The 54372-nt window shown below is 72.5% G+C and carries 56 protein-coding genes and 1 pseudogene (1 of these 57 only partly in view); 30 read left to right on the plus strand and 27 right to left on the minus strand.

The genetic code is table 11. The features are described 5' to 3' along the window. On the plus strand, positions 1-255 hold a 255-nt coding region (locus ACO03V_RS13860; RefSeq protein WP_423137988.1), incomplete at its 5' end, for a cation transporting ATPase C-terminal domain-containing protein. Positions 256-258: 3 nt separating this feature from the next. On the opposite strand, the gene ACO03V_RS13865 is transcribed toward ACO03V_RS13860, so the two are convergent. After that, positions 259-1170: a hypothetical protein gene (locus ACO03V_RS13865; protein ID WP_423137989.1), complete on the minus strand. Its 912-nt coding sequence runs from the start codon at positions 1168-1170 to the stop codon at positions 259-261. Between the two features lie 87 nt (positions 1171-1257). Between ACO03V_RS13865 and ACO03V_RS13870 the strand changes: the two genes are divergently transcribed. The 3 genes from ACO03V_RS13870 (at position 1258) to ACO03V_RS13880 (ending at position 3930) form a co-directional block, all read left to right on the plus strand. After that, positions 1258-2292, plus strand: coding sequence for an LLM class flavin-dependent oxidoreductase (locus ACO03V_RS13870; RefSeq protein WP_423137990.1), 1035 nt, complete (start codon positions 1258-1260; stop codon positions 2290-2292). 74 nt (positions 2293-2366) lie between these two features. After that, a complete protein-coding gene (locus tag ACO03V_RS13875; RefSeq protein ID WP_423137991.1) occupies positions 2367-3536 on the plus strand; it encodes a GNAT family N-acetyltransferase in 1170 nt (389 codons plus the stop codon). A 13-nt stretch (positions 3537-3549) separates the two neighbouring features. After that, positions 3550-3930, plus strand: coding sequence for a hypothetical protein (locus tag ACO03V_RS13880; protein WP_423137992.1), 381 nt, complete (start codon positions 3550-3552; stop codon positions 3928-3930). Between the two features lie 97 nt (positions 3931-4027). Here the strand turns inward: ACO03V_RS13880 and ACO03V_RS13885 are convergent, their stop codons facing one another. Beyond that, a complete protein-coding gene (locus ACO03V_RS13885) occupies positions 4028-4384 on the minus strand; it encodes a hypothetical protein (RefSeq protein WP_423138168.1) in 357 nt (118 codons plus the stop codon). Between ACO03V_RS13885 and ACO03V_RS13890 the strand changes: the two are divergent. After that, positions 4271-4528: pseudogene (locus ACO03V_RS13890) on the plus strand (HNH endonuclease); the annotation flags it as partial. The gene ACO03V_RS13885 and the pseudogene ACO03V_RS13890 sit on opposite strands and share 114 nt — an antisense overlap. Before the next feature lie 74 nt (positions 4529-4602). Beyond that, a complete protein-coding gene (locus ACO03V_RS13895) occupies positions 4603-5343 on the plus strand; it encodes an HNH endonuclease signature motif containing protein (protein ID WP_423138169.1) in 741 nt (246 codons plus the stop codon). Positions 5344-5383: 40 nt separating this feature from the next. Here ACO03V_RS13895 and ACO03V_RS13900 read toward each other — a convergent pair whose 3' ends face one another. Further along, positions 5384-5947, minus strand: a complete 564-nt coding sequence (locus ACO03V_RS13900) for a ribonuclease H family protein (protein WP_423137993.1) — start codon at positions 5945-5947, stop codon at positions 5384-5386. 170 nt (positions 5948-6117) lie between these two features. Here ACO03V_RS13900 and ACO03V_RS13905 point away from each other — a divergent pair, with 170 nt between their 5' ends. After that, positions 6118-6675, plus strand: a complete 558-nt coding sequence (locus tag ACO03V_RS13905) for a hypothetical protein (RefSeq protein WP_423137994.1) — start codon at positions 6118-6120, stop codon at positions 6673-6675. A 39-nt stretch (positions 6676-6714) separates the two neighbouring features. On the opposite strand, the gene gnd is transcribed toward ACO03V_RS13905, so the two are convergent. Together gnd and ACO03V_RS13915 are read right to left on the minus strand one after the other, a co-directional pair. Further along, positions 6715-7779 carry a phosphogluconate dehydrogenase (NAD(+)-dependent, decarboxylating) gene (gnd, locus tag ACO03V_RS13910; protein ID WP_423137995.1) on the minus strand — a complete coding sequence of 355 codons (1065 nt, stop codon included), beginning with the start codon at positions 7777-7779 and terminating at the stop codon, positions 6715-6717. Positions 7780-7868: 89 nt separating this feature from the next. Next, entirely contained in the window at positions 7869-8369 is a 501-nt protein-coding gene (locus ACO03V_RS13915; RefSeq protein WP_423137996.1) for a bifunctional nuclease family protein, read from the minus strand. 171 nt (positions 8370-8540) lie between these two features. Here ACO03V_RS13915 and ACO03V_RS13920 point away from each other — a divergent pair, with 171 nt between their 5' ends. The 4 genes from ACO03V_RS13920 to ACO03V_RS13935 are packed head-to-tail and all read left to right on the plus strand — an operon-like array spanning position 8541 to position 13028. After that, the gene (locus ACO03V_RS13920) at positions 8541-9527 is read left to right on the plus strand and encodes a hypothetical protein (RefSeq protein WP_423137997.1); all 987 of its coding nucleotides are present in this window, start codon (positions 8541-8543) and stop codon (positions 9525-9527) included. Next, entirely contained in the window at positions 9524-11113 is a 1590-nt protein-coding gene (locus ACO03V_RS13925) for a hypothetical protein (RefSeq protein ID WP_423137998.1), read from the plus strand. The genes ACO03V_RS13920 and ACO03V_RS13925 overlap by 4 nt, the downstream gene beginning before the upstream one ends. Beyond that, entirely contained in the window at positions 11110-11793 is a 684-nt protein-coding gene (locus ACO03V_RS13930) for an ABC transporter ATP-binding protein (RefSeq protein WP_423137999.1), read from the plus strand. The genes ACO03V_RS13925 and ACO03V_RS13930 overlap by 4 nt, the downstream gene beginning before the upstream one ends. Continuing rightward, positions 11790-13028, plus strand: coding sequence for an ABC transporter permease (locus ACO03V_RS13935; RefSeq protein WP_423138000.1), 1239 nt, complete (start codon positions 11790-11792; stop codon positions 13026-13028). Before ACO03V_RS13930 ends, ACO03V_RS13935 begins: the two co-directional genes overlap by 4 nt. Position 13029: 1 nt before the next feature. Here the strand turns inward: ACO03V_RS13935 and ACO03V_RS13940 are convergent, their stop codons facing one another. Further along, positions 13030-13392, minus strand: coding sequence for a hypothetical protein (locus ACO03V_RS13940; RefSeq protein ID WP_367733607.1), 363 nt, complete (start codon positions 13390-13392; stop codon positions 13030-13032). A gap of 24 nt (positions 13393-13416) precedes the next feature. Further along, complete coding sequence (locus ACO03V_RS13945; RefSeq protein WP_423138001.1) at positions 13417-13584, minus strand: hypothetical protein; 168 nt, start codon at positions 13582-13584, stop codon at positions 13417-13419. A gap of 142 nt (positions 13585-13726) precedes the next feature. Here ACO03V_RS13945 and ACO03V_RS13950 point away from each other — a divergent pair, with 142 nt between their 5' ends. Both ACO03V_RS13950 and ACO03V_RS13955 read left to right on the plus strand, forming a co-directional pair. Further along, positions 13727-14008, plus strand: coding sequence for a metal-sensitive transcriptional regulator (locus tag ACO03V_RS13950; RefSeq protein ID WP_367733605.1), 282 nt, complete (start codon positions 13727-13729; stop codon positions 14006-14008). Positions 14009-14026: 18 nt separating this feature from the next. Then, positions 14027-14245 carry a heavy-metal-associated domain-containing protein gene (locus tag ACO03V_RS13955; RefSeq protein ID WP_423138002.1) on the plus strand — a complete coding sequence of 73 codons (219 nt, stop codon included), beginning with the start codon at positions 14027-14029 and terminating at the stop codon, positions 14243-14245. Positions 14246-14261: 16 nt separating this feature from the next. Here the strand turns inward: ACO03V_RS13955 and ACO03V_RS13960 are convergent, their stop codons facing one another. Then, positions 14262-14540 carry a hypothetical protein gene (locus ACO03V_RS13960; RefSeq protein ID WP_423138003.1) on the minus strand — a complete coding sequence of 93 codons (279 nt, stop codon included), beginning with the start codon at positions 14538-14540 and terminating at the stop codon, positions 14262-14264. A gap of 80 nt (positions 14541-14620) precedes the next feature. After that, complete coding sequence (locus tag ACO03V_RS13965) at positions 14621-15169, minus strand: PadR family transcriptional regulator (protein ID WP_423138004.1); 549 nt, start codon at positions 15167-15169, stop codon at positions 14621-14623. A 176-nt stretch (positions 15170-15345) separates the two neighbouring features. Between ACO03V_RS13965 and ACO03V_RS13970 the strand changes: the two genes are divergently transcribed. The 4 genes from ACO03V_RS13970 (at position 15346) to cydC (ending at position 21196) form a co-directional block, all read left to right on the plus strand. Continuing rightward, complete coding sequence (locus ACO03V_RS13970) at positions 15346-16788, plus strand: cytochrome ubiquinol oxidase subunit I (protein WP_423138005.1); 1443 nt, start codon at positions 15346-15348, stop codon at positions 16786-16788. A 9-nt stretch (positions 16789-16797) separates the two neighbouring features. Then, a complete protein-coding gene (cydB, locus tag ACO03V_RS13975) occupies positions 16798-17829 on the plus strand; it encodes a cytochrome d ubiquinol oxidase subunit II (RefSeq protein ID WP_367733600.1) in 1032 nt (343 codons plus the stop codon). Positions 17830-17912: 83 nt separating this feature from the next. Further along, the gene (gene cydD, locus ACO03V_RS13980) at positions 17913-19517 is read left to right on the plus strand and encodes a thiol reductant ABC exporter subunit CydD (RefSeq protein WP_423138166.1); all 1605 of its coding nucleotides are present in this window, start codon (positions 17913-17915) and stop codon (positions 19515-19517) included. After that, positions 19514-21196, plus strand: a complete 1683-nt coding sequence (cydC, locus tag ACO03V_RS13985) for a thiol reductant ABC exporter subunit CydC (protein ID WP_423138006.1) — start codon at positions 19514-19516, stop codon at positions 21194-21196. The genes cydD and cydC overlap by 4 nt, the downstream gene beginning before the upstream one ends. A 15-nt stretch (positions 21197-21211) precedes the next feature. Here cydC and ACO03V_RS13990 read toward each other — a convergent pair whose 3' ends face one another. The 4 genes from ACO03V_RS13990 to ACO03V_RS14005 all read right to left on the minus strand — a co-directional run bounded on the left by ACO03V_RS13990 (position 21212) and on the right by ACO03V_RS14005 (position 24341). Continuing rightward, the gene (locus ACO03V_RS13990) at positions 21212-22318 is read right to left on the minus strand and encodes an ATP-binding cassette domain-containing protein (RefSeq protein WP_423138007.1); all 1107 of its coding nucleotides are present in this window, start codon (positions 22316-22318) and stop codon (positions 21212-21214) included. Next, positions 22315-23100 (minus strand): molybdate ABC transporter permease subunit, encoded by a 786-nt coding sequence (gene modB / locus ACO03V_RS13995; protein ID WP_423138008.1) that lies wholly within the window; start codon positions 23098-23100, stop codon positions 22315-22317. The genes ACO03V_RS13990 and modB overlap by 4 nt, the downstream gene beginning before the upstream one ends. After that, positions 23097-23861 (minus strand): molybdate ABC transporter substrate-binding protein, encoded by a 765-nt coding sequence (gene modA / locus ACO03V_RS14000; RefSeq protein ID WP_423138009.1) that lies wholly within the window; start codon positions 23859-23861, stop codon positions 23097-23099. Before modA ends, modB begins: the two co-directional genes overlap by 4 nt. Before the next feature lie 81 nt (positions 23862-23942). Further along, positions 23943-24341, minus strand: a complete 399-nt coding sequence (locus ACO03V_RS14005; protein ID WP_367733583.1) for a TOBE domain-containing protein — start codon at positions 24339-24341, stop codon at positions 23943-23945. 49 nt (positions 24342-24390) lie between these two features. Here ACO03V_RS14005 and moaA point away from each other — a divergent pair, with 49 nt between their 5' ends. The 5 genes from moaA to ACO03V_RS14030 are packed head-to-tail and all read left to right on the plus strand — an operon-like array spanning position 24391 to position 28193. Beyond that, complete coding sequence (moaA, locus tag ACO03V_RS14010; RefSeq protein ID WP_423138010.1) at positions 24391-25494, plus strand: GTP 3',8-cyclase MoaA; 1104 nt, start codon at positions 24391-24393, stop codon at positions 25492-25494. Then, positions 25491-26261, plus strand: a complete 771-nt coding sequence (locus tag ACO03V_RS14015; RefSeq protein ID WP_423138011.1) for a HesA/MoeB/ThiF family protein — start codon at positions 25491-25493, stop codon at positions 26259-26261. The genes moaA and ACO03V_RS14015 overlap by 4 nt, the downstream gene beginning before the upstream one ends. Then, positions 26261-27484, plus strand: a complete 1224-nt coding sequence (gene glp / locus ACO03V_RS14020) for a gephyrin-like molybdotransferase Glp (protein WP_423138012.1) — start codon at positions 26261-26263, stop codon at positions 27482-27484. Before ACO03V_RS14015 ends, glp begins: the two co-directional genes overlap by 1 nt. Next, a complete protein-coding gene (gene moaC / locus ACO03V_RS14025) occupies positions 27481-27960 on the plus strand; it encodes a cyclic pyranopterin monophosphate synthase MoaC (RefSeq protein WP_423138013.1) in 480 nt (159 codons plus the stop codon). The genes glp and moaC overlap by 4 nt, the downstream gene beginning before the upstream one ends. Next, the gene (locus ACO03V_RS14030) at positions 27957-28193 is read left to right on the plus strand and encodes a MoaD/ThiS family protein (RefSeq protein ID WP_423138014.1); all 237 of its coding nucleotides are present in this window, start codon (positions 27957-27959) and stop codon (positions 28191-28193) included. The genes moaC and ACO03V_RS14030 overlap by 4 nt, the downstream gene beginning before the upstream one ends. Positions 28194-28224: 31 nt before the next feature. Here ACO03V_RS14030 and ACO03V_RS14035 read toward each other — a convergent pair whose 3' ends face one another. From ACO03V_RS14035 to ACO03V_RS14045, 3 genes are read right to left on the minus strand one after another with little or no spacing between them, the layout of a single operon-like run. Next, on the minus strand, positions 28225-28668 hold the full coding sequence (locus ACO03V_RS14035) for a molybdenum cofactor biosynthesis protein MoaE (RefSeq protein WP_423138015.1): 444 nt from the start codon (positions 28666-28668) through the stop codon (positions 28225-28227). Further along, positions 28665-29144: a MogA/MoaB family molybdenum cofactor biosynthesis protein gene (locus ACO03V_RS14040; RefSeq protein ID WP_423138016.1), complete on the minus strand. Its 480-nt coding sequence runs from the start codon at positions 29142-29144 to the stop codon at positions 28665-28667. The genes ACO03V_RS14035 and ACO03V_RS14040 overlap by 4 nt, the downstream gene beginning before the upstream one ends. 9 nt (positions 29145-29153) lie before the next feature. Then, positions 29154-30761 (minus strand): SDR family oxidoreductase, encoded by a 1608-nt coding sequence (locus tag ACO03V_RS14045; RefSeq protein WP_423138017.1) that lies wholly within the window; start codon positions 30759-30761, stop codon positions 29154-29156. Positions 30762-30854: 93 nt separating this feature from the next. Between ACO03V_RS14045 and ACO03V_RS14050 the strand changes: the two genes are divergently transcribed. Next, positions 30855-32336, plus strand: a complete 1482-nt coding sequence (locus ACO03V_RS14050; protein WP_423138018.1) for an MFS transporter — start codon at positions 30855-30857, stop codon at positions 32334-32336. A 12-nt stretch (positions 32337-32348) separates the two neighbouring features. Here ACO03V_RS14050 and ACO03V_RS14055 read toward each other — a convergent pair whose 3' ends face one another. From ACO03V_RS14055 to ACO03V_RS14065, 3 genes are all read right to left on the minus strand, one after another. Continuing rightward, the gene (locus ACO03V_RS14055; RefSeq protein ID WP_423138019.1) at positions 32349-34190 is read right to left on the minus strand and encodes a helicase HerA-like domain-containing protein; all 1842 of its coding nucleotides are present in this window, start codon (positions 34188-34190) and stop codon (positions 32349-32351) included. A gap of 10 nt (positions 34191-34200) precedes the next feature. Continuing rightward, positions 34201-34899 (minus strand): phosphatase PAP2 family protein, encoded by a 699-nt coding sequence (locus ACO03V_RS14060; protein WP_367733570.1) that lies wholly within the window; start codon positions 34897-34899, stop codon positions 34201-34203. Positions 34900-34985: 86 nt separating this feature from the next. Next, entirely contained in the window at positions 34986-36332 is a 1347-nt protein-coding gene (locus ACO03V_RS14065; RefSeq protein ID WP_367733569.1) for a multidrug effflux MFS transporter, read from the minus strand. A gap of 279 nt (positions 36333-36611) precedes the next feature. Between ACO03V_RS14065 and ACO03V_RS14070 the strand changes: the two genes are divergently transcribed. Together ACO03V_RS14070 and ACO03V_RS14075 are read left to right on the plus strand one after the other, a co-directional pair. Then, positions 36612-37319: a DUF3105 domain-containing protein gene (locus ACO03V_RS14070; RefSeq protein WP_367733568.1), complete on the plus strand. Its 708-nt coding sequence runs from the start codon at positions 36612-36614 to the stop codon at positions 37317-37319. After that, a complete protein-coding gene (locus tag ACO03V_RS14075) occupies positions 37319-37987 on the plus strand; it encodes a DUF305 domain-containing protein (RefSeq protein ID WP_367733567.1) in 669 nt (222 codons plus the stop codon). The genes ACO03V_RS14070 and ACO03V_RS14075 overlap by 1 nt, the downstream gene beginning before the upstream one ends. A gap of 71 nt (positions 37988-38058) precedes the next feature. On the opposite strand, the gene ACO03V_RS14080 is transcribed toward ACO03V_RS14075, so the two are convergent. The 3 genes from ACO03V_RS14080 to ACO03V_RS14090 form a co-directional block, all read right to left on the minus strand. Beyond that, positions 38059-39030: a carbohydrate ABC transporter permease gene (locus tag ACO03V_RS14080; protein WP_367733566.1), complete on the minus strand. Its 972-nt coding sequence runs from the start codon at positions 39028-39030 to the stop codon at positions 38059-38061. After that, positions 39030-40163, minus strand: coding sequence for a carbohydrate ABC transporter permease (locus ACO03V_RS14085; RefSeq protein ID WP_367733565.1), 1134 nt, complete (start codon positions 40161-40163; stop codon positions 39030-39032). Before ACO03V_RS14085 ends, ACO03V_RS14080 begins: the two co-directional genes overlap by 1 nt. Before the next feature lie 85 nt (positions 40164-40248). Then, on the minus strand, positions 40249-41577 hold the full coding sequence (locus tag ACO03V_RS14090; RefSeq protein ID WP_367733564.1) for an ABC transporter substrate-binding protein: 1329 nt from the start codon (positions 41575-41577) through the stop codon (positions 40249-40251). 239 nt (positions 41578-41816) lie between these two features. Between ACO03V_RS14090 and ACO03V_RS14095 the strand changes: the two genes are divergently transcribed. Next, entirely contained in the window at positions 41817-42824 is a 1008-nt protein-coding gene (locus ACO03V_RS14095) for a LacI family DNA-binding transcriptional regulator (RefSeq protein ID WP_367733563.1), read from the plus strand. A 90-nt stretch (positions 42825-42914) separates the two neighbouring features. On the opposite strand, the gene ACO03V_RS14100 is transcribed toward ACO03V_RS14095, so the two are convergent. The 4 genes from ACO03V_RS14100 to ACO03V_RS14115 form a co-directional block, all read right to left on the minus strand. After that, positions 42915-47648, minus strand: coding sequence for an ExeM/NucH family extracellular endonuclease (locus ACO03V_RS14100; RefSeq protein ID WP_423138020.1), 4734 nt, complete (start codon positions 47646-47648; stop codon positions 42915-42917). Positions 47649-47893: 245 nt separating this feature from the next. Beyond that, on the minus strand, positions 47894-48280 hold the full coding sequence (gene rplL, locus ACO03V_RS14105; RefSeq protein WP_055956082.1) for a 50S ribosomal protein L7/L12: 387 nt from the start codon (positions 48278-48280) through the stop codon (positions 47894-47896). A 38-nt stretch (positions 48281-48318) separates the two neighbouring features. Then, a complete protein-coding gene (rplJ, locus tag ACO03V_RS14110) occupies positions 48319-48834 on the minus strand; it encodes a 50S ribosomal protein L10 (RefSeq protein ID WP_367733560.1) in 516 nt (171 codons plus the stop codon). A 267-nt stretch (positions 48835-49101) separates the two neighbouring features. Then, positions 49102-49515 carry an SIP domain-containing protein gene (locus ACO03V_RS14115; RefSeq protein ID WP_423138021.1) on the minus strand — a complete coding sequence of 138 codons (414 nt, stop codon included), beginning with the start codon at positions 49513-49515 and terminating at the stop codon, positions 49102-49104. A gap of 120 nt (positions 49516-49635) precedes the next feature. Between ACO03V_RS14115 and ACO03V_RS14120 the strand changes: the two genes are divergently transcribed. The 4 genes from ACO03V_RS14120 to ACO03V_RS14135 all read left to right on the plus strand — a co-directional run bounded on the left by ACO03V_RS14120 (position 49636) and on the right by ACO03V_RS14135 (position 53767). Further along, a complete protein-coding gene (locus ACO03V_RS14120; RefSeq protein WP_423138022.1) occupies positions 49636-50310 on the plus strand; it encodes a YqaJ viral recombinase family protein in 675 nt (224 codons plus the stop codon). A gap of 95 nt (positions 50311-50405) precedes the next feature. Then, positions 50406-52100 (plus strand): MDR family MFS transporter, encoded by a 1695-nt coding sequence (locus ACO03V_RS14125; protein WP_423138023.1) that lies wholly within the window; start codon positions 50406-50408, stop codon positions 52098-52100. Position 52101: 1 nt separating this feature from the next. Beyond that, on the plus strand, positions 52102-52614 hold the full coding sequence (locus tag ACO03V_RS14130; protein ID WP_423138024.1) for a MarR family winged helix-turn-helix transcriptional regulator: 513 nt from the start codon (positions 52102-52104) through the stop codon (positions 52612-52614). A gap of 130 nt (positions 52615-52744) precedes the next feature. Next, complete coding sequence (locus ACO03V_RS14135; RefSeq protein ID WP_423138025.1) at positions 52745-53767, plus strand: NADP-dependent oxidoreductase; 1023 nt, start codon at positions 52745-52747, stop codon at positions 53765-53767. A 3-nt stretch (positions 53768-53770) separates the two neighbouring features. On the opposite strand, the gene ACO03V_RS14140 is transcribed toward ACO03V_RS14135, so the two are convergent. Continuing rightward, on the minus strand, positions 53771-54372 hold the 3' portion of the coding sequence (locus ACO03V_RS14140) for a LysR family transcriptional regulator ArgP (protein WP_423138026.1). The gene runs 286 nt beyond the window's last position; 602 of the gene's 888 nt are visible here — the last part of the coding sequence; its start codon lies off the right edge, out of view — the gene reads right to left on this strand; its stop codon occupies positions 53771-53773.

Genomic DNA, 54372 nt, shown 5'->3' on the forward strand with positions numbered 1-54372 from the left:
AACTGCCGCTTCCTGCATCGGTCGAGCCTCACGCCGGACGTCTTCCGCGGCAACACGGCCGTGTGGATCACCGTCGGCGCCCTGCTCGTGCTGCAGCTGGCGTACACGTACGTGCCGTTCATCGGCGGCCTCTTCGACGCGCGGCCCCTGGCGCCGCTCACCTGGCTGGTGACGTTCGGCCTCGCCGTGGCGATCTTCTTCGCCGTCGAGGGCCTGAAGGCGATCCGCAACCGGCTGGACCCCGACGAGGACTGATCCTCACTCGGCGTCGCTGAACACCCCGATGCGTTCCCCGTCGAGCACGAACTGCAGGCTCGTGCCGACGGGGAACCGCTCCTGCAGCTCGGCCGGCGCGTCGTCCGAGACGACGAGCTGCGCGGTCGGGGCGAACACGCCCGCCCCGCATCCGCCGTAGACCTGTCCCCCGCGATACGAGCTGTCGGTGTCGGCGATGTCCTCCGAGGGCACAAGGTAGAGGCACAGGTTCTCGGCGTCGTCGGAGTAGACCCGCAGCGCGCCGACCACCGCGGTCAGACCGAAGAAGTCGTCGTACCCGGTGACGCCGTCGGGCGTCGGCCAGAACAGCGGCGGCGGCACGAACGACGGGTCCACCTGCAGGGTGTCGACCTGCGCGACACCGGCCGAGCGGGAGACCGGGGCGAACGTGGTCCCGACCGCCGTCGCGGCGCTGGTCACGGCCGCCACGGCCGCGATCGTCCCGGCCCACAGCCAGAGGGTCCGTTGGGAGCGCACCGCCGGACGTCGACGCCGTCGTCGTCCGGGGGACGTGGATGCCGCCCCCTCCGCGTCCTCGTCCGGGTCGGCGTCCGCGTCGTGGGCGGGGTGCGGGGCGGGGTCGGTGGGATCGGCGGGGTCGGCGCCCGTGGTGGTCGCGCCGGCGGAGTCCGTGCCGGTCGTGTCCGCCGGGGTCCCGATCCCGGCGGCGGGCGTCTCCGCGGCGGCCGCGCCGTCTGGCGTGCCGTCATCGGGGAGGAGCCCGTCCGCGGGCCCGGAGGGGGTGGCATCCGGGGCCGTCGCCCTCCGCAGCCGCTCCTGCTCCTCGAGCTCGCTCAGGCGGGCGACCGCCGCGGGATCGGCGGTGATATCGGCGTCGGGGCCGAACGCCCGCGCGCGCAGACGGGCGAGCTCGTCGCGCACCTCGTCGTCCATGCCTCGATGGTCGCATATGTGCGCCGAGCCGGGGCCGTCTCGCTCCATTCCCGGGAATAGATGTGGGCGCGCGCTGTTGCACCGGGCATGCGTTCTTTCGGCACACTCTCGTTCGGTCATTACGGGCCGCTCGGCGGCGGGCATCACCTGTCCGCGGGCGAGTCGATGCTGCAGGCCATCGACCTGGCGCAGGGCATGGACGATCTCGGCGTCAACGGGATCTCCTTCCGCGTCCACCACTTCGCCCGGCAGCAGGCGGCGCCCATGCCCCTGCTCGCGGCCATCGCCGCCCGGACGCAGCGCATCGAGGTCGGCACCGGCGTCATCGACATGCGGTACGAGAACCCGCTCATGCTCGCCGAGGAGGCGGCATCCGTCGACCTCATCAGCGGCGGCAGACTCGCCCTCGGCGTCAGCCGCGGGTCACCAGAGACGGTCGTGCGCGGCTACGAGGCGTTCGGCTACACCGGGTCGCAGGACCCGCGCGGCGCCGACATCGCCCGCGACCACTTCGACCTCTTCCTGCGCGCCATCGACGGCGAGGGCCTGGCCGAGCGCGACCCGATGAGCCCCTTCGGCGGCGGCACCGGGATGCAGCGCATCGAGCCGCACTCCCCCGGTCTGCGCTCGCGGATCTGGTGGGGCGCCGGCACCGTCGCCACCGCCGAGTGGGCCGGCCGCACGGGCGTGAACCTCATGTCGTCCACGCTGCTCACCGAGGCCGACGGCACGCCGTTCGACATCCTGCAGGCGCAGCAGCTCGACGCGTTCCGCGACGCGTGGCGTCAGGCCGGTCACGCCGGCGAGCCCCTCACCTCGGTGAGCCGCAGCATCTTCCCGATCACGACGGACGAGGACCGCGCCTACTTCGGCGGCTCGGCCGGCTCAGACCAGATCGGCGTCATCGACGGCATGCGCTCGACCTTCGGCAAGACCTACGCCGCGGAGCCCGACGTGCTCGTCGAGCAGCTGCTGAACGACGCCGCGGTGATGAGCGCCGACACGCTGCTCCTCACAATCCCGTCGCAGCTCGGTGTCGCGTTCAACCTGCGTCTGGTCGAGGCGTTCGCGCAGCACGTCGCCCCGGCACTCGGCTGGCGGTCGACCCTGGCCCACGCCTGAGTCGTCCCCGGACAGGACCCTGGATGCCACGGCATCCGGGGTCCTTCTGCGTTCGCGCTCCGTACGCTGGGGTCGTGGACCCCTCGTCGCCCCGCTCCCCGCAGACGCACGACCGGAGCGTCCGGCTCGTGCCGATGGATGCCGCGGGCTCCGACCGCGATGACCTGATCGGGTTCCTGTCGGCGAACTCCTTCCCCTTCCACGGCGTGCCCCGGCCGGACGCCGCGTCCGCCGCCGCGGCGATCGCCTCCGGGGTGTGGAGCGGGCCGGACACCGCGGCGTTCTGGGTCGTGCACGAGACGTGGGGCCGCATCGGCACGCTACGGCTGGACGATCTCGCGGACCCGACCGTCATGCCCGACCTGCGGCTCGGCGAGGAGTACCGTGGCCGCGGTCTGGCGGCGCCGATCCTGCGGGCCGCGACCGCTCACCTGTTCGAGGTCTTCCCCCACGTGCGGCGCTTCGAGGGGCAGACGCGCGAGGACAACGTCGCCATGCGCCGCGCGTTCGCCCGCTGCGGGTGGGTCCAAGAGGCCCACTACCGCGACGGTTGGCCGGTGGCGGGCGGGGAGCCGATGGCATCCATCGCCTCGTCGATCCTGCGTCGGGACGTGCGCGGGCCCGCCGTCGTCCTCACCGGGCTCCTCGTCTGCGCCGACGAGGAGCAGGCGCAGACCGTGCGCGCGCACCTGCCCGCGCACGTCGCCGCGACCCGCGCCGAGCCGGGCTGCGACCGGTTCGAGGTCGAGCCCGACGCGGACGGGCGGACGTGGCATGTCGCGGAGCGGTTCGTCGACGAGGTGTTCTTCGACGCGCATCAGCAGCGCGCGGCGGACAGCGCGTGGGGCCGCGCGACCGCGGGGATCGAGCGGCGGCACACGGTCGAACGGACCGTCCCGCGGGACGTCGTGGCGCGCGCGTGGGCGGCGGAGGAACGGCTTCTGCGTCCGGAGGTCCGCCGGGACCCGGCCGCCGTCGGGGCGCTGCTGGCCGCGGATTTCGCGGAGGTCGGACAGTCCGGTCGCCGCTGGACACGCGACGAGATCATCGCCTCCCTCGCCGCCGCGGAGCCGGGCCCGTCCGATGCCCGTCTCGACGAACGCGAGGGGCGGGTCGTCGCGCCGGACCTGGTCCTGCTGACCTATCTGCTCCGGGCCGGGGACCGCTCGAGCCGGCGGTCCGCGCTGTGGCGGTGCGACCCGGATCCGCGGTGCGTGTGGCACCAGGGGACGCCCGTCCCGTAGCGACGTCCGGGGGGTGCCGTGGACCTCACCCGCGGTGATGGAGGGCGCGCCCCTCCTCGGCCTGCTCGTCACCCTCGTCACAGGAGGCGACCCGACCGTCACGAGTCGCGGCTTCTCGTTCGTCGTGCCCGACTTCGACGAGAACCTCCCGTTGATGATGGCCCTCAGCGGGGTGTTCGCGACGTTGCGCGTCGTCGCGGCCATCGGTCTGCTCCGGAACAGGATGTCGGGCTACGCGTTGTCCCTCGTCATCGGGTGCGTGACGCTGGTGCTCATGGTGTTCATGCTTCCCGCCGGCATCGCGGACGGCGTGCTCTCGGGTGCCGCGCTGATGCTCCTTCTGCGCGTCCGGTACGGCACCGATCCGATCGTGCGATGGACCCTTGTCGGGTGATGCGCTCGCGTCCGCCGGGGGGACGCCCGTCTCCCGACGGCTTATGGGCAGCGTCCTCTCCTCCACCTGTGGACAGCGCCCCCGCGATGTCGGGGGTTCATGGCAGCATGTGCACATGCCAGATCGACCGCTGCTCGACGACCGTGAGGATGCCGTCCTGACCGACGCCATCGCCGGTCTCGTCGCTGCGGAGGCGGCCATCGCCACCCTCGAGGCGGAGAAGACGCTGCACTTCGCGGCCGCGATGCGGGTCGCCCTCGACAGGTCGCGGCATCGGCCCCGGACAGTCCAGGAGCGCGAGATGGCGGTGCGCTCGATCGCGGCCGAGATCGCCGTCGCGCTGCGATGGGGCGACCGCACCGTGCAACGGCGGCTGCAGGAGGCGCTGAGCCTCGTCGACGGCTTCCCCCGCACGCTGCGCGCTCTCGACGAGGGTCTCATCAGCGCAGGTCACGCCCATGTGATCAGCGAGATCGGCGGCGTCCTGGACGACCCCGAGGTGCGCGCCGTCTTCGAGACGCGTGTCGTCGAACGTGCGACGGTCGACACCGTGGCGCGCACGCGCGCCTACGCCCGCGCGCTCGTCGAGGAACTGCGTCCCGACACGATCGAGGAGCGGTTCGCCACGGCGGAGCAGGCCCGCCGCGTCTGGACGAGGACGAGGTCGACGGCATGGCCCGCCTCGGCGTCATCGACGGCGCCGTCAAGATCCGGGCGATGTTCGACCGGCTCACCCGGCAGGCCCGGGCGGTGCGCGACGTCGCGCGGGATGCCGCGGCCTCCCCCGACACAGCGGTCACCGACACCCGCACCCTCGACCAGACGCGCGCCGACCTGCTTTGCGACCTCGTCCTCGCGGGCCAGCCGGCCGTCGACCTCACCGGCGAGCTGCTCCCCGGCGGACTGGGCGCGATCCGCGCGCACGTCGCCGTCACCGTCCCGGTGCGGACGGCGGCCGGACTCGACGAGCGCGGCGCCCTCGCGGACGGGCAGAGCCCCATCGACGCCGCCACCGCCCGCTGCCTGATGGCCGGGGCTCCCGATTGGGACCGCGTGCTCACCCACCCCGTCACCGCCACGGTGCTTGAGGTCGACCGCTACCGCCCCACCCCCGCGCTCCGTCGACGGCTGGCGGCCCGCGACGTGCGGTGCCGGTTCCCGGGATGCCGCCAGCCCGCGCACCGCTGCCAGGTGGACCACAATCACGATCACGCGAAGGGCGGCCGCACCTCGCTCGGCAACCTCGCGCACCTCTGCCTCCGCCACCACACCCTGAAGACCGAGACACCCTGGACGGCGGAGCAGAGACCCGACGGCAGCCTCCTCTGGACGAGCCCGCTGGGACGGACGGTCACCGACCGGCCTGAGACGACCGTCGCCTTCGTCCCCGACCCCGATCCGCCCCCGTTCTGATCGGGAACGGAAGGGATGCCACCGGGCCGACCCCGGCGATCTACCGCCTGACGCGGTCCCCCGCGGACCGCGGCGGCGCGACCGCGACGTCGAGCGGGTCGAGGCCGCGCAGCGACGTCCAGATGAGCTCCTCGCCCTTCGCGGCGTGCTGCGACGCGCGCACGGCCCGCTCGTCGGCCCAGGAGTTCAGCACGTGCCCGCTGTGCCCGCGCACGTGCTCGAGCACGACGTCCGGGAGCCCCGCCGCGCGACGCGCATCCCGCGCGGCGATCAGCGCCTCGAGGATCCCGCGATTGGCCACAGGCTTCTTCGCACTGGTCACCCAGCCGCGGCGGCGGTGGCCGTCCATCCACGAGGAGTACGTGTCGATCGCGTACTTCGAGTCGGCCTGCACCACGAGCTCCCGCACGTCGGAGTGGTCGGTGATCGCGTAGAGCAGCCCGAGCAGCTCGCCGATGTTGTTCGTGCCCTCGGGGATCGACCCGGCCGCCCAGTGCCCGTCCTCGCCCACCCACGCCCACCCCGCCGGACCCGGGTTGCCCTTGCAGGCACCGTCGGTCGCGACGACGTAACGGTCGGTACGGGAGGCGGCGGTCTCGCTCATCCCTCCAGTCTCTCCCGGCGCCGCCCCGTCAGCGAACCACGCCGGCCGACCGGGCCAAACGGCGGGTGAATTCCTCCTCGCCGCACAGCGCGATGGCGTGCCCGCGGCCGGGCGGTCCTCGGGCGGCAGGTCAGGCTGACGTGGCCCACGCCCGTCGACGAAAGCGAACCATGTCTCTTCCCGACTCCCCCGACTCGCCCGACTCCCCCGCGCCCGCCGGTCTTTCCCGCGGCGCCCGCCTCGTCCTCGTCCTCGGCGGTCTCGTCACCGCCGGCGCCCTCGTCTTCCTGGGCGCGACGCTCCTCGGCCCCCCGTCCATCGAGGACGACGACGCCGCCGCGACCGGGCAGCTCCTGGCGTGGAAGACGACGTTCGAGACCTACCGCGAGCAGAACGGCGCCTTCCCCGAGCTGCCCGACGGCGGCTACTGCCTCGGCACCGGCTACCCCGTCGGCACCGGCGGCACCGCGAACTGCCGCGACTACCAGGGGGAGTCGTTCTACACCGAGGAGGCGAGCGCCCCCCTCCGCGAGGCGCTCGGCACCGTCGGCGACCTGCCCACCGGGATCGGGCAGATCGTCAACGGCACCGTCGGACCGTGGGTCCTGTATCAGCCGGACCGCATCGACCTCCTCACGGCGGAGCAGGACTTCTGCGCCGAGCCCGCGACGGACGTCTGGTCCGACGACGCGGGCCGCCACGTCTGCCTGATCAGCCTCGACCGCTGACGCCGCCCGTCCCCGACAGGCGGCGTCAGCGGGCCGGGATCAGCGCTCGCCGCCGCTCTCGGCCTTCTTCGACCCCGCCTCGAGCACGTCGCCGGCCGGGAGCTCCTGGTGCCCGCCGAACTGCAGGCGCATCGCCGAGAGCACCTGGTTGGCGAAGTGGTCCTCGCCGCGGGAGGCGAACCGCTCGAACAGGGATGCCGCCAGCACCGGCGCCGGGACGCCCGTGTCGACCGCCGCCTTCACCGTCCACCGGCCCTCGCCCGAGTCGGACACGCGTCCGGCCAGCCCGTCGAGGGTCGGGTTCTGCGCCAGCGCCGCGGCGGTCAGGTCCAGCAGCCAGGACGAGATGACCGAGCCCCGGCGCCACAGCTCCGACACCTTGGCCGTGTCGATGTCGAACTGGTAGAACTCCGGCTCCTCGAGCGGGGCGACCTCGGCCGAGTGCTCGCCCTGCCGCAGGCCGGCATCGGCGTTGTGCAGGATGTTCAGCCCCTCGGCGAGCGCGGCCATGATCCCGTACTCGATGCCGTTGTGCACCATCTTCACGAAGTGACCGGCACCGGACGGGCCGCAGTGCAGGTATCCGCTCTCCTCGGGCGTGATCTCGCCGGTGCGGCCGGGCGTGCGCTCGACCCCGCCCGGACCGGGGGCGATGGTGCGCAGCACCGGCTCCAGGTGCGAGACGGCCTCGTCGTGACCGCCGACCATCAGGCAGTACCCGCGCTCGAGGCCGAACACCCCGCCGCTCGTCCCGACGTCGACGTAATGGATGCCGCTGTCGTTCAGCGCCGCCGCGCGCCGAACGTCGTCGCGGTAGTTCGAGTTGCCGCCGTCGATGATGATGTCGCCGGCCTCGAGCACCTCCGCGACCTGGTCGACCACGGATCCGGTCAGCCCCGCAGGGATCATGAGCCACACGGCACGCGGCTTCTCCAGCTTCGCGGCGAGGTCGGCGATGCTGTCCGCACCGGTCGCCCCCTCCGCGACGAGCCCCGCCACCGCGTCGCTGTTGACGTCGTACACGACGCAGTCGTGCCCGTCCTTCATGAGTCTGCGGACGATGTTGGCGCCCATCCGTCCGAGTCCGACCATGGCGATCTGCATCCGTACCCCGTTCGTCGCTCGGGGCGGGCGTCTCCCGTCCCGCAGGCGAGTCTAGGAGCGCCGCCGGATCCCGCGGAGGGGGTGGCGCGTCACCTCTCGAAGTCCTCCGGATCCACGTCGTCGAGGAACCGCCGGAACTCCTCCACCCGCTCCTCGTCGTCGCCCTCCTCGACCTGCACGGCCTCGTCGGGCACGCCGGCCTCCGCCATGACGTCGTCGGCCACGAAGATGTCCGCCTTCACGCGCGACGCGAGGGCGATGGCATCCGAGGGCCGGGAATCGAGGACCCGGATGCCGCCCGGTGTGGCGATCGTGATCTCGGCGTAGAACGTGCCCTGGGCGATGCGCGTCACGTCCACCCGTTCGACCGTCGTCCCCACCTCGCGCAGCAGGGCCGTCATGAGGTCGTGGGCGAGCGGCCGCGGCACCTCCGTGCCCTCGACGGCGACGAGGATCGACATGGCCTCCTGCGCACCGATCCACACCGGCAGCACACGCCCCTCCCCGGGCTCGTCGTGCACGGGCTTGAGCAGGATGACGTGCTGCTGGGACGGGTCGAGGGCGACACCGACCACGCGGACCTGCACCACCGCCCACCTCCTCCGACCGCTACGGGTGAAGTGCCAGGTTACGTCGCTCGACGGATCTCCCGCACGGGCATCTCGATCGGCGGGCCGATGTGCTTCACCCACCCGGCCGACGACCGGGGCCGCTCCCGGTTGCGACGGTGATGTGGTCCCGTGGCACCTGAAGGAGACCTCATGCACATCACCCGCACCGCTCTCGCGCTCACCGCGTCCACCGCCGCCCTCCTGCTCCTGGCCGGCTGCACGTCCGCCGCACCCGCGTCCCCGTCGGACGGGTCCGCCCCCGCGACCTCCCCGCTGGGCGCGTACCTCGACGCCATGTACGGCCTCAACGGCAGCCCCGACGAACGGAAGGCGACCGACGATGCCGAACAGGCGGAGATCGAGGGACGCATCGCGTCCTGCATGGCCCGGCAGGGCTTCACCTACCGGCCGCAGACCCGTTCCTCCCGCGACCTGGCGGGCGGCGACGCCGAATGGAAGCCGAACGACCGTGACTGGGTCGCCCAGTGGGGCTACGGCGCCGTGGACTACCCCGGCGACTCCGGCTCCGCCACCGAGAAAACGGATCCCAACGCGGCATACCTCGAGACGCTGTCGTCGTCGGAGCGCGCCGCCTGGGAGACGGCGCTGTACGGCTCGGCGTCGGGCGCGGACGGCACGATGTCGGACGAGCGCCTCGCCGAAGCCGGCGGCTGCTGGGGCCAGGCGACCGAGGAGGCGTCCTCCGACCCGCTCTCGACGGACCAGTTCGCCCCGCTGCTCGACGCCATGAACCAGTTCGAGGAGCAGCAGGCGCGCTGGCCCGGCCAGGCCCAGCTCGACGCGGAGTGGTCGGCCTGCATGGCGGAGGCGGGCCGCTCGGGCATCCCGTCGCCCCGCGATGCGCAGGACCGGATCTTCACGCAGGTCAGCGACCTGGCCAAGAAGGACAAGGGCTCCGAGAAGAGCTCCTCGACCGCGCGCACCCCCGAGATGGATGCCATGAAGAAGACCGAGGTCGAGATGGCCCTCGCGGACCTGGACTGCCGGCAGAAGACCGATTACGACGCCCGTGCTGAGAAGGTGCGCTGGACCGCCGAGGAGCAGTTCGTCGCCGATCACAAGGCGGAGCTCGACGCGGCGAAGGCGGCGGCCGAGCAGTCGCAGGCACGCTCGTGAACGACCGGATGGAGGAGGATGCCGCCCTGCAGGACCTCGGCCTGGCGGACGGCCCCGGGGAGACGGCGGAGCCGCCGCCCCGGCGCTCCGTCCGGGAGCGGGTGGCCGGGTGGCGCGGGATCGTCGGACGCAACCGGGCGTTGTGGATCACCACGGCCGTCGCCGTGGCATCCCTCGTCGCCGGTCTCGTCGTCGGGCGGTTCGTCGTCTCGCCGGCCGACGCCGCCGCGAGCGCCGCTGCCCCGCCCGCGGGCTTCGTGACGGTGCCGGTCGAGTCCGGCCCCCTCAGCAACGACGTCACGCTCCGCGCCGAGGTGGGGTACGCCGACCCCGTCCAGGTGCAGGTGGACACTTCGGGGCTGCAGGGCGCCGCGGTCGTCACCGGCCAGGTGCCGGCCGTCGGCGCCGAGCTCGGCCCGCTGGCCGTCGCCCTGGAGGTCGCAGGGCGCCCGGTGATCGTGCTCCCGGGAGACCTGCCCTCGTACCGGACGCTGCGGTACGGGGTCTCCGGTCCCGACGTCGCGCAGTTCAAGCAGGCGATGCGCACCATCGGCCTCGACGCCGGCGACCCCGCCGACCCCCGCTTCGACGAGCAGGCCGCGCAGTCGGTCGCCGCGCTCTACACGCAGGTCGGGTACCCCGCCCCCGCCACCGACGCGGACTCGGTCTCGTCGCTGCGCAGTGCCCAGGCGGGGGTCCGCGCCGCGGAGCAGGCCGTCGCGACGGCGCAGGGCGATCTCGCCAAGGCCGGCGCCGGAACGGGCGCCGTGGACATCCGCGAGGCCGACAACGCCGTGGCCAGCGCGCGCCGCGCCGTGGACGCCGCGCGCGCGGAGTCGCCGCAAGATGCGGGACGCATCGCGGACCTCGAGGACGCCCTGGGCCTCGCGCAGCTGCGCCGCCAACAGCTGGATGCCCACCCCGACACGGCGGCGGCGCGCGCGGCCGTCGATGCCGCCCAGAGCCAGCTCCGCGACGCGCGGGACGAGCTCACCCGCGCTCAACAGGGCGCGCTGCCCGTCCTTCCCGCCGGGGAGCTGCTGTACCTGACGCAGCTGCCCCGCCGCGTCGACGCCGTGGAGGCTCGCCGCGGGGCGGAGCTCAAGGGCACGGCGATGACCGTCTCGGGCGCGACGGTGGCGCTGAACGGAGCCGCTGGCGATGCGGACGCCAAGCTCCTGCGCGTCGGCGCCGCCGCGGCGTTCGACCTTCCCGACGGCACCTCTCACCCCGCCACCGTCGCGGCCCTGACGCCGGGCAAGACGGCGAGCGACCGCTGGACGGTCACCCTGACGCCGGAGCCGCTGCGACCGGAGCAGCTGGCGCAGCTGCAGGGGAAGAACGTGCGGGTGAGCGTCTCGGTCGGCACGACCGAGGGCGACGTGCTGCACGTTCCGGTCGCCGCCCTGTCGGCGGGACCCGGCGGCGAGAGCCGCGTCGAGGTCGTGGAGGGCGACCCGCGCTCCCCCGAGACGAGGACGCACCTCGTCGTCGTGGAGACCGGACTTGCCGCGGCGGGCGCGGTGGAGGTCCGGCCGGTCGACGGCGGCCTATCGCGCGGCGACCTCGTGGTGGTCGGACGATGACCGCCGCCGCCGCGGTCATCGAGCTGCACGAGGTCACGCGCTCCTTCCCGGGACCGCCCGAGGTGCAGGCCCTGCGAGGGGTGAACCTGCGGGTGAACGAAGGCGACTACGTGTCGATCGTCGGCCCCAGCGGATCGGGCAAGTCGACCATGCTCAACATCCTCGGCCTGCTCGACCGCCCGACCGTGGGCGCATACGTCCTGGCCGGCGAGGACACCGGTGCACTGACGGAGGACGAGCGCGCCGCCGTCCGGGCGCGCAAGCTCGGCTTCGTGTTCCAGTCGTTCCACCTCATGCCCCGTCGCACCGTCCTCGAGAACGTCTCGCTGCCGATGCTCTACAGCGGTGCTCCGCGCGCCGAACGCGAGCCGCGGGCGAGGGAGGCCTTGCACAGGGTCGGGCTGTCGCACCGTGTGGACTTCCGCCCCGGCGTGCTCTCCGGAGGAGAGCGGCAGCGCGTCGCCGTGGCCCGCGCCGTGGTGACCCGCCCCCGCGTCCTCCTCGCGGACGAGCCGACCGGCAACCTCGACCAGCACACCACCGGGGAGATCATGACCCTCTTCGAGGAGCTGAACGCCGACGGCCTCACACTCGTCGTCATCACGCACGATCAGCACGTCGCCGACCGGGCCCGCCGGACCATCCGCATCGCCGACGGCCGCATGCAGGAGCTGACATGAGCATCGCGCCCGTTCCCCGCGCCGACCGGTTCGGCGTCGGCGACCTCCTCGCCGAGGCCACCGCCGACATCGGCGCCCGGCCGGGGCGTCTGCTCATGACCCTCGCCGGCACCGTCCTCGGCATCGGCGCGCTCGTGGCCACGGCCGGGTTCTCCCAGACTGCGTCGGGCCAGATCGCCCGTCAGTTCGACGCGGTCGCGGCCACGCAGATCGTCGTCAAGCCCGCCACCGCGGCGACCGGCGGCGGCAGGTCGGTGGCCACGACGAAGCTGCCGTGGGACGCGGCCGACCGTCTCGAACGCCTCGCGGGCGTCGAGGCAGCGAGCCTGCTGACGCGCGTCGACCGGGACAAGGGCACGATCACCGCCGTGTCGGTCATGGACCCGTCCGCCCCGGTCACCGTGCCGCCGCCGCTCTACGCCGCGTCCGGGGAGCTGCTGCAGACGGTCGGCGGGCACCTCCTCACGGGGCGCTCCTTCGACGAGGGCCACGACGCCCGGCACGACCGCGTCGCGCTGCTCGGAGCCCACGCCGCCGAGTCGCTCGGCGTCACGCGGATCGACACGCAGCCGTCGATCTTCATCGACGGCATCAGCTACGCCGTGGTGGGCGTCTTCGACGAGGTCGAACGGTCGGGAGAGCTGCTGGACGGCGTCGTCGTCCCCACCGGCACCGCTCGCGCGGACTTCGCCCTGAGCGCCCCGGGCGACGTGCGCGCCAGGATCGCGGTCGGCGCCGGACCGCAGCTGCGCGCGCAGGTCCCCCTGGCCATCGCCCCCGACGATCCGGGGTCGATCGAGGTGGGCGCCCCCGCGGGTCGCAGCGACCTCAGCAGCAGCGTGCAGTCCGACCTCGGCGTGGTCTTCTTCGTCCTGGGACTGATCGTCCTGCTCGCCGGCGGCCTCGGCATCGCCAACGTCACGATGCTGTCGGTCATGGAACGGGTGGGCGAGATCGGCCTCCGCCGGGCCCTCGGCGCCACCCGTCGGCAGATCGGCGGCCAGTTCGTCGTCGAGTCGGTGGTGATCGGCCTGCTGGGCGGTCTCATCGGGTCCTCGGTCGGCGTCTTCGCCGTGGTGGCGCTGTCGATCGCGCAGGGCTGGACACCGGTGCTCGACCCGCTGGTCGCCGTGGGCGGCGCACTGCTGGGCGCCCTCGTGGGGCTGGGGGCGGGCGGCATCCCGAGCCGTCGAGCCGCGCGCATCGAACCGGTGGTCGCCCTGCGGGGCGCGTGAATCACCACCCGTGGGCGTTGAACCACGCGCGTCGGCGGTCCGCGTCGGCGCGCGTTGCGTCGCCGCGCCAGGAGTCGTGCTCCGCCAGCCGTCCGTCGTCGGTCAGCGGGGCGAACGCCCAGCACACCGGGCAGAGGGCGCGGCCGTCCGGGAACCCGTCCTCCAGTCGCGCAGCCGGCTCCGCCGGGGAACCGGAGCCGGGGCACAGCGGCGGGTCCGCCTGGACGTCGCTCCACATGAGCGATCCGCCGCGGCGGTGGTGCAGGCCGCGGTGGTCCTTCTCGCGGGTGCAGATCTCACCACGTCGCCGGCTGAGGCACAGGCGGCGGGCGGCACCCGGGAGAGCGGCGAGAGAACGCGTCACAAGACGATTCTCTCCTCCCGGGGATTAGGCGGCGCCGGCCTCGCGTCGGGGCGCGGCGTCGGAGGCCGGGCGCTCGACTGCCGGTGCGGGCGCGTCCGCGACGGGCGGCCGACGGCGGCGGGGCCGCAGCGGCGGCAGGTGCGCGATGCGCACGGGACGGTTGGGTCCGGTGGGGGTGGGGTCGGCGGTCATCTCCGACCACCACCGGTGCGACTGTGCAGCATGTCGTCCTCCTGGTGCTTCGAGAATGCGCCGGGGACCGGCTGCGGCGGAGGGGGTTGACAAGGGGCGCCCACTGAGCCGTCGTATACCCTCCGGGGGTATCATGGATGCCATGCACGGGTACGAGGGACGCAAGGACGAGCTGCTCAAGCGGCTGCGCCGCGCCGAAGGTCAGGTGCGCGGGATCGCGCGCATGATCGAGGAGGACCAGTACTGCATCGACGTGCTGACGCAGGTCTCGGCGGCGACCAAGGCGCTGGAGACCGTCGCCCTGTCCCTGCTCGACGACCACCTGTCGCACTGCGTCGCCGAGGCGGCCGCCCAGGGCGGACCGGTCGCCGAGGAGAAGCTGCGCGAGGCCAACCAGGCCATCGCCCGTCTTGTCCGTTCCTGAACCCCCGAGGAGAACCCCATGACCGAGACAACCCGTGAGCTCCGCGTCGAGGGGATGACGTGCGACCACTGCGTCCGCGCGGTCACCGCCGAGCTGTCCGCGGTCGAGAACGTCACCGCCGTCTCTGTCGACCTCCGCGCCGGTGCGACCTCGGCCGTGCGCGTGACGACGTCCGGACCGGTGGACGACCGTGCCGTGGCGGCCGCGATCGACGAGGCCGGCTACACCCTCGCCTGAGACCTCCGACGCGGGATCAGACGCGCCAGCGCAGGACGGCGTCCACGGCCGCGTGGAACGTGAGGTGCTGCGCGACCTCGACCGCACGGTCGTAGCGCGGACCCCCGAGGGCGACGAAGATCGAGCCGACGACCTCGACGTACCCGACGATGTAGCCCCCGCTGGCCACCTCGTAGAGGTCCAGATCGACGCGCGTCCAGGGGATCTCCGTGATGGCCGGGCCGATCGGCGCCGACGCGGCGGCCGTGCGCGAGACCTTCGAACCCTGACGACTGAGCGGGGCTTCCATGACCATGTGAGGACTCCTTGCGTCAGGGGGTGACCTCAGGATGCGCGGGAAACGTGCGCACCGCTCCGGGCTTGACGGCCGGGGGGTCAGGCGGTAGCGCGCACCGGACGGCCCCGCCGGGGACGCTCGTCCGAGACCCCGAACGGCTCCGCGCCGGCCGCGAGCTCGCCGACCTCCGCCAGCCACCGCAGATCGGCCTCGAGCCGGGCACGCCGCGCCGCCCGCACGATCGCCACCGTCGCGGCATCCCCCTCCGCCTCCTCGGCGACCCGGGCGAGCTCCGCCTCGACCGCCGCCCGTTGCGCGGACAGAATGCCGCCCACGTCGGCACCGGGGAGGGTGACGGCCAGCGCGATCTTCAGGGCCGTCTCATCGCGCCCCTCGGGCAGCGAGGGCGTCGCGAGCCAGTCGCGCACGACGGTGGAGCCGGCGGGGGTGAGGCCCCACAGCACATGGCCCTCGTCGTCGATCCCGCGCCCCTCGGCCAGCCCGTCGCGCTCGAGTCGCTCGAGGGTGGTGTACACCTGCCCCACGTTCACCGCGCTTCCGGTGCGCCGCGTGTACTCGGCGCGCAGCTGCGACCCGTAGCAGGGCGCGAGCTCGAGGATCGCGAGCAGGCTCTGGCGCACCGTCATGCGGCCTCCGGTCCGGTCGGGAAAAGACTCACCGAGTATATGGTTCCTCTCCCCCGCGTCCCCCGCGACGCGCCCCGGGGGTTGTCTCGACGCCGAGAAAGCCCTCGCCGAGCGTCTCCGGGCCCGGCGTAGCATGTGGTCTGACCACACAACGGACGGGCGAACGGAGACGACACGTGGAGTGGCTGGACCCTCTTCTCCTGGCACGGTGGCAGTTCGGACTGACCACCCTGTACCACTTCCTCTTCGTGCCCCTCACGCTGGGGATGTCGCTCATCGTCGCCGTGTTCCAGACGGTCTGGTACCGCACCGGCGACGTGCGCTGGCTCCACCTGACGCGATTCTTCGGGAAGATCTTCCTCATCAACTTCGCGATGGGCGTCGTCACCGGCATCGTGCAGGAGTTCCAGTTCGGCATGAACTGGTCGTCGTACTCCCGCTTCGTCGGCGACGTGTTCGGCGCCCCACTGGCCTTCGAGGGCCTGATGGCGTTCTTCCTCGAGGCGACGTTCATCGGGCTGTGGATCTTCGGCTGGGACAAGCTCCCCCGCCTCGCCCACCTCGCGAGCATCTGGATCGCCGCCCTGGGCGCGACGTTCTCCGCGTACTTCATCCTCGCGGCGAACGCCTTCATGCAGAACCCGGTCGGCTACGAGATGTCGGCGGACGGATCGCGCGCCCAGCTCGTCGACTTCTGGGCCATGCTGACCAACCCCGTCGCCCTCGCCGCCTTCCCCCACACGATCTTCGCGGGCTGGATGTTCGCCGCCATGGTGGTCGTCGCCGTCTCGGCATGGCACCTCGCCCGCAACCAGAACGTCGAGCTCATGCGCAAGACGCTGCGCTTCGGCCTGTGGTCGACGGTCGTGTCGTTCGTGCTCGTCGCCCTCGCCGGCGACCAGCTCAGCCTCGTCATGGTGGCGACCCAGCCGATGAAGATGGCGGCCGCCGAGGCGACCTTCAACACGGTGTGCGGTCAGGACGCCTCGTTCTCGATCTTCACCCTCGGCACGCCCGACGGCACGAGCGAGCTGTTCTCGATCCGCGTGCCCTTCCTCCTCAGCATCCTGTCGACGCACTCCCTCGACGGCTGCGTCGAGGGCATCAACGACCTCAACACGATGTACGCGCAGGAGATGTTCCCGCAGTTCGCCGATCAGGTGGACGGCAACTTCGCCCCGGTGCTGTGGGTCACCTACTGGGCCTTCCGCTGGATGATCGCCCTCGGCGGCCTCGCCGCCCTCGTCTGCGTCGTCGGCCTGTGGGTGACGCGCAAGAAGGCGACCCGCCCGGTCGCCCCGTGGATGTGGCGCGTCGCGATCTGGGCCGCCCCGCTGCCGATGATGGCGAGCCTCGTCGGGTGGGTGTTCACCGAGATGGGCCGTCAGCCGTGGATCGTCTTCGGACTCATGCTCACCGAGGACGGCGTCTCGCCGAGCGTCCCGGGCTGGACCGTCCTGCTCTCGCTTGTCGCCTTCACCCTCGTCTACCTCACGCTCGCGATCGTCGAGTTCGGCCTCATCAAGAAGATGGCCCAGAAGGGCCCCGACCCGCTCCCGGACCCGGATGCCGCGCGCGAGCCGGACTCCATCGAGAACACCCCGACGACGGTCTACTAGGAGGACGCCATGGATCTCGCTCAGCTCTGGTTCTGGATCGTCGCGTTCCTGTTCGTCGGCTACTTCGTGCTCGACGGCTTCGACTTCGGCGTCGGCATGTCGCTGCCCTTCCTCGGCAAGGACGACATCGCGCGCCGCCAGGTCATCAACACCATCGGCCCCGTCTGGGACCTCAACGAGACGTGGGTTATCGTCGCGGGCGCGGCCCTGTTCGCCTCGTTCCCCGAGTGGTACGCGACGCTGTTCAGCGGCTTCTACCTGCCGCTGCTGGTGATCCTCCTCGCGCTCATCGCCCGCGGCGTCTCGTTCGAGTACCGGCACCAGCGGGACTCCCTCCGGTGGAAGCGCACGTTCGACCGCATGATCGTCGCCGGCTCCGCACTCCCCGCCTTCCTCTGGGGCGTCGCCTTCGCGAACATCGTGCAGGGGGTCCCCCTGGATGCCGACCACGAGTACGCCGGCACGGTGCTGACCCTGCTGAACCCCTACGCGCTACTGGGCGGCCTGACGACGCTCCTGCTGTTCTTCGTCCACGGCGTGTACTTCGTCGCGTTGAAGACCGACGGCGAGGTGCGGACCGCCGCCCGCGCCCTGGCCAAGCGGGCGGGCGTCGTCACCGTCCTCGTCGCCGCGGGATTCCTGCTCTGGACCGTGGCGCGCGCCGCGGGCGCCGAGGCGCCCCTGCTGCCGGCCGTCGCCGGCGCGGCCGGGCTCGCCGCCCTCGCCCTGATCGGGTCGGTCCTGGCCAACCTGCGCGACCGCGAGGGGACGGCCTTCACGCTCGGCGCGATCACGATCGTCGCCGCGGTCGCGACGCTGTTCTTCGCGCTGTTCCCGAACGTCATGCCCTCCACCCTCGCCCCCGGGTCGGGCCTCACGATCGACAACGCCTCCAGCTCGGACTACACCCTGACGATCATGAGCTGGGCGGCGCTCGTCTTCCTGCCGCTCATCCTCGGCTATCAGGCGTGGACCTACTGGGTCTTCCGCAAGCGCGTCACCCGCGCGCGCATCGAGAAGGCCGCGCTCGTCGCCCACTGAGGGGCGGGGCGTCTGAGAGGATCGACGGCGTGACGGGCGCGGGTGCGGAGGTGGATGCCGCCGACGCACCGCCCCGCGAGCGGATGCGTCCCGTCGATCCTCGTCTCGTGCGGTACGCCACGGCGGCGCGCGGGTTCCTCGCGACGACCGCCGCCATCGTCCTGGCCCAGACCGGTGTCGTCGTCGGCGTGGCCTGGGCCCTGACTGCCGCCCTGGTCGGCGCGATTGACGGACGACCGCCGGCGGAGCTGGGCGGATACATCGGGATGGCGGCATCCCTGGTCCTGGTGCGCGGCCTGCTCATCGTCGCGTCCGAGCGCGTCGCGGCCCGAGGGGCTGCCGCCGCGTCGCTGCAGCTGCGCGCCCGCCTGACCGAGGCGGTCGCCGTCCTGGGGCCGCGGTGGCTGAGCGGCCGGAACGCCGCGTCGCTCTCCGTGACCGCCGGGCACGGGCTGGACGCCCTAGACGCCTATTTCGGGCGTTACCTCCCGCAGCTCGTGGCCACGGCGATCACGATGCCGATCCTCATCGGCGCGATCGCCCTCGCCGATCCCCTGTCGGGCCTGACGGTGGTGCTGACCATCCCTCTCATCCCGATCTTCATGGTGCTGATCGGCCTGGCCACCCGCGCGGTGCAGCAGCGGCAGTACCGGACGCTCGGGCGGCTCGCCGCGCGGTTCTCCGACACGGTCGAGGGGCTCGGCACGCTGAAGGCGTTCGGCCGGCAGCACCGCGCGGCCGACGCGATCGAGACCGTCACGCGGGACTACAAGCGCGAGACGATGACCGTGCTGCGGGTGTCGTTCCTCTCCGGCTTCGCCCTCGAGTTCCTGGCATCCATCTCGGTCGCCATCATCGCCGTGACGATCGGCTTCCGGCTGCTGTCGGGCGACCTCGACCTCCTCGTGGGGCTGTTCGTGCTGCTGCTCGCCCCCGAGGCCTACCTCCCGCTGCGTCAGGTCGGGGTGCAGTTCCACGCGGCGAGCGAGGGCGTCGCGGCCACCGACGAGATCTTCGACGCGCTCGACGCGGCGCGCGCCACGACGGCCCCGGATGCCGCGGCCCCGACGACCGGCCGGACGCTCTCGCTGCACGACGTCCGCGTGCAGCGCGGGGCGCACCCTCTGCGGCCGGTGTCGCTGACGGTCGGGCCGGGAGAGGTCGTCCTGTTGAGCGGGCCGAGCGGCGCGGGCAAGTCCAGCCTGCTCGCCGCGGTGCTCGGCTACGCCGCCTACGACGGCGAGATCCGCCTGGACGGGACGCCGGTCGCGCACGCGCGGACGAGCGTGGCCTGGGCGGGGCAGCGTCCGGGCCTGGTGACCGGGACGGTCGCGGACAACGTCGCCCTGGGCGCCGCCGCCCCCGACGACGCCGCCGTGCGCTCGGCGCTGGCCGACGCCGGAGCGGCCGACGTGCCCCCGGCGACACCACTCGGTGCCGGCGGCGCGGGACTGTCCGGCGGACAGGCGCAGCGGGTCGCCGTCGCCCGCGCCCTCTACCGCGCCCGCACCACCCCGGCGCGAGTCCTCCTCCTCGACGAGCCCTCCAGCGCCCTGGATGCCGCCACTGAAGCGCACCTGTGGGCGACCCTGCGGCGCGAGGCCGACGCCGGCGCCGCCGTCCTGCTGGTGTCCCACCGCCGCAGCGCCCGCGCCGTCGCCGACCGCGTGGTGGAGGTGGTCCCGTGAACGCGCGGGTCCGCGGCATCCTGAGGTCCGCCCTGCCCTCCCGTCGCCGGTTCGCCCCCGCCGTCCTGTCCGGCTTCGGCACGGCCGCGAGCGCCGTCGCACTCCTCGCGGCGAGCGCGTGGCTCATCGCGCGCGCGGCGGAGCAGCCGCTGGTCATCTACCTGTCGATGGCGGTCGTGGGCGTCCGGGCGTTCGCCCTGTCGCGCGGGGTCTTCCGCTACCTCGAACGACTGACCTCGCACGATGCGGCCCTGCACCAGCTCGCGGGGGTGCGCGCCGACCTCGTGCGCACCCTCGTGCCCGTCGCCCCGGACGGCCTCGCCCGCTCCCGGCGGGGCGGACTGCTGTCGAGCGTCGTCGACGACGTCGAGGAGCTGCAGAACCTGCCGCTGCGCGTCGTGCTGCCGCTCGTGACCGCGGCCGTCACCGCCCTGGGCGCCGTCGTGTTCACCGCGTTCGTGTCCGTCCCGGCGGCCCTGGTGCTGCTCGGCTGCCTCGCCGCGGCCTTCGCCGTGGCCGTCGCGCTCGGCTGGGCGGCGGGAGCCCGGGCGGAACGTGCCGTGGCGCCGCTGCGGGCCGCCGTCGCGGACGCCATGCACGACCTGCTGACGGGCCTCGACGTGCTCACCGCCTACGACGCGCTGGACGCCGCCCGCGCCCGCGTGGCCGACGCCGACGCCGCGCTCCGCCGGGCACTCGTCCGACGCGGCACCGCGCAGGGCCTCACCGCCGGCGGGGTGTCGGTCCTCGCGGGGGCGGCGTCGCTCCTGGCGCTCCTCGTCGCCGCGCCGGGCGTGACCGGCGGGACGCTCACGGGGCCCGGACTGGCGGTCGTCGTGCTGCTGCCGATGGCCGTGTTCGAGGTGTTCGGACCGGTACCGCTCGCGCTGGCATCCTGGCGCCAGGTCCGCGCGTCGGCCGAGCGGATCGCCGCCGCCGTCCCGGAGGACGTGCCGGAGGGGCTCCCCCGCGACGAGTCCGCCCCCACCGGCGAGGCTGCCCCGCTGGGGGCGGGGCTGGAGCTGCGCGACGTCCGGGCGCACTGGCCCGCGCGCGGCGCCGGCGACGCCGACGACACGGGGCGCATCGTGGACGTGTCCCTGCGGGTCGGCCCGGGCGAGCGGGTGCTGGTGACCGGTCCGAGCGGCGCGGGCAAGACGACGCTCGCCCACGTGCTGGTCCGCTTCCTGGACTACCGCGGCTCGTACACGGTCGGCGGCGTGGAGGCGCGGGACCTGTCCGGCGACGATCTGCGCCGCACAGTCGGCCTCGTCGAGCAGACGCCGTTCCTCTTCGACGAGACGATCCGTCAGAACCTCCTCTTCGCCCGCGAGGACGTCGACGACGCCGACCTGACCGCGGTGCTGTCCCGGGTCGGACTGGACGCCTGGGTCGCCGAGCGCGGGGGGCTCGACTCCCGGGTGGGCGACCGCGGCGCGCTCGTCTCCGGCGGGCAGGCGCAGCGCCTCGCCCTTGCGCGGGCCGTGCTGCGCGGCTTCCCCGTGCTCGTGCTCGACGAGCCGACGGCGGGAGTGGATGCCGCCGCGTCCGACGCCCTGCTGCGCGACCTGCTCGGCGCGGTCTCGCGGGAGCAGGCGGTGGTGCTCGTGTCGCACGTCGACGTGCCCGCGGGCCTCATCGACCGCGAGGTGCGGCTGGAGGCCGGCCGCCTCGCCTGAACCCCCCTCGGAGTCTCAGGCGACGGGGACGAACCGCACGAGATCCGGCGCGAGACGCAGGACGACCTCCGTGCCGGGCGCAAGGGTCGCAGCCTGCGCGGCCGCGATCTCGGCGGCGCCGGTGTCGGTCAAGGCCCGCACCCCCGTCGGCGTCGGCACCAGGTGGGTCACGGTCGCGCGCCACACGTTGTCGGCCGTGGCGGCGAGCCGGGCACCCGGCAGCGTCAGGCGGACGTCCGCCGCCCGGAACACCGCCGCCAGCGGCACGCCGTCGGTCCGCGCGAGCGCCAGGGAGGCGGCATCCGTCGTCCGCAGTCGCGCCTCGCCGCCGAGCCAGCCTCCGTCCGAGGCGATCCCGACGAGACGCTCGAGCCCGGCGATGCGGGCGGCGACATCGGTCGCGGGGGCCGCGAGCACCTCGCGCACCGGACCGGACTGCGTCACCCGTCCCTGCTCGATGATCATGAGCCGGTCCGCGAGCGCGGCCGCATCGACCGCGTCGTGCGTGACCGCCACCGTCGTCACCCCGGCGAGCCGCTCGCCGAGCATCGTCCGGATCTCCGAGGCCGTCACCGGGTCGAGGGCGACGAGCGGCTCGTCCAGCAGCACGACCCGCGGCTCGGCGGCGAGCGCGCGGGCGACGGCGACACGCTGCCTCTCGCCCCCGGAGAGCTCCGACGGACGGCGGTCGCCGGCGTCGGGCAGTCCGACGCGGGCCAGCCAGTCGTCCGCGGCGGACCGGGCGAGGGATGCCGCGACCCCCGAGCCCCGCGGACCGAACGCGACGTTCTCCCGCGCCGACAGGTGCGGGAAGAGGCGGGCGTCCTGTCCCAGGAGGACGATGCCCCGCGACATCGGCGGTGTGCGCACCCGCGGTCCCGAGGAGCGGTCGATGACCTTCCCGTCCACGGTGATCTCGCCCTCCTTCAGGCTCACCAGCCCGGCCAGGACCTGGAGGATCGTCGACTTGCCCGCACCGCTGCGGCCCATCACCGCGAGGGTCTCCCCGGGGGCCACCTCGAACGCGACGTCGACGTCGAAGTCGCGACGGCGGACGCGGAGGCGCGCGCGCAGCGCGGCGGCATCCCTCCCGCCCCTGCCCGCGGCGCGCTCCCCGCTCACCGGGCCGCCCCCGGACGCCAGCCGCGGACGAGCAGCAGCACGGCCACGGCGGTCACGAGCAGGAGCAGCGACAGCGCTACCGCGGTGCCCTGCGAGACGCCCGCCCCGTTGAACGCGGTGTAGATGGCGAGGGGCATGGTCTGCGTCACCCCCGGACGGTTGCCGGCGAACAGGGCCGTCGCCCCGAACTCGCCGATCGCCCGCGCGAAGCACAGCACGATGCCGGCGACGATGCCCGGGGCGGCCAGCGGCAGGGTGATCCGGCGCAGGATCGTCAGGCGGCTCGCCCCGAGGGCCGCGGCCGTACGCTCGTAGCCGACGCCGGTGCTGCGCAGCGATCCTTCGACGGCGAGCACGAGGAACGGCAGGGCGACGAACACCTGCGCCAGGACGACGGCGGGGGTCGTGAACGGCAGCCCCAGCGCCCCGAACCATCCGGAGCGGCCGAAGAGGTAGAGCAGCGCCACCCCGCCCACCATGGGAGGGAGGACGAGCGGCACGGTCACGAGGGCGCGCAGCACCGCCGCGGTCCGGGGCGTGCTGCGCGCGATGACGATCGCCAGCGGCACCCCGACGAGCGCGCAGACGGCGGTGGCGACCGCGCCGGTGCCGAGCGAGAGCGCGAGGGCGGCCCGGGATGTCTCGGAGGTGACGTCCTGCCACAGCGTGGCCCACTCGACCCGGGCCACGAGGGCGGTCAGCGGGACGAGGAGGAACACGAGCCCGACCGCGGCCGGGACGATGAGCGAGCGCGGGATGTACCCGCCGCGTCCGTCCGTCACGGCGCTCGGAAGCCCGCGGCGGAGAGGATCTCCTGCCCACGGGCCGACAGCACGAAGTCCACGAACGCGGCGGCCGCCTCCGGGTTGCGGGCGTCCGTCAGCGCGGCGATCGGGTACCGGTTGACGACGTCGGCCGCCCCGTCGGGCACGATGGCCTCGACGTCGTCGCGGCCCACCACGTCGGTGGCGTAGACGAGACCGGCGTCCGCCTCCCCCGCCGCCACCTTGGTGAGCACCGCCGTCACGTTCTGCTCCGCGCTCGCGGGCGTCACTGCGACCCCGGCATTCGACAGCAGGGTCGCGGACGCGGCGCCGCAGGGCACCTCCGGCGCGCACAGCACGGTGGTCACGCCGGCCAGGTCGGCGAGGTCGTCGACGGCCCCCGGGTTGCCGGCCGGGACGACGATGACCAGCGTGTTGCCGGCGAACACCTGCGCGTCCGGCGCGCGGTCGGCGACCTTCGCCATGTTCTTCTCGTCGGCGGAGGCGAACACGTCCGCGGGCGCGCCCTCGCCGATCTGCGTGGCCAGGGTGCTGGAGCCGTCGTAGACGGCCGTCACCTGCACGTCGGGGTTGTCCTCTTCGAACGCCGCCGCGATCTCGTCGAAGCTGCGCTGCAGCGAGGCCGCGGCGTAGACCTCGACGGTTCCCGAGACGCCACTCCCGGCGGACGTGCCCTCCGAGGGAGCGGGGGCGGCGCAGGCCGTGAGCACCGCGGCGGTCACCGCGAGCAGGACGGGTAGACGCAGGGTGTGGCGCACGATGATCCTCTCCCCGGCGCTCCGAAGGACGGGAGGCCGAGGCATCCAGTATTCCGCATCAGCGGATGCAGAAGCCGCAGATCACCGCTCCCGCGGCTTCTCGATCGTGACGACGGTCGCCTTCATGGATGCCACGGCGAGCGCCCCCGGCTCGAGGGCGAGCTCCTCCGCCGCCTCGGCCGACATCAGCGACACCACCCGGTGGGGCCCGCACTGCAGGTCGACCTGCGCCATGACCCCGTCGACGCGGACCCGCGTGACGATCCCGACGAAGCGGTTGCGGGCACTGGAGGCGACGTCGGTGGGATCGGCGGGCTCGGCGGCGAGGGCCACGGCGCGCTCGGCGAGGGCCGCGCCGGGGATCTCCACGGGCGTGGTCCCCGTCGTCGGGAGCACGCCCTGATCGATCCAGCGGCGCACGGTGTCGTCGCTGACGCCGAGCAGCCGGGCGGCCGCGGCGATGCGGAAGGTGTTCGGCATGCGACGACCGTACCGCCCCGACGTGCGGGGACTGTCTTAGGCTCGACCCATGGATGCCGAGCACGTGACCGGGACCCCGAGAGCGGTCCCCGTGACGCTCGGCGCCATCCGCACGACCGGCGCCCCGCAGGAGGGGGGCCTCCTCGACCGCTTCGGCCGCGTGGCGACCGACCTGCGCGTGTCGGTCATCGACAAGTGCAACCTCCGCTGCACGTACTGCATGCCGGCCGACGGGATGCCGTGGCTCCCGCAGTCGCAGCTGATGAGCACCGACGAGATCCGCCGCATCGTCCGCGTCGCGGTGCAGTCGCTCGGCGCCGAGGAGCTGCGCATCACCGGCGGCGAGCCGCTCGTGCGCAAGGACCTCGAGTTCATCATCGCCGGCATCCGCGAGGACAACCCGGACCTGCCCATCTCGATGACGACGAACGCCGTCGGCCTCGACCGTCGCGCCCAGGCGCTCGCGGACGCCGGACTCACGCGCGTGAACGTGTCGCTCGACACCCTGCACCCCGAGACCTTCGCCGAGCTCACCCGCCGCCCGCACCTCGACAAGGTGCTCGCGGGGCTGCAGGCGGCCCGTGCGGCGGGCCTCGGCCCGATCAAGATCAACGCCGTGCTGCTGCGCGGCGTCAACGACACCGAGGTCGTCCCCCTGGTGGACTGGGCGGTGACGAACGGCTTCGAGATGCGCTTCATCGAGGACATGCCGCTGGACGGCGACCGCTCCTGGTCCGCGATGAACGTCATCCCCGCCCGCGACATCCGCGCCGCGATCGAGGAGGCCTTCGTCCTCACCGCCGACCCCCGCGGTCGCGGCGCCGCCCCCGCCGAGCGCTGGGAGGTGCGCCGCACCGGCGAGACCGCCGTCGCCGGCCACGTCGGGATCATCTCCTCGGTCACCGAGCCGTTCTGTGCGGCGTGCACGCGCACCCGCGTGACCGCCGACGGCAAGGTGCGCTCGTGCCTGTTCTCGCACGAGGAGACCGACCTCCTCGCCGCCCTCCGCGACGGGACGACCGACGCGGGCCTCGCGCAGATCTGGCGGGATGCCATGTGGGCCAAGCCCCGCGCCCACGGCTCCGACACCGTGGGTCTGGCGCGGGAGGACTTCGTCCAGCCGGAACGCACCATGAGCGCGATCGGCGGATGAGACCGCTCGTCGAGCCGGTGGACGCCCTCGCGCCCGAGGAGCTGATCCGCACCGCACGACACGCCGTGCTCGCCGCGATCGGCGAAGAGGGCCAGCGCCGTCTCGCGAACGCCCGGATCGCGGTCGTCGGCGCCGGCGGTCTCGGCTCCCCCGTGCTGCTGGCCCTCGCGGCCGCGGGCGTCGGCGAGCTCGTCGTCGTCGACGACGACATCGTCGAACGCACCAACCTGCAGCGTCAGCTCGCGCACCGCGTCGACGACATCGGGACGCCCAAGACGACGTCCGCCGCCCGCGCCGTCCGCGACCTGTCGCCCCTCACCGTCGTCCACGAACGACAGGTCCGGCTCGTCCCCGGCAACGCCGTCGACCTGCTCGCCGGCGCCCACCTCGTCATCGACGGCAGCGACACCTTCGACACGCGCGAGGCCGTCGCCGCCGCGGCCGAGACCCTCGGCATCCCCCTGGTGTGGGGAGCCGTGCAGGAATGGGCCGCACAGGTGACGGTGTTCTGGTCGCACCCGCCCGAGGGGTACGCGCCCGTCGTGCTGGGCGACCTGTTCCCGCCCGGATCCGCCGGAGAGCCGCCCACGTGCGCCCAGGTCGGCGTGCTCGGCTCGCTGTGCGTGCAGGTGGGCGGGCTCCTCGCCACCGAGGCCGTCAAGCTCGTGACCGGTGCCGGCGACCCGCTGCTCGGCCGCCTCGTCGTGATCGACGCGCTGCGCGCGCGGCAGGACGTGATCCCCCTGACCCCCGGAAGGACCCCGTGATGAGCGACCTCCGCACCGTCGAGGAGCATCGTGCCCGCGTGCTCGCGGCCGTCTCGGCCCTCCCCGTCGAGACCGTCCTGCTCGCGGACGCCGCGGGCCGCACGCTCGCCGAGCCCGTGCATGCCGCGCACGACCTCCCCGGCGTCGACAACTCCTCGATGGACGGGTTCGCGGTGCGCTTCGCCGACGTGGCGGGGGCGGATGCCGACAGCCCCGTCACCCTGGAGGTCGCGGCGGACCTGCCGGCCGGCACCGCCGACGACCCGCCACTCGCGCCCGGGGAGGCGGCGCGCATCATGACGGGAGCCGCCGTCCCGGCGGACGCCGACGCCATCGTGCCCTTCGAGGACACCGCGGGCGGCCTCGCCGACTCGCTCGGGACGGTGACGGTGCTCCGCGCCCCCGCGGCATCCGGTGCCTTCATCCGCCGCCGGGGCGGCGACACGCGCGCCGGGGCCACCGTGCTCTCCCCCGGCGAGCGCCTCGGGCCCTTCGCCCTGGCCGCCGCCGCGGCCGCCGGGGTCGCGGAGGTCGTCGTGCGCCGTCGCCCCCGCGTGGCCGTCGTGTCGACGGGCAGCGAGCTCGTCGCCCCCGGAGAGGTCCCCGGCCGCGGGCAGACGCCGGACTCCAACGCGACGCTTCTCGCCGGGCTCGTCGCCGGGGCCGACGCGGAGGTCGCCCTCGTCGATCGCGTCGGCGACGACCCGGCCGGGATCGACGCGGTCCTCGCGCGCGCGGCGGACCTCGACGTCGTGGTGTTCACCGGAGGGGTGAGCGCCGGAGCCTACGAGCCGGTGCGCCTGGCGCTGTCCGACCGCATCGCGTTCGAGAAGGTCGCGATGCAGCCGGGCAAGCCGCAGGCCTTCGGCGTCCTCGACGACGGGCCGCTCGTGTTCGGCCTCCCCGGCAACCCGGTGAGCGTCGCGGTGTCCTTCGAGGTGTTCGTCCGCCCGGCACTGCTGGCCCTGCAGGGCCGGACGACGATCGACCGGCGGATCGCCCGGCTCACGGCATCCGAGACCTGGACGACCCCGCCCGGCCGCCGGCAGTACCTCCCCGCCGCGATCGACCTCGTCGCGGGCACCGTGCGTCCGGCGACGGCCGGCGGGTCCGGATCGCACCTCGCCGCCTCCCTCGCGCGGGCCGAGGCGTTCGCCGTGGTGCCCGCCGAGGTGTCGACCGTCGCCGTGGGCGACCCGCTCGATGTCATGCTGATCCCATGACCTTCACCCACCTGGATGCCGCGGGCCACGCCCGCATGGTCGACGTCACCCTCAAGCAGCCCACCGTCCGCACCGCGACCGCCCGCGGTTTCGTGCGGTGCGCGCCCGCGGTGGTCGACGCCCTCCGCGACGGCACCGCCCCGAAGGGGGACGTCCTGGCGGTGGCCCGCATCTCCGGCATCCAGGCCGCCAAGTCCACGCCCGCCCTCCTCCCCCTCGCCCACGTCATCGGCGTGCACCGCGCCTCGGTCGACCTGGCCATCACCGACGAGGGCGTGGAGATCGAGGCCACCGTCGGCACCGCCGACCGCACGGGCGTCGAGATGGAGGCGCTGACGAGCGTGTCCGTCGCCGCGCTCGCGGTGGTCGATATGGTGAAGGGGATGGACAAGGGCACGTCCATCGAGAACGTGCGCATCGTGTCCAAGACCGGCGGCAAGTCCGGCGACTGGCGCCGTCCGAGAGAGGGATCGTGAGCGTGCGGGTCCGGTATTTCGCCGCGGCCGCGGACGCCGCAGGCACCGACGCCGAGGAGCGGGGCGAGTCCTCGCTCGCCGGGCTGCGCCGCGCCGTCGTCGCCGACCACCCCGCGCTCGGCGGCATCCTGGACCGGTGCGCCGTGCTCGTCGACGGCACCCGCCGCGACGACGACGCGCCCCTCGACGGCGCGACCCACGTGGACGTGCTGCCGCCGTTCGCCGGCGGCTGAGCCGACTGCTGCGCCGCTCGCTAGCCGCTCGCTAGCCGCCGAGGCCCTTCCAGGCGGTCGTGCCGTCGGCCTCGACCTGGCGCTTCCACACGGGCAGGTCGGTCTTGATCGTCTCGATCACGGTGCGGCAGACCTCGAACGCGGCGGCGCGATGACCGGATGCCACGGCGATGACGACCGCGGCCTCCCCCACGCCCAGCCGGCCGATGCGATGGCTGACCGCGACGATCGCGTCGGTGCCGGCGGCGGCGTCCTCCGCAATGCGGTGCAGCGCCTGCTCGGCATCCGGGTGCGCGCTGTACTCGAGGGCCACGACCGCGTCGGAGGCGTCCGGATCGGTGTCGCGCACGCGCCCGACGAACGTGGTCACGGCGCCCGACGAGGACTCCTCGACCGCGTCGAGGTGCGCGTCCAGATCGAGCGGGGTCTCCGAGAGGCGCGCGATCCGCACCGCGGACGCAGGGGTGGTGCTCATGAGTGGTCTCCTCCGGCGAGCTGGTCGACGATGTGCGGGGCGAGCTCGGCCACGACCGCGATCCCCGAGGCGACCGCCCGCGTGGACCCCGGCAGGTTCACCACGAGCGTGCCCGGGTCGACGATGCCGGCGAGCCCCCGCGAGATGACCGCCATCGGGGTGTCGGCCAGGCCGCGCCGGCGGAGCTCCTCGGCGATGCCCGGCAGCTCCCGGTCCAGGACGCGGGCCGTCCCCTCCGGCGTGCGGTCGGTCGGGGCGATGCCGGTGCCGCCGGTCGTCACGACGAGGGATGCGCCGGGGACGACCCGTCGGAGGGCGCCCTCGACGCTGTCCGCGCCGTCGGGCACGACGATCGGGTCGTCGCACGAGAAACCGGCCTCGCGCAGCAGCGCGACGGCCAGCGGCCCCCCGCGGTCCTCGCGGAGCCCCGCGGCGGAGCGGTCCGAGACGGTGATGACCCGAGCGTTGTGCGGCACCGCTCCAGCCTAGGCCGACGCGGTGGTCTCGACCTCGGGCACCGCCGGGGCGATGCGCCCGGCCTCGGCCTTCGGCTCCGGGTTCTCGCGCTGCACGTGCTCGGCGGCGGCGGTGATGCGCCGGGCCATGCCGCTGAAGATGAGACCGTGGAACGGCAGGACGGCCATCCAGTACAGCCGGCCCGCCAGGCCCGTCGGGAAGAACAGCGCGCGCTGGTCGAAGCGCGCCCCCTCGCCCTCGGCGGACGCACGCAGCTCGAGCCACGCCCCGCCCGGCACCTTCATCTCCGCGCGCAGCCGCAGCAGGTGTCCCGGCTCGATGGCCTCGACCCGCCAGAAGTCCAGGGCGTCGCCCACCGTCACGACGGAGCGGCTGCGGCGCCCGCGGGCGAGCCCGACGCCGCCCACGAGCCGGTCCATCCACCCGCGGATGGCCCACAGCAGCGGCGACGAGTACCACCCGTTCTCGCCGCCGATGCCCTCGATGACCGACCACAGCTGCGCCGCGTTCGCGGTCGTCCGCATGGTGCGCTCGTCGGTGTAGACGAGCCGCCCGGCCCAGTCGGGGTCGCTCGGCAACGGGTCGCTGGGAACGCCCGAGACCTCGGCGTCGAGCCAGCTCGTCTCGATGTCGTCGTCGTTCACGCGGCGCAGGGCCAGACGGACGGCGTCCCGGTACGGCATGAGCCCCTCGGCGGGGCGCGGGATGAGGTCGTCCACCGCGCGGTCCTTGACGACGCAGTCGTTCTGCAGCGACTCCACGAGCGGACGCGCGATGGCCTTCGGGATGGGCGTGACGAGGTTGACCCAGTGCGAGGCCAGGCGCGGCGTCAGCACCGGGAGCGACGCGATCGGCCGCTGGTGCAGCCCCGCCTCGAGCGCATAGCCGTTCATCATCTGGCCGTACCGCAGGACGTCCGGTCCGCCGATGTCGACGGCGCGGTTGACGTTCGGCGCGACGCGGGCCGCCCCCAGCAGGTAGTGCAGCACGTCGCGGACCGCGATCGGCTGGATGTGGTTGCGCACCCACTTCGGCGCGGGCATGTAGGGCAGCACGTCGGTCAGGTGACGCACCATCTCAAACGAGGCCGAGCCCGAGCCGATCACCACGCCCGCCTGCAGCACGAGCGTCGGCACCCCGCTGCCGAGGAGGATCTCCCCCACCTCGACGCGGGAGCGCAGGTGGGCGGACAGCTCGGTGTCGGTCGGGTGCAGACCGCCGAGATAGACGATGCGGGACACGGATGCCGCGGCCGCCGCGTCCGCGACCGTCCGGGCCGCCCGCCGGTCGGTGCTCTCGAAGTCGCGCCCGCCGCCCATCGAGTGGATCAGGTAGTAGAGCACGTCCACGCCCTCGACGGCCTCACCCACTGCCACCGGGTCGGTGGCGTCGCCCTGGACCGACTCGACGTCGCCGCCCCACGGGAAGGCCTGGATGCGACGGACGTCGCGCGCGAGGACGCGCACCCGGTAGCCGGCGGAGAGGAGACGCGGGACGAGCCGGCCGCCGAGGTAGCCGGTCGCGCCGAGGACGAGGGCGAGCGGCGCGGAGCCGTCGGGACGGGGCTGGGCGACCAGGGCCGGTTCGCGGCCGGTCGGGGTGGTCAACGCGCTCATGGCCGTCAAGCTACGCCCGGCCACGGTCGCAGATGGCGGGCTTGACGTCCGCCCGGCTGGCATCCGCGAAGGGATGCGAGTACTCCTAGAAGGATGATCCCCCCAGGTCACAAGGCATCCCGCACCCCCCGGCTCGAGGTCGACGACGTCATCGTCGTGGACAAGGGACGCGTGCGCACCGCTATCGGCGGCACCGTGGTCGGCAACTTCATGGAGTGGTTCGACTTCGGGATCTACGGCTACCTCGCGGTCACGCTGACCCTCGTGTTCACCCCCGAGCTGCCCGACCCGTGGGGCCTGCTCGTGACGCTGCTCGGCTTCGCGATCTCGTTCCTCGTGCGCCCCTTCGGCGGTTTCGTGCTCGGCCCCCTCGGCGACCGCATCGGGCGCCAGAAGGTGCTCTTCCTCACGATGGCGATGATGGCGGCGGCCACCGCGCTCATCGGCGTCCTGCCCACCTCCGCCGCGATCGGCCTGTGGGCCATCGTCCCGCTCTACCTGCTCAAGATGGTGCAGGGCTTCTCCACCGGCGGCGAGTACGCCGGCGCGACGACGTACGTGTCGGAGTTCTCCCCCGACCGCAGTCGCGGCTTCTGGTCGTCCTGGCTCGATGTCGGGTCGTACGTCGGCTTCGCCGCCGGCGCCTCGGCGGTCGCCGTCACCACCGCGATCACGACCTCGATCTCCGGCGACGACGCGATGGTCGAGTACGGCTGGCGCATCCCGTTCCTCCTCGCGATCCCCCTGGGCATCGTCGCGATCTACTTCCGGCTGCGCATCCCGGAGACGCCGTCCTTCGAGCAGACGCACGCGGCGGAGTCCGACCGGGTGCCGGACGCCGACGACCCGATGGCACGGCAGGGTCTCCGCGGCATCCTGCGCCATCACTGGCGGGCGCTGCTCATCGGGATCGCGCTGGTCGCGGCGACCAACACGGCCGGATACGCGCTGACCAGCTATATGCCGACCTACCTCGAACGCGAGGTCGGCGTGTCGAACCTCTTCGCCGCCGTCGCCACCGTCCCCGTGCTCCTCGTGATGTCGGCGACGCTCCCGCTCATCGGCCGGCTGAGCGATCGGATCGGCCGCCGACCGGTCTACGCCATCGCGGCGGGTTCCGCCCTCGTCCTGCTGGTGCCGGCGTTCCTCATCATGCAGATCGGCGAGCTGTGGGCCGTCATGATCGCGCTCGTGATGGCCGCCGTGCCCGTGGCGTTCTACGTCGCGATCTCGGCGTCGGCGCTCCCCGCCCTCTTCCCCACGGCGTCCCGGTTCGGTGCGATGGCGGTCGCCTACAACGTCGCGGTGTCGCTGTTCGGGGGCACGACCCCGCTGTTCAGCCAGGCCCTGATCGCCTGGACCGGCAACACGCTCATGCCGGCGTTCTACATCATGTTCTTCGCCGCGCTGGGGCTGGTCGCCCTGCTCGCGATGCGCGAGACGGCGAAGCGTCCCCTGCTCGGCTCGGTCCCCGCCGTGGAGACGGCCGAGGAGGCGCGCGCGGTCGTCGACCGGCAGGACCGCGACCCCCTCATCGACACGTCGACCATGCCGCTCCCGGTCCGTCGCCCCTGACGGGAGCGCGGGTCAGCGTCGGCGGCCCGTGCCGAACAGGCCCCGGATGACGCCGGAGAGGATGCTCTTCGTCGCCCCGCGGCCGAGCAGGTCGTCCAGCGGCGCGGTCGGGGCGGACGAGCGTCGCGAGGGGGCGGCGGTGCTGCGCAGGATCCGGTCGTACTCCCGCTGCGCCTTCTTCTGCGCCGCGGCGTGCGCCTTGTCGATCGCCGCCTTCTGCTTCTCGTACTCGGCCTGGTCCGCGGCGTCCTTCTCGGCCCGCTCCTCCGCCTCCCGGGCGACGGTGGCCGCCTCCAGCCGCGCGCCGAGGATCTCCCGCGCCGACTCGCGATCGATGGGGGTCCCGTACCGGGCGAGGAGAGGGGATGCCGCCACGGCCGACGACAGCTCGTCGGCGGGGATCGGCGACATCGACGCCTCCGGGGCGAACATCCGCGTCCACGCCACGGGCGTGGGCCGGCCGCGCTCGTCCATCACCGTGACGATCGCCTCGCCGGTGCCGAGCTCCTGCAGCACCCGTTCGAGGTCGTAGCCCGACTCCGGATAGGTGCGGACCGAGGCCCGCAGCGCCTTCGCGTCGTCGGGCGTGAAGGCGCGCAGCGCGTGCTGCACGCGAGAGCCCAGCTGCGCGAGGACGTCGGCGGGGACGTCCTTCGGGGTCTGCGTCACAAGGAACACCCCGACGCCCTTGGACCGGATGAGCCGGACCGTCTGCGTGATCGCGGCCAGGAAGTCCTTCGACGCATCGCGGAACAGCAGGTGCGCCTCGTCGAAGAAGAACACGAGCTTCGGCTTGTCGACGTCGCCGACCTCGGGGAGCATCTCGAAGAGCTCCGCGAGCAGGTACATGAGGAACGTCGAGTACAGCGCGGGGCGCGACGCGACATTCGGCACCTCGAGCAGACTGACGATCCCCTCGCCCGACGCGGCCGTCCGCAGGAACACCGCGACGTCGAGCTCGGGCTCGCCGAAGAAGCCCTCCGCTCCGTCCGCGGCGAACGCGACGAGCTCGCGCAGGATGACGCCGGCGGTGGCGGACGACACCCCGCCGATCCCCTTCAGCTCCGCCTTCCCCTCGTCGCTGACGAGATGGGTGAGCACCGCCCGCAGGTCCGCCAGGTCGACGAGCGCGAGCCCCTTCTGGTCGGCGTAGTGGAACACCAGCGCGAGGCTCGACTCCTGCGTCGCGTTCAGGCCCAGGACGCGGCTCAGCAGCAGCGGACCGAACCCCGACACGGTGGCGCGCACCGGGATGCCCGCCCCCGCGTCGTCGCCGAGCGCGAAGAACTCCGTCGGCCGCGCGCGCGGCGTCCACTGCTGGCCCAGCGCGGCGGTGCGGGCGGACAGCTTCTCGCTCGCGACACCGGGCGCCGCCACGCCGGACAGGTCGCCCTTGATGTCGGCCGCGAAGACCGGGACGCCGTTCGCCGAGAGCTGCTCCGCGAGCAGCTGCAGGGTCCGGGTCTTCCCCGTCCCCGTGGCTCCCGCGACGAGACCGTGACGGGCGACCATCGACAGCGGGATCCGCACCGGCACCGCGGGCACCGGTCCGCCGTTGACGAGGACGCCGAGGTCGAGCGCCGGCCCCTCCGCCGCGTAGCCCCGGGCGATCTCCTCGACCTGCGCGGGATCGAGCGGGACGGATGCCACCGGTGCCGGGCCCACGTCCGGGGTGGCGGGCGCGGCCGGCGCGGCCTCCCCGGCGGCGGCCATGCGGGCACGCGCGGCGGCGGCCTCCGCCTCGGCGAGGTCGGCGCGGGCGCGGGCCAGCCGCAGCTCCGCCTCGGCCGCCTCCGCCTCGACGCGCAGCCGCGCCACCGCGGGATCGATCTCGGACCGGCCGGGCTCGCTCATGCGCGTCAGCCTACGACGGCTGCGAGATCGAGGCATCCCGCCGTCGTCGTCGCAGCGTGCGCCGGTCGTCGTCCCGGGATCGCAGGTGGGAGAAGAGGGCGGCGAGCAGGAGGGCGGCGCCCGCGCCCGCCATCGTGCCGCCGATGGTGTCGGACAGCCAGTGGGCGTGCAGGTAGGTGCGGCTGAACGCCATCAGCACCACCCACGCCACCCCGACGATGCGCACCCACAAGTGCGGGAACACCACCGCGGCCACGACCGCGACCGTGGCGGCGTTGGCCGTATGCCCCGACGGGAATGAGCCGTAGTCGCTGAGGACCAGGATGTCCTCCGGGCGGGCACGGCCGAAGGTCTGCTTGAGCACCTGCACGAGACCGGCGCTGGCCGCCGAGGCGACGAGGAAGTACAGCGCCGACCACCGGCGACCGACGAGGAACAGGACGAGCGCCCCGCCGAGCGGGACGATGTAGATCGCTGTGTAGTAGCCGCCCAGCTGGTTCATGACGTAGGCGAAGTCCAGCAGCGGCCGCGAGGCCGCCCCGGCGAACAACCCGTTCCACCACACGTCGACGGCGAAGGGGCTCGGACCGCGGAAGAACACCCACGCGCCGAGGCCGCAGGTCAGGGCGATGAGGACGAGTCCGGCGATGGCCCGCGCACGCTGCGGGCGGGTGTCGAGGACCGGATCGTCGGCGACGGTGGCATCCATCGACCCATCCTGGCGGGCGGGAGACGTCAGCGGAACACCGACGGCCGGTCTGCTACTGTTCGCGGCCGTCGGTCTGCGCCCGCAGGTCAGGGGGCGAGGCGCTCGACGGTGCGCGGACGGACGAGCGTCCAGAGCGAGACGACGCCGATCGCGGCGCAGCCGACCATGACGGAGGCCATCGTCGTGGCCGTGATGCCGGACCCGCCCGAGAGCAGGCCCACGACGGGCGAGATGATGCCCGCGACGCCGAAGTTGGCCGCGCCGATAATCGACTGCGCGGTGCCGGCGGCCTTGCCGTGCCGGTCGAGGGCCAGCACCTGGGCGCAAGGGAAGGTGAAGCCGCAGGCGGTCATGAAGACGAACAGCGGGACGATCGTCCCCCACAGCCCGAGGCCGAGCTGGTCGGTGAGCACGATCGCGCCGCCCGCCAGCACGAGCACCGAGGTGGACACCGCCAGCACCCACTGGGGGCCGAAGCGCGCCGCGAGACGCGCGGCCACCTGCACGCCGACGACGACGCCGACCGAGTTGGCGGCGAAGAGGATGCCGTACTGCTGGGCGTCGAAGCCGTAGCTGACCTGGAAGAGGAACGAGGATGCCGACAGGTACGAGAACAGCCCGCTGAAGGTCATGCCGCCGATGATGAGCACGCCGATGAAGACGCGGTCGCGGAACACACTGGCGTAGCGCTGCCAGATGGTCGTGGACCCGTGCGCCTGCCGGCGGGCCGGCGGCAGCGTCTCGGGCACGAAGAGGATCGCCGAGACGAGCATGATCACGCCGTACGCGGCGAGCACCCAGAAGATGCCCCGCCACGGCATGATCAGCAGCAGGCCCGAGCCGGCGAGCGGCGCGAGGACCGGCGCGACGCCTGAGACGAGGGCCAGGCGCGACAGCATCACGACGAGCCGGCGGCCGCCGAACAGGTCGCGGACGATCGCCGCGGCGACGACACCGCCGGCCGCGGCGCCGGCGCCCATGAGCACGCGGGCGATCGACAGCGTCTCGAGCGTGGGGGCCAGGGCGGCGAAGGCGCTGGCGAAGACGTGCAGCGCCGTCACGGACAGCAGCGGGATGCGTCGCCCCACCTTGTCGCTGAGCGGTCCGACGATGAGCTGGCCGAGCGCGAAGCCGATCATGGTGCCGGTCAGCGTGAGCTGGATCGCGGCCGCGGAGGTCTGGAAGTCGGCCTCGAGCACCGGGAACGCCGGCAGGTAGAGGTCGATCGTGAACGGGCCCAGCGCCGTGAGCGCGCCCAACAGCACGATGTAGAGGATGCGGCGGCGGTTCGGGATGGCATCCCCGGGGTGGAGGACGACGGGCGCCGTCGCGGGGTTCGCGCCGAGGGTCCGGATGGCGTCCGTGGCGGGGCGACGGTCGGCCCCGCGGGCGGCGGAGGAGGGGATCACGGGAGTGGAGGCAGTATCGAGCACGCGCGTCAATTCGTTTCGCAACACGGACAGCCCGGAGGACCGGGCTGGAGATTCGGGGGGAGCATCGAACCTCGAATCGATTCGACATCGTTCATCCTAGCGTGTGGCCCTGCGCGGCTCCATGCCCGTCTCCCGCAGGGACGGGCCGGAATGCGGCGGCGACGGACGGAGTTCGCTCGCGGTTTCCTCCCAGGACCCATCACGATTCACCCGCCTAGGCTGGGGATGTCGGCGGCTGCCGATGTGTCCCGCCCCCTCAGAGAAGACAGCACACACCGCATGACCACTCCCTCCGACAAGCGTGCGAGCGGCAACCCCGCGACGCAGGCCAAGATCGAGCTCTCCCAGAAGCAGCAGCGCGAGCAGAAGCGCCAGGAGAAGCTGGCCGAATACCAGAAGCAGATCGCCCGCCGTAAGCGCAGCAAGCTCGTGTGGTGGGTCGTGGGATCCACCGCCGGCGTCGCCGTCATCGCGCTCGTCGTGGCGTCCTTCGTCTTCGCGCCCGAGCCCGCTCCGACGTACGAGGCGCAGAACAGCACCGGCGAGGTGCCCGACGGCGTGCAGACGTTCGAGAACCGCTCCGACCACGTGCAGGGCACCGTGGACTACGAGCAGAACCCGCCCGCCGGCGGGCCGCACAACCCGTACTGGCTGAACTGCGGCATCTACACCGAGCCCCAGCAGAACGAGTACGCCGTGCACTCGATGGAGCACGGCGCGATCTGGGTGACCTACGACCCCGCCCGCGTCGACGAGGCGGGCCTCGACACCCTTAAGGCCGTCCTGCCCTCGAGCTACGTCATCCTCTCGCCGTACTCCGACATGGACACCCCCATCGCCGTGAGCGGCTGGAACCACCAGCTCAAGGTCGACGACCCCGCCGACCCGCGCATCGCGGACTTCTTCACCGAGTTCTGGCGCAGCCAGAACGTCCCCGAGCCGCAGGCCGCGTGCTCCGGCGCGATCGACGGTCCGGGCAAGGCCTGATGACCGACGCCCCGGTCGCCCGGCCGGCGGTCCGGTGGATCGTCGCGGCCGTCGCCGTCTTCGCCGTGGTGGCCGTGGCCTTCGCGATCGGACGCTTCACCGCGTTCGGCGCGACGGCCGCGCCCGCCCGGCCGAGCACGACGTCGGCGGACGCGGGCTTCGCCCGTGACATGCAGGTGCACCACACGCAGGCCGTGCTGATGGCGATGGAGATCTACCGCAAGACCTCGGACGACGAGCTCCGCGCCCTCTCCTACGACATCGCGACGGCGCAGTCCGGCCAGCGCGGCGAGATGTTCGGCTGGCTCGTCGAATGGGGCCTCCCCCAGACCTCCCCGCAGCCGCTCATGACGTGGATGGAGGCGTCCGGCGAGCACAGTCACGGCGACACCGCCGCGCTGTCGCAGGACGAGCTCATGGCCGAGATGGGCATGGCGACGGATGCCGAGATCGCGCAGCTCCAGGAGGCGGAGGGCCGCCCCGCCGACTGCCTCTTCCTCGACCTCATGATCCGCCACCACCAGGGCGCGATCCCGATGGCCCAGGCGGTCATCGAGCTGGGCGACGAGCCGCGGGTCGCGGAGGTCGCGCAGACCATCGTCACCGGTCAGTCGGCCGAGCTCGACGCGATGCAGGACATCCGCACGCGTCTGTCCTGCGGCGGCTGACCCGCCTCTCCCCCACGCACGAGAGGGGGCGGCATCCCCCCACGGATGCCGCCCCCTTCGTCGTGAGCGCGTCAGCCCTTCGTCGACCCCGCCAGGAGGCCGCGGACGAAGAAGCGCTGCAGCGCGATGAACACCGTGAGCGGGATGACGATCGCGATGAACGCGCCCGCCGTCAGCAGGTACCAGTCCTGACCGCGGCTGCCGGTCATCTCCGCCAGGAGCTTGGTGATCGGAGCGACGTTGCCGTCGGCGAAGATCAGCGCCACGAGCAGGTCGTTCCAGACCCACAGGAACTGGAAGATGGCGACGGATGCCACGGCGGGCATCGTCAGCGGCAGGATGACGCGGAAGAAGATCTGCCCGTGCCCGGCGCCGTCCACGCGCGCCGCCTCGATGACGTCCCGCGGGATCTCGGACATGAAGTTGTGCAGCAGGAAGATCACCAGCGGCAGGGCGAAGATCGTGTGCGCGACCCACACCTGGGCGTAACCGGCCTGACCGATGCCCTGGATGACGGGGATCCCGAAGATCGTGCCGCCCGAGAACAGCTGGAGCAGCGGGATCAGAGCCATCTGGATCGGGACGATCTGGAGGGCGAACACGAGGATGAACAGGATGTTCCGTCCGCGGAACTCCATCCAGGCGAAGGCGTAGGACGCGAGCAGCGCGATCGAGATCGGGATGATCGTGGCCGGGACCGTGATCGCGATCGAGTTCACGAACGCGCCCGCCATGTTCAGCTGGCTGTTGCCGGCCTGCAGGGCGGTGCCGTAGTTCTCGAGCGTGAAGCCCCAGTTCTGGAAGACGGTCCACCAGCCGGTGCTCTGGATGAGCTGCTGCGGGCGGAACGACGACAGGAACAGGCCGAACGTCGGCAGCGTCCACAGCACCGCGATGACGAGCGCGGCGATGGTCGCGCCGCGGGAGCTCAGACGCTTCTTGGCGCCCGAGGCCACGCTCTGCTCGGCCTTGCGCTCCCCGCGGGTGAGCTGCGTCTTGGTGGCGTCGTCGACGGGCAGGTCGATGGGGGCGACGGCGGACATCAGCGGACCTCCTGTTGCTTGCGCAGCTGCACCGCGTTGTAGATGACCAGCGGCAGGACGAGCACGAACAGCACGACGGCGAACGCCGCCGCCCGTCCCTGCTCGAAGCTGCGCAGCTGCGTGTACATCTCGTTCGCGATGACGGACGTGTTGTTGGTACCGGCCGTCATGGTGCGCACGATGTCGAACACCTTGAGGGACGCGATGGCGATCGTGGTGAGGACCACGACGAGGGAACCTCGGATGCCGGGGACGACGACGTTCAGGAAGCGCTGCCACGCGTTGGTGCCGTCGAGCTCCGCGGCCTCCAGCTGCTCGGTCGGCACGCCCTTGATGGCGGCCGAGAGGACGACCATGGCGAAACCGGTCTGCACCCAGATGAGCACCACGATGAGGAACAGCGTGTTCCACGGCTCCACGGCCAGGAAGTTCACGGGCTGCCCGCCGAGCCACACGATGACCTGGTTCAGGAAGCCGATCTGCTCCTGACCCGCGGGGCGGGAGGTGTACATGAAGCGCCAGATGATGGACGCGCCGACGAACGAGATCGCCATCGGGAGGAACACGAGGATCTTGTAGTACTTCTCCCCGCGCGCCTTGTCGATGAAGTAGGCGTAGGCCAGACCGGCGACGGTCGAGACGATGGGCGTGACGACCACCCAGACGATCGTGTTGAGCACGACGCGCAGGCCCTGCGGCTGCGTGAAGATCCAGACGAAGTTGTCCAGGCCCACGAAGGTGTCGCCGCCGCGGTCGAAGAACGCCTGACCCGTGGTCTGGACCGCCGGAACGATGAGCCCGACCACGAGGAGCAGGATCGCCGGGGCGAGGAACGCCACCAGCTGGAACAGCGAGCCGGCGCCCTTGCGGGCCCGCATGTCGAGGAGGAAGAAGCCGAGGCCGACGAAAGCGGCGGCGATGATGGCCCACTGGTAGGACTGGAGGAGCCACAGGACAAGGGCCGGGGTCACGACGCAGGCCGCGAGCCGGGCGATCGTGTAGCCGCGCCCGCGACGCGGGGCGATCTCCACGAGGAAGAGGATGAGACCCACGACCGCCAGGAAGACGCCGATGATGATCGGGATCTCCAGGAACGGCGAGAGGGTGCTCAGCCATTGCAGGAATTCGCGCATGATGAACCTTTCGACTGCGCCGACGGACTGCGAGGGAGCCGACGGGGCCGCCCCTCCGGAGAGGGGCGGCCCCGCGGCATCCAGGTCAGCTGGAGGGCCAGCCGGCCTCGATCTGCTCGAGCACGGTCGCGGTGGGCGTGCCGTTCACGAACGCGTTCATGCCGGACCAGAAGGTTCCCGCGCCGACGGCGGAGGGCATCAGGTCGGAGGCGTCGAAGCGGAACGTCGTCGACGGGTCCTGCAGGATCGTGATGGCCTGCTGCAGGATCGCGCTGTCGGCGTTCTCGGGGTCGAGTCCGGTGTTGGCGGAGATGACGCCGCCCAGCGAGACGCGCGAGTTGGCCCATTCGGGGCTGGAGAGGTACTCCTGCACCTTCTGGGTCGCCTCGTCGTCGCTGAACGCGCCGACGATCTCGCCACCGCCGGTGACGACGTCACCCGAGGCGCCGGCCTCGAACGGCGGGGTGAGGAAGGCCCAGATGTCGCCGTCCTCGGCCACGGTGCCGCCCGCGTCGGTGATGAAGCCGTCGTAGAAGGAGGCCTGGTGGTGCAGGGCGCACTGGCCCTCGACGAGCGCGGTCGCCGGGTCGCCGAAGGGCGTCGTGACGATCGTGTCGACGCCGCCGAAGCCCGCGTTGACGTAGTCGGGGTTGAGGGCGATCTTGCCGAACTCGTCGAACGCCGAGGCGATCTGCGGGTCGGTGAAGGGGATCTCGTTCTCGACCCACTGGTCGTAGACGTCGGCGCCCGATTGACGCAGGACGATGTCCTCGATCCAGTCGGTGCCCGGCCAGCCGGTCGCTGCGTCGGAGCCGAAGCCGATGCACCACGGGGGCGTGTTGGTGGTCTGCTGGATCTGCGCGGTGAGGTCGAGCAGGCCCTGCCAGTCGGTCGGGACCGTCCAGCCGTTCTCCTCGAACTGCTTCGGGGAGTACCAGACCCAGCCCTTGACGCTCGCCATGAGCGGGGCGCCGTACTGGGTGCCCTCGTACTGCCCGTAGCCGGCCCAATCCTCGGACCAGTACTCGCTGACGTTGTTCTGGACGGCCTCCGGCGCCTCCTTCAGGAAGCCCTGCGCGGCCATGTCGCGCATCAGACCCGGCTGCGGGAAGATCGCGATGTCGGGGGCGTTGCCACCCTGCGCACGGACGGCGATCTGCGCCTCGAACTCCTTCGACGCCTCGTACTGGATGTCGATGTCGTTCTCTTCTTCCCAGTCGGCCCAGGACTGCTCCAGCAGTTCGGCCTCGGTGTCCGAGATCGTTCCATAGACGGTGACGACGTTGGAGTCGCCCCCGCCGTCTCCGCCTCCGCTGCTGGCGCCGGGTCCCCCCGAGCATCCGGCCAAAGCGATGCCGGCAACGCCGGCCAGGGCAAGCGGCGCCAGAAGGCGACGACGCTGTGTCATGCCCATGTGGTCCTCCTCATCGAGTCACTGTCGGTGCATCAGTTCCTCTCGGGAACCGATTCCAGGTAACCGTAAGGGACATCTCACAATCCCGCAACATCGATATATCACGAAGCGATAACGCCGCGTATTTCTGCGGGAAGACGCACATTTTGGCGACGACAACCGGTTCCAGGTTTGCGGCGTGTGGGTTATCGTTCTTCCGTGTCGACATCGCAGTCGGCAGCAGCACCGAGGAAGACACCATGAGCGGAATAGCCGATGTGGCACGCCTGGCGGGCGTGTCCAAGTCGACGGCGAGCCGTGCCCTCACCGGCGGCGGCTACGTCTCCGACGGCACGCGCCGACGCGTCACCGATGCCGCGGCATCCCTGGGCTACGTCCCGACCACGAGCGCCGTGAGCCTGGCCACCGGTCGCACGCGCACGATCGCCCTGATCGTCCCCAAGGTCAACCGGTGGTACTTCGGCGCCATCGTGGAGGGCGTCGAGCGCTCCCTCATCCCCCACGGCTACGACCTCACGCTCTACGTCGCGGAGCCCGGCTCCCGCGACCGCGAGAGCCTCTACTCCACCTACCTGGCCCGCAAGCGCTTCGACGGCATCATCGCGGTGGCCCTCGAGCCCGACGACAGCGACCTCGAACGCCTCGTCGCGATCGACAAGCCGACGGTGAGCATCGGCAACGCGCTCGGCGACATCGCCACGCTCGGCCTCGACAACGTCGCCATCACCCGCATCATCACCGAGCACCTCATCACGCTCGGGCACACCGACATCGCGTTCGTGGGCAGCACCCCCCCGACGGACGCGCCGGCGCGCGACGTCGACGAGCGCTCCATCGGCTATCGCAACGCGATGAACGACAACGGCCTCGCCGTGCGGATCCGCGCCGTCCCCTCGACCCTGACGATCACCGACGCCTACGCCGCGGCGGCGTCCTTCCTCGCCGACGCCGCGAACCGCCCGACGGGCATCGTCGCGGCCTGCGACGAGGTCGCCATCGGCGTCATCATCGCGGCGCGGCGGCTCGGCATCTCCGTCCCGACCCAGCTCAGCGTGGTCGGCATCGACGGTCACGACTACGCGGAGATGTTCGCACTGACGACCATCGAGCAGTACCCGCGCGACCAGGGCACGGCGGCCGCGGGCCTGCTCATCTCCATGATCGAGGGCGTCGCCGCCCCGCTGCGCACCCCCGCGGCCACGCGGCTGGTGGTCCGCGCCTCGACCGCTCCCCCGCGGTCCGTCTGACCGGGCCGGCCCCGTCGAGAACCTCCACGGGCCCGGAAAGGGAAGGACCCCGGATGCCATGGCATCCGGGGTCCTCCTCGTCGTCAGTCGTCAGTCGGCACGACGAGCCGCGCTGCGACGGGCGATCACGCCCAGGCCGATCATCAGCATCGCCGCGAGGGCGGCGCCGCCGATCCAGCCGGCGTCGGCACCCGTCACCGGGAGCAGACCCGAGCCGGAGCCGGAGCCGGTGCCAGTGCCGGTGCCGGTGCCGGCGCCCGCACCCGAACCGGAGCCCGAACCGGTGCCCGAGCCGGTGCCCGGGTCGACGACGCTCGGCGCCGCCGTCAGGACGGGGACGGTGAGCGTCGTGCCGGACGGCTGCGCGAGCAGGTCGAGCTCGAACGCCTCCGGTGCGTCCGCGGCGATCGGCACGGTCACCGTCGCCGCACCGCCCGTGACGGGCACCTCGAGGGCGACGGCCGCGGCCGTCGTCGCGGGGGCCGCGGTGGGCGAGGCGGAGGCGAGGGTCCCCAGCTGGTCGGCCGGCGACGCCGTCGCGGACAGCGAGGCCGGGGCCACGGGCGTGGCGGTCTCGACCGTCAGCGACGTGTTCGCCGGGGCGCCGAGCGACGTGAGGTCGAGGTTCGACACCGTGAACGTCAGGTCGGTGCCGCGCTCGACCGGGGCGGTCGGAGCCTGGACCTGCACCGCGCGGGCGGTGAAGTCCGGGGTCAGGCCGGGGTTCGCCTCGAGGTAGGCGATCCAGGCGTCGCGGTCGATGAGCCCCGAGTCGCGGGTGTCGGAACCGTCGCGGAACGCGGTGAACGCGTCGCCGCCCTGCAGCAGGAAGCTGAACGAGCCGACGCGGTACTCGGCGGCCGGGTCGACGGACTCGCCGTCGATCCAGATCCCCGTGATGCGCTCGCCCGCCGGACGGGCGGCATCGTAGGTGACGCGCACGTTCTCGGACACGCCGAGGGCGAGGTCGCGGTCGCGACCGGCCGCGGCGCCCCACTGCTGCTCGAACACCCGACGCAGCTCGTCGCCGGTCAGCGTCGTCGTCCACAGGTTGTTGACGAAGGGCAGCACCGCGTTGGCCTCGGCCCGCGTGATCACCCCGTCCGTCCCGTAGAGGAGCTCCGCACGCAGACCACCGGGGTTCACGATGGCGATCTCGGCGCCCCCGCGATCGGGGTCGGCGAGGGTCTCCCGCAGGGCGTCGGCGACGAGACCGCCGAGGGCGGACTGCTTCGACCGGTCGTCGCGCTGACCGCCGGCGTAGCGGCCGTCGACGTACGCCCCGCCCCGGAAGGCGGTGGTGATGTCGGCGGTGACCGAGCCCACGGGCTCCGCGCCGACCCGGTCGGCCTCGGCCCGGGCGAGGGCCACGATCTCCGCGACCTCCGCGACACGGGGGTACGTCGCGATCAGCTCGGCGTCCAGCGCCGCACTGTTCGCCGCGGTCGCGGCCGGGTCGTTCGCCACGACCGCCGAGGCGAGTCGGGCGACGTTGCGCGCGCTGTAGTCCACGACCTCGCCGTTGTCCCGGTCGACGGTCAGGACGACCTGGCCGATGTTCTCGCCGTAGCTGCCGGTCTGGACGATCGGACGGGTGCCCTCGCCACCGGGGATGGGGGCGTCCCACGCGTACTTCTGGTGCGTGTGCCCGGTGAAGATGGCATCCACGGCGGGGTCGGTCTCGTTCACGATCGTCGCGAATGCGCCGCCGCGGGCCAGGGCCTGCTCGAGCGTCGCCGCCGTCGCATCGCCCTCGGCCGCACCCTCGTGGTACTGGGCGACGATGATGTCGACCTCGTCCTCGATCTCGGCGACGACGCGGTTGACCTCGGCGACCGGCTCGCGGAACTCGATGCCCTCGATGCCGCCCGGGGAGACCAGCTGCGCGGTCTCCCGGGTCACGGCGCCGACGACGCCGATGCGGACGCCGTCGACCTCGAAGATCGCGAACTCGTCGAGGAGCGGCTCGCCGTCCTTGTACACGTTCGCCGCGAGGTACGGGAAGTCCGCGGACGCCGACACGCGACCGGTGAGGTCCTCCGCGCCCTTGTCGAACTCGTGGTTGCCCACGGCCGAGGCGGCCAGGTCCAGCGCGTTCAGCACCTCGATGGTCGGCTCGTCGTCGAAGTACGCCGAGGCGAAGAGCGACGCGCCGATGTTGTCGCCGTTGGAGAGGAAGAGGGAGTTGGCATCCCCGTACTCCGCCCGCAACTGCTCGATCGTCCCCGCGAACTTGACCGTGTTGGCGTCGATACGACCGTGGAAGTCGTTGATGCCGAGCAGGTTGACGTCGGTGGTGTTGGCCAGGTTCAGGCCGACGATCACCGGGTCGTGATCGCTGGAGCGGTAGGGCGTCGTGTCGTACAGGTCGGTGACGTTGTAGTTGTACCGGCTGTACTCGAGGGCGGTCGACTCACCCGCGTTGATGTTCCAGATGTCGGCGCCGGTCACGATGGCCTGCGCGTCCGCGGAGGCGAGCACGTGGTCCAGCGAGCCGGACAGACCGGAGAACGAGTAGGAGAATTTGCCGGACTGCTCGCCGAGGCTGGCGTAGCCCGCCTCGTAGAGCACCTGCATCGGGTCCTCCTGCGTGTAGGAGTTGAAGTCGCCGAGCAGGAACGACAGCTCGGTGCCGTACTTCGTCTCCATGTCGTCGGCGAACGCCGCCAGCGCGGTGGCCTGGGAGACGCGGGACGCGTTCGACGCGCCCTGGCCGTCGCCCTGGTCCGCGTCGGCGCCCGAGCCGGAGCCCTTCGACTTGAAGTGGTTCACGATCGCGACGAAGGTCTCCTCCGCGCCGCCGTCGACGGGCACGAAGGCCTGCGCGAGCGGCTGCCGGGCGTTCGAGAACGCCGCGGCATCCAGGATCGTGCTCTCGCCGACGGTTTCGACGACCGCCTTCTTGTAGATGAACGCGGTGCGGATGACGTCCTCGGATGCCGGGACCTGCGCGGGCGAGGGCACGAACGCCCACACCTCGGAGCCGGCGCCGGTGTTCAGGGCGGTCACCAGCGTCTGCAGGGCCGCGTCGCGGTTCTTGCCGTACGCCGCGGAGTTCTCGATCTCCTCGAGGGAGACGACGTCGGCGCCGAGGGCGTTGATCGCGGAGACGATCTTGTCCTGCTGACGCTTCAGGCTCTCGGCCGTCGCCGCGCCGCGCGGACCGGTGCCCGAGCAGTTCGCGGTGATGGGCGTTCCCGCACGGTCCTTGTACGAGCCGGTGCAGCCGACCTCGGCGGGGAGCGTCGTGAAGTAGTTGAGGACGTTGAAGCTGGCGATCTTGACGTCGCCGCCCACCTCGGCCGGGGCCGCGGTGCGGGTGTTCTCGAAGGTCGCGGGCTGCGCGGTGGCCGCGTCGGCCCCGGTCAGCACCTGCGTCGGCTGGAAGCCCCACTTCTCGAAGCGGTAGTCGAGGACGACCGGCTGGGTGAACGTGACCGCCGCTCCGACGCGCACGGGCGCGGTCCGCGAGAGGTACGGCAGCGGCACCGTGGTGGCGCTGGAGAAGTTCGTCGTCGCGCCGTCGTCGAGGAGCACCGCGCGGGCGGCGTTGTCGGCGACGACGGTGGCGTACTCCGCCGTGCCGGGACGGGCGACCTCGGTCGGCTGGATCAGCGGGGTGGTGCCCGCGGCCAGGCCGACGCTGCCGAACCGGTTGGTGTCGTAGGTGTTGGTGACGGTGAAGTCGCCCTCGGGTGCGAGCAGCATGCTCTCGAGGCTGCGGCGCTGCGCCTCCCCGGCGGGCCACTCGACCGCGGCCGGGGTGACGGGGTCGGCGGTCTCGGTGAGGACGGCGACGTCCGCCGCGCTCGCGCTGATCTGCGTGAGTCCGTAGTAGTCGCCGACGGTGCCGGTCACCTCGACGTGCTGACCGACCGAGACCGCGGCGGCGGCGGCTCCGCCGAACACGAAGATGCCGTCCGACGCGGTGTGGGTGGCGAGGTCGAGCTCACCGCCGGTGCCGGCGGTCTGCAGCGAGAACCCGTTGAAGCCGCCGGTCGGGTAGGTGGCGGTGACGATGCCGCGAGTGGTGACCCGCTGACCGGCGAGGGGGCTGACCGTCCCGGTGCCCTGGATGTCGCGGATGGCCGTCACGGTGCCGGGCTGCGGCTCGGGCTCGGGCTCGGGCTCCGGCTCCGGCTCGGGCTCCGTCGGGGCGCCGCCCGTCGAGGACTGCGGCGTGACCGTGGTGGCGGTGGTGAAGTCCGACGCGTTGTCGTCGTTGTCCGCGAAACCGGTGCGCACGAGCGCGTTCGGCACGCTGTTGCCGCCCGTCACGGTCGCGGCGGCGGTCTCGAAGCTGACGCCCGCGCCGTAACCGAGGAGGTCGGCGACCTGCGGGTTGTTCACCACGGAGCCGGCCGGCAGGGCCAGGCGCTCGGTGGTCTTGGCGAGCCAGAGCTGTCCCGTCGTGCCCGAGGGGTTCAGGCTGCCGGACACGTCCGGGGTCGGAAGGGCCTCGCCGACGGCGCCGTTGCCGGGCAGGGCGATGAGGTAGTACGCGCCCGCGGCGATCGATCCGGTCAGGGCGAGCGTGTTGGACGCGGTCGGGGCGTCCGTGCTCCCGGCCGAGCGGTACTGCAGCGACCATCCGCTGAGATCCTGCGTCGTCGCGCCCGAGTTGTAGAGCTCGACGAACTTCTGGTTGAACGGCGCGTTGGCGCTGCCGCCCTTGAAGTAGGCCTCGTTGATCACCACCCCGGACGGGTCGGCCGCGACGGCGGCGGTGGGGACGAGGACGGAGCCGAGAAGAGCGGCTCCGAGGGCGGCGCTGAGCGTCGTCGTGAGACGACGCGAGCGCAGCCGCGAGTGCACGGTGGGCATGAGTCTCCTGCGAGACCGACGTACGGCGACGTCGGCGGGGGGTGTTCGACGGGGGTACCCATCGACCGTAAACGACTCGCATAGCGTTTTCCCAGGTCGAATGTTGCGATCAGATGAACTTCCGTCTGCGCGAGGGTGACACCCGGTCCCACTCCGACCCGCGGTGCGGCGGGGACGACGAAGGCCCGGATGCCATGGCATCCGGGCCTTCGTTTATCGCGTTGCCGCGACCGCGTGAAGCGTGATTACTTCAGGGTCACCGTGGCGCCGGCGCCCTCGAGGGCCTCCTTGGCCTTCTCGGCGGTCTCCTTGTTCGCGCCCTCGAGCACGGCCTTGGGGGCACCGTCGACGACGGCTTTGGCCTCGCCGAGGCCGAGCGAGGTGAGCTCGCGGACGACCTTGATGACCTGGATCTTCTTGTCGCCGGCGGCCTCGAGGACGACGTCGAACGAGTCCTTCTCCTCGACCTCTTCGGCGGGGGCGGCGCCACCGGCGGCGGGGCCGGCCACGGCCACGGGGGCGGCGGCGGTGACGTCGAAGGTCTCCTCGAACGCCTTGACGAACTCGGACAGCTCGATAAGCGTGAGCTCCTTGAACGCGTCGAGCAGCTCTTCGGTGCTGAGCTTAGCCATGTTGTATCTCCTTGATCGGGTTAATCAGCCGGGCCGGGTCAGGCCGCGGTGTCCTGCTTCTCGCGCAGCGCGTCGACCGTGCGAACGGCCTTCGACGGAAGCGCCTGGAAGACGTATGCCGCCTTGGTCATCGTCGCCTTCATCGCACCGGCGAGCTTCGCCAGCAGGACTTCACGGCTCTCGAGATCGGCGAGCTTGTTGACCTCATCCGCGGTCAGAGCGGCGCCATCGAAGTAGCCGCCCTTCACCACGAGCTGAGGGTTAGCCTTGGCGAAGGCGCGCAGACCCTTCGCGACGGCGACCGGGTCGCCGTGCACGAACGCGATGGCAGACGGGCCCTTGAGCTCGTCGTCCAGTCCCGTGACCCCCGCGTTGTTCGCGGCGATCTTGGTCAGCGTGTTCTTCACCACGGCGTAATCCGCGTCCTGACGGATGTCGTTGCGCAGCTGCTTGAGCTGGGCAACCGTCAGACCGCGGTACTCGGTCAGCAGAACGGCGGTCGAGTTCTCGAAGTTCTTCGTGAGCTCGGCGACCGATGCATCCTTCTGCGCCATGGCCACTCCTTGTGTGTACGAGGCGCTCCGCGATGGCGGGGCGCCGGCCGTGGACATCGGGGTCTGGGCAAAAAAGAAGAGCTCCGGCGCAGGCGCACGGAGCTCGGAATCCCTGTCGGGAGGAGGTTCGTCCACCTGCGTAGGTCCCCTGCTTCTCAGCAGACGCTTCGATCGAAGTGCAGGCACTCCGATGACCGACGGTCTTTGGCTTGTCCCCCACTGTACCCGACCCCCGCCCCCTGACCAAACTCGGGCGGGCGGGCGGTGCTAGGGGACGCGCGGGGTGGGGAGGAGGGCGCGCGTCATGCGGACGATGCGCGACGGCGTCCGCGCCCCGAGCCACACCGTGCACACCGGGTCGGAGCCGTCGGCGGCGCAGGCCCATTCCGCGCACCACGCGTGGATCGCCGTCGCGAGGCGCTCCCCGCGGGGGCGCATCCCCTCGCCGTCGGACCGGACGAGCCAGGTCACCCGCGCCGCTCCCCCGGCCGGCAGCGGCTCGACCTGCGAGGCGACCGCGGCCTCGACCAGCACCGTGACGTGCGCGGCGGGCGACAGCGCCGTGGCGATGCGCCGCATCTCGGGCAGGTTGCGAGCGTCGCCGGCGAGCAGCACCGCCCCGCCCAGGTCGCACCAGCGCCCGCCGTCCGGTCGCCGAAGGGGCGTGGCATCCGATTCCATGCCCCCAACTTAGGTGACCCTTACCTCGTCGACAAGGGGGTCGGGATGCCAGGACGACGAGGCCGCGAATCGCCGTCGTCGCACCCTCGGGCCCGGCGACGTCGGGTTAGGGTCGAACACATGTCCCCCGAGCTCGTCGCGTCGCGCAGCGCCGACCTCGAGTCCCGGATCGTCGCGGACTCGCGTGATCGCGTGGCGTGGATCCGCGCACGGTCGCGCGGCATCACCGCCACGGACGTCGCCGCTCTCACCAGCGCGAACGCGATCTCCCGCGCCGCGGACGCGAAGCTGATGGGCTCGAACTTCTCGGGCAACGCGTTCACCGCGCACGGTCGTCGACGCGAGCCGGAGATCGCCGCCTGGGTGGCGGCGACGCATGGTATCCGCCCCTCCTCCGCCCTGTATCACGCGGTCGTCGAGAAGCGGCACCTGGCGACGCCGGACGGGGTCGTCGTGGACGGCGAGGGCCGCATCGTGCTGGCCGAGATCAAGACGACGAACAAGGCGTGGCGGTCGATCCCGCGCACCTACATGCGGCAGATCTGGTGGCAGCAGCACGTCCTGGGCGCCGAGCGCACGCTCGTCGCGTGGGAGCAGCACGACGGGTTCGTCCCCGTGGACGACGAGCCGCGCTGCCAGTGGATCGATCGCGACGAGCGGGAGATCGCCAAGCTCGTGTCGCTGGCCACGGCGCTCATCGACGAGCTCTACCACCGCACCATGCGGACGCGTCAGGCGCCGGTGCGGCCGGCCCCCACGGAGAGATACCGCGCTCTCGCGCTGATCGACGACTGATCGTTGATATTTGTCAACCATTCGGCGTATAGTTGATTTTCGTCAACTAACGCGCCGATGTCGTCGCGGTCCCCTTTTCCCGTGGAGAGCTCCGCATGACCACTTCGTCCCCCGACACCGCCGCTTCGCGGCGCGTGCTCCCGGCCCTCATCGGGCTGCTGCTCGGCATGTTCGTGTCGATGCTGGCCTCGACCGTCGTCTCGACGTCGCTGCCGGTCATCGTCCACGACCTGCAGGGCGATCAGAACGCCTACACCTGGGTCATCACGGCGACCCTGCTGACCACGGCGATCTCCACCCCCATCTGGGGCAAGCTCGCCGACCTGTTCAACCGCAAGGTCCTCATCCAGATCGCGATCGCGATCTTCGTCCTGGCGACGGCCGCCGCCGGCTTCTCGCAGAACACCGAGATGCTCATCGCGTTCCGCGCCGTGCAGGGCCTCGGCGCCGGCGGCCTGGCCGCGCTCAGCCAGGTGATCATGGCCGACATCATCAGCCCGCGCGAGCGCGGTCGATACATGGGCCTGTTCGGCGCGGTCATGGCCGTCGCCACCGTCGGCGGACCGCTGCTCGGCGGCGTCATCACCGACGCTTTCGGCTGGCGCTGGAACTTCTTCGTCGCGATCCCGTTCGCCGTCGCCGCCCTGCTCATCCAGCAGCGCACCCTGCACCTCCCGGCGCGGGCGGCCCGCAAGGTCAAGATCGACTACCTCGGCATCGTCCTGCTCTCCACCGCGGTCTCGCTCCTGCTCATCTGGGTCACCAACGCCGGCGACTCCTTCGAGTGGGCCAGCGTCCCCACGCTGCTCATGGTCGGCGGCGCCGTCGTCGCGGCCCTGCTGTTCGTCCTCGTCGAGCTCCGCTCGTCCGAGCCGCTGGTCCCGCTGACGCTGTTCCGCGACGCCACCTTCACGCTGGCCACCATCGCCTCCATCGCGACGGGTCTGGCCATGTTCGGCACCTCGGTCTTCCTGAGCCAGTACATGCAGATGGCCCGCGGCGCGACGCCGACCGAGGCCGGCGTCATGACGATCCCGATGATCGCGGGCCTGCTGGTGGCATCCGTCGTCGTCGGCTCGCTCATCTCGCGCTTCGGTCACTGGAAGCCGTTCCTCGTCGTCGGCGGCATCCTGCTCATCGCCGGCTCGTTCCTGCTGTCGACGATCCACTACGACACGAACTTCACCCTCGTCTCGATCTACATGGCCCTGCTCGGCGCCGGCGTCGGCATGACGATGCAGAACCTCGTCCTCATCGTCCAGAACACCGCCGACCCGTCCCAGATGGGCGCGGCCAGCTCCGGGGTCACGTTCTTCCGCAGCCTCGGCGGCACGATCGGCGTCTCGGTCATGGGCGCGGCCCTCGCGAGCATGGCGACGAGCCTGTTCACCGACCGCGCGGCGGACCTGCAGGCCGCGATCATGGGGCTCGGCGCCGAGGGGGCCTCGGTCGCGCAGGCCCTCCAGTCGGGGGCCATCCCGCAGGTGTCGACCCTGCCCGAGAGCGTCCGCGTGATCGTCGAGGACATCTACGCCCAGTCCATCGCGCACTCGTTCCTCATCGCCGTGCCAGTCGCGGTGGTCAGCCTCCTCGCGATCCTCTTCCTCCCCAACCGCCCGCTGACCCGGATGACGACGAGCGAGCGCGTCGCCGCCAGCGAGGCCGACCTCGCGACGGTGTCGGTCCCCGAGGGCATGGCGAGCCTGTCCGCCACCGGGTCGGTCCGGACCGTGGATGCCACGGCCCCCGGCTCCGCACGCCGAAGCGCCTCCGTGGGAGAGGATGACTGACATGGTCGCGTCCCCGTCGTCCCCGCCCGTCTCGTGCATCGCGAGCGGCGGGGACGCCGTCGCGTCCGACGAGCGCCGGGAGGCGGTGCAGGCCCTCGAGGGCTCGTTCTCGGAGCTGATGACCGTCTTCCGCCGGTACGTGTCCGAGGCCGCCGAGCGGGTGAGCCCCGGGATGCTCCCGGCGACGTTCAAGGCGCTGTCGGTCGTGAGCCGGTTCGGTCCGCTCACGCTGTCGGCCCTCGCCGAGCGGCTGACGGCCGACAAGGGCTTCCTCAGCCGCAGCATCAGCGAGCTCGAGGAGCTCGGACTCGTGACCCGCACCCCCGACCCGGCCGACCGCCGCTCCCGCGTCATCGCCGTGACCGACGAGGGGCACGCGCGGCTGGCCGACGCGCGGGCACCCCACGAGAGCCGGCTCTTCGCCGCGATGGCGGACTGGTCGATCGACGACATCCGCCACCTGTCGACGCTCCTGCACGCCCTCGCCGTGGGCGAGACCCCCGCGCGGGACTGACCCGACGCACGGGGGAAGGGACCGTCGCGACACGGTGACCCCGGTGTAACACCGGCGAGACAAAGTCGCGATTGACTGAGGGGGTCGAGGCGACGCCGCAGCGACGCGACCGCTTGTGAAGGAGCGCCGAATGAGATTCCGATCGACGCGTCCCGAGGCCGCCGAGGCGCCTCCGGCCCCGCCCGTGCCCGCCACGATGCAGGCGGCGGTGATCGACTCGACCGGGTCCGCCGAGGCCCTGCACCTGGTCGAGGTGCCGGTGCCCTCCCCCGTCCTCAGCGAGGTGCTCGTGCGCGTCGTCGCTGCGGGCGTCAATCCGATCGACGCCAAGACGCGAGCCGGCGGCGGCCCCTCGGCGGCGATCGGCGCCTGGCCCGCCACCCTCGGCTACGACGTCAGCGGGGTCGTCGTGCGCGCGCCGTACGAGTCGCACCCGTTCCCTCCGGGCACGGAGGTGATCGGGATGGCCACGACCCCGCGGACTCCCGGCACGTACGCGGAGTACACCGTCGTCCCCTCCCTCTCGCTCGCCCGCAAGCCGTCGACCCTCTCGCACGTCGAGGCGGCCGGCATCCCCCTGGCCGCACTGACGGCCTGGGGCATCGTCGTCGAGACCGCCCTCGCCCACGAGGGGCAGCGGATCCTCATCCACGCCGGCAGCGGCGGCGTCGGTCATTTCGCGGTGCAGTTCGCGGCCTACTTCGGGGCGCACGTCATCGCGACCGGCTCGGGACGGAACCTCGACTGGCTGCGGGAGCTGGGCGCCGCGGAGGTCGTCGACTACACCGACGTGCGCTTCGAGGACGTCGTGGCCGACGTCGACGTCGTCATCGATCTCATCGGCAACGTCCACGACGACACGGGGACGCGCTCGCTGGAGGTCATCCGACCCGGGGGCCTGCTCATCGAGGTACCGACCGGCGCGTGGCCCGGATTCCGTGACGCGGCGTCGGCCCGTGGCATCCGGTCCACCTCCTACAAGGTCGTGCCGGACGGGAGCGCGCTCGCCACGATCGGTCGCCTGATCGACTCGGGGGCGGTGCGCGTGTTCATCGACCGGGTGTTCGACCTCGCCGACGCCTCCGCGGCCCACATCGAGCTCGAGCGGGGGCACACGCGCGGCAAGATCGTGCTGCGCGTCAGCGACGACTGAGCCTCACCCCGCCGCGAGGACCCGTCGCCCCTCGGCGACGAGCTCGTCGGCGACCTCGTCGAGCAGCGGGGACGTGAGGTTCCACTGCTGCCAGTACAGCGGCACGTCGACGGGGTCGCCGCCGAGACGGACGAGCGCGCCGTCGTCCAGATGCGGCTCCGACTGGAAGACGGGCAGGAGGCCCCAGCCGAGGCCGAGGACGACAGCGGCGGCGAAGTCCTGCGACGCCGGCACCCGGTGCCGGGGCGGGGCCTCGACCGCCACGCCGCGGGCGCGCAGCCACTGGGTCTGCAGGTCGTCCCGGCGGTCGAAGTCCACCAGCGGAGCCGCCGCCAGCGTCGCGGGCGTGATGCCGTCGGTGAACCACCGCCGCGCGAACGGGGCCGCCGCCACCGCCTCGTACCGCAGCACCCCCACCGGGCGGACGCGGCATCCGGCGACGGGCGTCTGCCGCGAGGTGACCGCGGCCATCACCGTCCCGGACTCGAGGAGCCCCGCGGTGAAGTCCTGGTCGTCGCGGTGCAGGTCGAAGACGACGTCGCGGCGGGCGGCCACCCGGGCCAGCGGTGGGAGGAACCACGTCGCGAGGGAGTCGGCGTTGACGG

This window comes from Microbacterium sp. HMH0099 (genome assembly GCF_049384025.1).
Taxonomy (GTDB): domain Bacteria; phylum Actinomycetota; class Actinomycetes; order Actinomycetales; family Microbacteriaceae; genus Microbacterium.

Bases quoted from the DNA above. Each gene is read 5' to 3' on its own strand.
- ACO03V_RS13865 (WP_423137989.1), bottom strand. From the start codon at position 1,170: ATGGACGACGAGGTGCGCGACGAGCTCGCCCGTCTGCGCGCGCGGGCG.
- ACO03V_RS13870 (WP_423137990.1), top strand. From the start codon at position 1,258: ATGCGTTCTTTCGGCACACTCTCGTTCGGTCATTACGGGCCGCTCGGC.
- ACO03V_RS13895 (WP_423138169.1), top strand. From the start codon at position 4,603: ATGGCCCGCCTCGGCGTCATCGACGGCGCCGTCAAGATCCGGGCGATG.
- ACO03V_RS13900 (WP_423137993.1), bottom strand. From the start codon at position 5,947: ATGAGCGAGACCGCCGCCTCCCGTACCGACCGTTACGTCGTCGCGACC.
- ACO03V_RS13905 (WP_423137994.1), top strand. From the start codon at position 6,118: ATGTCTCTTCCCGACTCCCCCGACTCGCCCGACTCCCCCGCGCCCGCC.
- gnd (WP_423137995.1), bottom strand. From the start codon at position 7,779: ATGCAGATCGCCATGGTCGGACTCGGACGGATGGGCGCCAACATCGTC.
- ACO03V_RS13920 (WP_423137997.1), top strand. From the start codon at position 8,541: ATGCACATCACCCGCACCGCTCTCGCGCTCACCGCGTCCACCGCCGCC.
- ACO03V_RS13930 (WP_423137999.1), top strand. From the start codon at position 11,110: ATGACCGCCGCCGCCGCGGTCATCGAGCTGCACGAGGTCACGCGCTCC.
- ACO03V_RS13935 (WP_423138000.1), top strand. From the start codon at position 11,790: ATGAGCATCGCGCCCGTTCCCCGCGCCGACCGGTTCGGCGTCGGCGAC.
- ACO03V_RS13945 (WP_423138001.1), bottom strand. From the start codon at position 13,584: ATGACCGCCGACCCCACCCCCACCGGACCCAACCGTCCCGTGCGCATC.
- ACO03V_RS13950 (WP_367733605.1), top strand. From the start codon at position 13,727: ATGCACGGGTACGAGGGACGCAAGGACGAGCTGCTCAAGCGGCTGCGC.
- ACO03V_RS13955 (WP_423138002.1), top strand. From the start codon at position 14,027: ATGACCGAGACAACCCGTGAGCTCCGCGTCGAGGGGATGACGTGCGAC.
- ACO03V_RS13960 (WP_423138003.1), bottom strand. From the start codon at position 14,540: ATGGTCATGGAAGCCCCGCTCAGTCGTCAGGGTTCGAAGGTCTCGCGC.
- ACO03V_RS13965 (WP_423138004.1), bottom strand. From the start codon at position 15,169: ATGACGGTGCGCCAGAGCCTGCTCGCGATCCTCGAGCTCGCGCCCTGC.
- cydB (WP_367733600.1), top strand. From the start codon at position 16,798: ATGGATCTCGCTCAGCTCTGGTTCTGGATCGTCGCGTTCCTGTTCGTC.
- cydD (WP_423138166.1), top strand. From the start codon at position 17,913: ATGCGTCCCGTCGATCCTCGTCTCGTGCGGTACGCCACGGCGGCGCGC.
- ACO03V_RS14005 (WP_367733583.1), bottom strand. From the start codon at position 24,341: ATGCCGAACACCTTCCGCATCGCCGCGGCCGCCCGGCTGCTCGGCGTC.
- moaA (WP_423138010.1), top strand. From the start codon at position 24,391: ATGGATGCCGAGCACGTGACCGGGACCCCGAGAGCGGTCCCCGTGACG.
- ACO03V_RS14015 (WP_423138011.1), top strand. From the start codon at position 25,491: ATGAGACCGCTCGTCGAGCCGGTGGACGCCCTCGCGCCCGAGGAGCTG.
- glp (WP_423138012.1), top strand. From the start codon at position 26,261: ATGAGCGACCTCCGCACCGTCGAGGAGCATCGTGCCCGCGTGCTCGCG.
- moaC (WP_423138013.1), top strand. From the start codon at position 27,481: ATGACCTTCACCCACCTGGATGCCGCGGGCCACGCCCGCATGGTCGAC.
- ACO03V_RS14035 (WP_423138015.1), bottom strand. From the start codon at position 28,668: ATGAGCACCACCCCTGCGTCCGCGGTGCGGATCGCGCGCCTCTCGGAG.
- ACO03V_RS14045 (WP_423138017.1), bottom strand. From the start codon at position 30,761: ATGAGCGCGTTGACCACCCCGACCGGCCGCGAACCGGCCCTGGTCGCC.
- ACO03V_RS14050 (WP_423138018.1), top strand. From the start codon at position 30,855: ATGATCCCCCCAGGTCACAAGGCATCCCGCACCCCCCGGCTCGAGGTC.
- ACO03V_RS14055 (WP_423138019.1), bottom strand. From the start codon at position 34,190: ATGAGCGAGCCCGGCCGGTCCGAGATCGATCCCGCGGTGGCGCGGCTG.
- ACO03V_RS14060 (WP_367733570.1), bottom strand. From the start codon at position 34,899: ATGGATGCCACCGTCGCCGACGATCCGGTCCTCGACACCCGCCCGCAG.
- ACO03V_RS14070 (WP_367733568.1), top strand. From the start codon at position 36,612: ATGACCACTCCCTCCGACAAGCGTGCGAGCGGCAACCCCGCGACGCAG.
- ACO03V_RS14075 (WP_367733567.1), top strand. From the start codon at position 37,319: ATGACCGACGCCCCGGTCGCCCGGCCGGCGGTCCGGTGGATCGTCGCG.
- ACO03V_RS14080 (WP_367733566.1), bottom strand. From the start codon at position 39,030: ATGTCCGCCGTCGCCCCCATCGACCTGCCCGTCGACGACGCCACCAAG.
- ACO03V_RS14085 (WP_367733565.1), bottom strand. From the start codon at position 40,163: ATGCGCGAATTCCTGCAATGGCTGAGCACCCTCTCGCCGTTCCTGGAG.
- ACO03V_RS14090 (WP_367733564.1), bottom strand. From the start codon at position 41,577: ATGGGCATGACACAGCGTCGTCGCCTTCTGGCGCCGCTTGCCCTGGCC.
- ACO03V_RS14095 (WP_367733563.1), top strand. From the start codon at position 41,817: ATGAGCGGAATAGCCGATGTGGCACGCCTGGCGGGCGTGTCCAAGTCG.
- ACO03V_RS14100 (WP_423138020.1), bottom strand. From the start codon at position 47,648: ATGCCCACCGTGCACTCGCGGCTGCGCTCGCGTCGTCTCACGACGACG.
- rplL (WP_055956082.1), bottom strand. From the start codon at position 48,280: ATGGCTAAGCTCAGCACCGAAGAGCTGCTCGACGCGTTCAAGGAGCTC.
- rplJ (WP_367733560.1), bottom strand. From the start codon at position 48,834: ATGGCGCAGAAGGATGCATCGGTCGCCGAGCTCACGAAGAACTTCGAG.
- ACO03V_RS14115 (WP_423138021.1), bottom strand. From the start codon at position 49,515: ATGGAATCGGATGCCACGCCCCTTCGGCGACCGGACGGCGGGCGCTGG.
- ACO03V_RS14120 (WP_423138022.1), top strand. From the start codon at position 49,636: ATGTCCCCCGAGCTCGTCGCGTCGCGCAGCGCCGACCTCGAGTCCCGG.
- ACO03V_RS14125 (WP_423138023.1), top strand. From the start codon at position 50,406: ATGACCACTTCGTCCCCCGACACCGCCGCTTCGCGGCGCGTGCTCCCG.
- ACO03V_RS14130 (WP_423138024.1), top strand. From the start codon at position 52,102: ATGGTCGCGTCCCCGTCGTCCCCGCCCGTCTCGTGCATCGCGAGCGGC.
- ACO03V_RS14135 (WP_423138025.1), top strand. From the start codon at position 52,745: ATGAGATTCCGATCGACGCGTCCCGAGGCCGCCGAGGCGCCTCCGGCC.